Below are 55,654 nucleotides of genomic sequence, written 5' to 3'. Positions count from 1 at the left end.
CATCAAGCAGAGCGTGAACACGCTGAAGGTCGACGACCCAAAGCTGCCGCTGGGGGATTGAGCGCGTCTTCCTTTGTCTGCGGCGGGCAAAGTGCCCGGCCATAAGCTGCTCAATCTCGAACCGTAGCGCTGCCCCTCATCCGCCTGCCGGCACCTTCTCCCCGTAGAACGGGGAGAAGAAAGCTGGCCGCAACCTCGGCGCTATTTTTTGCAACGTTGATGGTTGGCGAAAGCATCCGCGACAGCGTCTTTCTCCCCGTCACTATACGGGGAGAAATGCCCGGCAGGGCAATGAGGGGCAGCGCCAACTGGCGATATTTGTAATGCGGTCTCAGGTGCCGATCAGTGCCCCGACGCTTTTCACCAACGCAGCCGTATCGCCCAGTATGCGCACCGTCTTCAGCCGCGAAGTGCCCCCGGCCACCACCGAAACCGTCGACCCCGGCACGCCGACCGCCTTGGCCACCATCCGCTCCAGCGCCGCGTTGGCCGCCCCGTTCTCCGGTACGGCGCGCACCCGGGCCTTGAGATGGCTGCGTCCGTCGGCAGCCGTCTCGACACCTTCGATCCGGTCCAGCGCCGCCTTCGGCGTCAGCCGCACGTAAAGGTCGATGCCATCCCCGTGCAGGCGAAACGGCGCGCTCATCGACCGGACCAGCCCTCAGACGACCAGCGACAGCACGGTCGTGAGCAGGAACTGCCGGACGAAGAAGATGATCAAAAGCAGGATGATCGGCGAAATGTCGATGCCGCCGAGATCGGGCATGAAACGGCGGATCGGCCGCAGCGCCGGCTCGGTCAGCCGATACAGCATGTTGCCGATGGTGCCGACGAACTGGTTGCGCGAGTTGACGACGTTGAAGGCATAAAGCCAGGAAAAGATCGCCGAGGCGATGATGACCCACCAATAGAGGTCGAGCGCCATGACGATGGTTTGAATGAGGGCGATCATGCCGGTCTCCAAATTGTCGCCGACATGTAGCCATTGCTGGCGGAACCGGCAAGGCCCGCCGGCCCCGGCGCATCGACGCCATCGAGCCGTTTCGCCTTGACATCGAACGGCCGCGACCGATACAAGCCCATCCGCTGGAACGGGGCTGTAGCTCAGCTGGGAGAGCGCATCGTTCGCAATGATGAGGTCAGGGGTTCGATCCCCCTCAGCTCCACCAGCGGATTTAAAATCAAGGCTTTGGCAATGGGTTCTCGTTGGTGGGACAACGAAGTGAGACATTGCTATGCGCATTCCGGCCTATTTGTCCGTCTCCCGTCACCGTCTTTTCTATTTTTTCGATACCCCCTGGCGCGAAGGCTTGCCACTTGACTGAGTGATCAAGCGAGCACTGTTGGGAGCCTACCCCATTCGCCGATGGTGGTCCGTCATACTACTGGGCGTCGTTCTTGGTCTTATGTACGAAGTGCTCAACCGGCTCGTCGCTATTGTCCCGTTGTCAGATAGCCCGTGGCTGACCATTGTCCCGGCCTGCATTGCCGTTACTGCGCATTCCTACCTAGCCTACCTGCTGTACGGTTTCATTAGAATGGAATGGGTGCCGACCACTGAACCGAAGAGAAGCATTGCAATTGGCTGCATGTGCCTAGCCGGACCGGTGATAGTGATAGCTCCGGGCGCATTGCTGGCGATGTTCCGATCCAGAATCATCCTAGCGGCCATTTCCGTTTTCTAGGCCCGGCAAGAGGTGACAGCCCTGCCCTTCCTCACGGCCTTCCTAGACGGCCTGAACGCACAGCCGGGGAGTGGGTCAGTTTGAAATCTGAAGTACCGCTGGGGGACGGTGGTAGTCCTTTAGGATGCATTGCATTTGAATATTAGTTATGTCTAATTTTATCGTTTGGCGTGGCGCTGGAAGGCCGTGCCACGCTCCAAAGATGCGGCGTCCGTAGCAGTGTCAGGAGGAACGAAATGAAAACGATCCTTATCGTCACGACAGCGCTTGCATTCGCAGTCTCCGCTCCCGCGTTTGCGGACCCTAAAGGCAGTACGACGACAACCACCAGTGAGCAGGGACATAGCGGAAACCCACCCAACAACGATAATGGTACGACAACGACTACGACATCGACCGGACCGAGCGGGCAAATCAATAACGGCAAGACCGACTGCAATAATTGCTCAACGACGACCACGACGACCGGACCGGGGAATAGTAACTGATTACGACTATGTTGTGCGGGAAAACCGCGGGCATGCCGTGAAGACCGTCTGGCGAAGGGAGAGGGGTGCGGATGATTGTTGGGGAACCCGCCCCCTTTTATCGCTAGCCGTTGCGGCGGCGCCACCGGCATTTGCCGCAAAGAATGGCTTCGACAGCGACACGACAACCACCTCCGGGCAGGGGAATGGCGGAAAGACAAACGACAGCGCCAACCCTGACAACAATGGCCAGACGACAACCACGACCGACGAACCGTGCAAGAACAGGTAAGTGCCTCAGGGGGCGGAAATGCCCCCTGTTCATTGCCCACTGTCGAGGCAGTCGCTTCGAGAACGCCGACCCAAAGCACCATGGGGCCGCTGCCGTTCGTTCTGCATTACCCGCTGAATGCAGCTCCAGCCACGGCGCAGAGCCAATGGCCGTTCACCTGGACACCGCCGTAGTGTGCCTGCGTTGGCGCGCATAGGCCACGCAGGCGTCCACCGTGCTGACGCAGAGCGCATCGCGGGGTGCTGCAGCTCTGAAACATCCGAACGGAGCGGTCATGAATTTTCGCTGAATGGAGCCTTCAGGCTCCGTTCCGGGCCAACCTCCTACAAAAGGGCCGTTCAACCGCGGTCCCCTGCCGCATGAAGGAGAAGCCCCATGACCCGCACATCAATTGTCGCCGCAGCCTTGGCAGCCGTCGTCGGCTTTACCACCATCGCTCCCGCGATGGCCAATGACGTCAACATCGAGCAATATGGCTGGCGCAATTCCGCCGGCGGCGGCCAGCACGGCTATCGTAACCGCATACACGTCTATCAGGATGGCCGCTTCAACACCGCGATCGGCCAGCAATATGGTCATCGCAACCGGTCGGTGATCGGGCAGCAGGGCGTCAACAACTACGGCGCGACCTATCAATACGGCAGCCGAAACGCCGCAGGCATTGCCCAGTTCGGCTCGAACCACACCGCGATCCTGACGCAGGACGGCAATGGCAACATCGCCGCCGGCGTCCAGGTCGGCCACGGCTGCAACGCCGACGTCAGCCAGGGCGGCAGCGGCAATGTCGCCGCGTTCGTCCAGGACTGCCCCTGAACCATGGACGGCCGGCAACGGTGTTGCCGGCCACCATCCTGACATCGCGAGGAGATCATCCATGACCAGATTGGACAAGCGAACGGCAGCGGCGTCGGCCGCGCTGCTGGCCGTGATCGCCGCCGGCGCGACCGGGGCGACGGCCGGCAAGGATGGCTCGAATTCCGGGCCGCTGCGATGCGAGATACGAGATGCGATTGAAGGAGACGCCATTCTGCTGGAGCCCCTGGTTTATGCCGACAAGACCATCAGCGGCACCTACACGGTCAGCGTCTCCGGCGACGGCCCGTCCGGCTCCGCTAACATCCGGCAGGGCGGCACCTTCGAAGCCAGCCCCGGCAATCCCGCCTCGCTCGGCCGGATGAGCGTGGGGGCGAATGGCGCTGCCTACGACGTCAAGCTGAAAGTGATCGCAGGCAGCACGAGCGTCAGCTGCGCCAAGCAAGTGTCCGGCCCTACCTGAACGCCGGCTCCCGCGGTCCGCAGATCAAGCAAGGGCTCCGTGCAACCGGAGCCCTTCGGCGTTTCCAACAGGCCCTGGAGCATGTCTTGAACGGCTGCTGAACGATCCCTTCCGTCAAGGTTCAGCTTGGCTATGCGACTGTTCCTCATCAACGGTCGAACCCGCCAGGAGACGTAACATGAACCGCCAGATCACGAAGCTCGTCCAAGCCACCGCGCTCGCCGCGGCCATCGGCCTGCCTCTTGTTGTCGCTCCGGCAAAAGCGGGCGGTTCGATCGGGCTTTACTACTCGCCTCGGACGGCCCGCGATGCGCGGGCGCTGGATTTCGGCCTGCGAGCTTATTCGCTCTACAACGGGCTGCGCGGCGGCGCTCATATCAGGCAGCTCGGGCGGAACAACCGTGCCGGCATAGGTCAGGACGGTGCCGGCAATCGCGGCATAATTCGACAGGAAGGCAGCGGCCACTCCGCTACCTTGCGGCAGGACGGCAACGACAATTCCTATGGCATTTTCCAGTTCGGCAGAAACACCGACGCCAGCATCGCGCAGGCCGGCGACGGCCAAAGCGGAGCAGCCCTGCTGTTCGGCTGGTAGGCGAGAAGTCGCCTGGTTGCGGATACGTGGCCGGCTCTCCAGCCACGCATCCGTTGCCGATGATCGATTGCAGCCCGCGAGGACTCGCGAGCAGGCCCCCCGGCAAACGGAGGGCAGCCGTTAAAGCATGTCTCCCGAAAGTGGGACCGGTTTCGGGACAAAGACATGCGTAAAATCAAGACCTAAAGCGCATGGAGCGAATCTGAAAGATCGCGACGCGCTTTAGGCCTCGGCTGGCCTCAATCGTCCCAATCATCCCAATTGTCTTCATCCTGCGGATAGCTGGGAACGACTCTGATAACCGTCCGCGGACGCTGATAGCGCCAATAATACTCGTCCGGTACCTGCGGCTCGTAGGTGCGGTAGATTTGCCGGTAGTGGTGCTTGGGCTTCCAGTACTTGTGCTTCTTGTGCGACCGCACGCAGTAGCCGTCCTCGGTCAGGTACGCGCATGTCACGTGCGCTTCTTGAACCAAGCTGTTCCTATCCGGCGCAGCGATCATGGGCGCAGCCTGGACCGCAGCCATCGGTGCCAGCATGGTGCCGGCAAGGGCAAGAACAGACAATTTCATCGACCTCTCCTTCGTCTCGAGTCGGAGCCGGAAAAACCTCCGGATTGGGGACGATTTGGGGCGGCCGGTGATCACTTTGATTTTCCGCCGCACATATGAGCGTTAGATCATGTTTTCTATCGGCATGCTCAACGCTCGCCTTTAAAGCATGTCTCCCGAAAGTGGGACCGGTTTCGGGACAAAGACATGCGTAAATCAAAAACCTAAAGCGCACGGAGCGAATCTGAAAGATCGCGACGCGCTTTAGGACTGAAGTTTTCCGCGCCATCCCTGCGAAACTGACCGGCGTATGAGACCGCAGAACCATTCTTCGCGGGCTTCCAACGCTGACAAATATGGGCGCTCTCGCATGGCCCCGCCTGACCCCACTCACCTGGAAACCGCCGTCACCTTGTGATTGCGTTGGCGCGCATAGGCGACGCAGGCGTCGACCGTGCTGACGCAGAGCGCATCGATGCTGTTCGGCAAATTGTTGTCGCCGGCATAGGTGACTTCCGCGACATGGCCGCCGACCATGCGGATCTGCGTATTGCAGTAGCCTCCGGGCGAGACGTTGAGCGACCCTCCGACCGCCGGGATCGCGCCCACAGCCATGGTCGGGACCGCGATGTTGAGATTGCCGCGCTGCACGTTGCGCTGATAGGTCCAGATCTGGCCGGATGATCCCGCATCGGCCGTCGCGGTCGGAAAGCCGGCGCACATGCGGATGTCGGCCTCGCTGAGACCGACCATCTCTTTGCGGGCGGCAGCAGCGGTGACGTCCTCTTTCGCGACCCGCGAGGTATCGTCGGGAACGACACAGGAAGACAGGATGGAGATGCCTGTCGCGACAAGGACAAGTTTTCGAATGCGCAAAGATGTCATGCCGTCGGTCGGAGTTGCATGTCGTCCCACCTGCCCAGTTGGCTACCTAGGCAACCAGACGGCGCGGTCAACCCGCCTCACGAAACGCAGCCGCTTTCACGTCACCCGAAAGTAACTCGTCATCCCGGTCTTCTGGTGCTCGATGATGTGGCAGTGCAGCAGCCAGTCGCCGGGGTTGTCGGCGACGAAGCCCAGCTGAACCTTCTCGTCGGGCTGGATGAGATAGGTGTCGGAGACGAGCGGCTGGACTTGCCGCGTCGAGGACGACAGCACTTTGAAACTCATGCCGTGTAGGTGGATCGGGTGAGAGTGCGGCGTGAGATTTTCCATGTCGATGATGTAGCTCTTGCCGAGCTTGAGTTCGGCGAGCGGCGCGGTCGGGTTCGGCGTGTCTCCCGGCCACGGCACCTTGTTGATCGCCCAGAAACTGTAGCCGAGTGAGCCGCAGATGCTGTCGGCCGAACCGTTCTCCGCTGTGGCGCTGAGCGCCAGCGGAATGCGTTTGGCGCTTGCAAGATCCACCTCCGCCACCGGGTTGGCCTCCAAAGAGCCGAGATCGCGCAGATCCCGCTTGAGCGATTTCCCGACCGCACGCAGCGTCGCCAGAATCTTCGGCTTGGTGCCCCTGACGTCGCGCAGGCTAACGATCGCGCCTTCGTCGTCGGGCATGCGGACGGCAAGCTCCAGCCGCTGGCCGGGCCCGAGCTGCAAGGCGTCGGGCGCGAAGCGTTGCGGCACCGGATTGCCATCGAGCGCGATGACTGATGCTTCGGCGCCGTCGACGCGGAAGGCATAGATGCGGGTGACGTCGGTGATGGCGGCCCTGAGCCGCACCAGGCCGCCTGCCGGCGCGTCATATTGCGGCTGGTCGAGCCAGTTGGCCGTGCGCACCGTGCCGTAAGTGCCGGCTCTCGCAGCATCACGCGGCCGGAACGACTCGATGAACTGGCCGTCGTCGCCGAGGCGCCAATCGCGCAGATTGATCACCAGTTCGGAATCGAACACCGGATCGTTCGGGTTCTCCACCACAATCACGCCGGTCAGCCCGTGGCCCATTTGCTCGAGCGTGTTGCAGTGCGGGTGGTACCAGAAGGTGCCGGCGTCGGGCGGCGAAAACGCGTAGTCGAAATGATCGCCTTGATAGACATAGGGTTGCACCAGGAACGGCACGCCGTCCATCTTGTTCGGAACCCGGATGCCATGCCAGTGGATCGTGGTCGGGTCGTCGATGCCGTTGACGAGCCGCGCGGCAAAGGGCTCGCCCTTGCGCATCCTGACGACCGGCGGCATGCCGGCCGCACCATAGGTGAGCACGTTTTTGGTCGGGCCGGCCTCCGCCAGCTTCGCCTCGATGCTGACGGCCTTCAGGACAAGCGGCTCAGGCTTCGCCGCCGCGAGACCGGTCAATCTGCCGGCAGTCGAGGCACCGATGCCAGCGAGGCTGGCGGCCGCGGCGGCTTTGAGAAGATTGCGGCGCGTGAATATCGTCATATGGCTTTCCGGCGGGCAAGGTCCCGCTGCGTCCCAGGCTGAACCGTTCAGCCGCCTATCACCATCCGCGTCGCCGGCCTAGTCCCGCAGGCTGAAGACGAAGGGTGCCGTGCGGGTGACGCGCGCGCCGAGCTCCACCGGCGGGGTAGGCACGGTTGCGCCCTGCAGCGCGCCGAGCGCCGCGCGATCGAGGTCCGAGTCGCCGGAGGATCGCGCCAGCCGGGCGGAGACCACCCTGCCTGAGGCATCCACCGTGAAGGTGACGCTGGGGCTGCCTTCGGCTTTTCTCGAGCGCGCCGCGCTTGGATAGCGCGTGTGCCGCCTGATCCAGGCCGCCAGGCTGGTATTCCACCGCGACGGGCTGACGCTCGACCGCGGCGACGCGTCGGAGGATTGCGGCGCTGCGGCCTTCGTTCCCGCCTTGGCATCGATGCTGGCCGTCGTCACCGTCTTGGGGGGTGCCGGCTTTTCCTTCTTTGGCCGCTCCCTCGGCTTTTCGGCAGGCTTCTTTTCCGCTTTCTTCTTCGCCTCGACCGGCTTGTCCGCCTTGACGTCCGTGTCGACCGGTTTCGGCTGCGGCAGTGGAATGACGACGTCGGGAGCCACGGCCTCGACAGGGTCAGGCACGACCTCGTCCAGCGGCTGCTTTTCGCCCAGCGCTGCCACGGTCGGCTCTGCCGGCTCGGCCTCTTCCACTTTATCGGCCTCGACCGGCTGCTCGGTCACCGGCTCGGCCTTTTCCACGACCGGCGCCGGGTCGGCGACCGGCCTCACTTCGCTGACCGTCGGCGTCTCCTCTGCCGCATCGGGCGGATCCGGCGTGACGGCGTCGAGTGTCGCGACGTCTTCCGGCACCGCGGGTGCAATCACCATCGGCGCCATTTCGATCGCCAGAGCCGGCGGCGGGCCGCCGTCCGGCACTTCGGCGAAGCTGAGGTTCTGCACCGCATAGGCGACCGCGACATGCGCGGCGAGAATGATCGCGGCAGCACTCGTCCACAGGCCGGCTTCGCGGAGGCCGAAGCGCGGATGGGAGGACAAGGTGGCGATCATTCGCGTCATGGCGCCGGGCTGCCGCTTGTCGCCGGCGCGGGACTTCCGCCCGTGGCTGGAGCCGTGCCGCCAGCACCGGATGCCGTCTCCAATCCGACCAGCGCCACCTCGAGATAGCCTGCGGCGCGCAAAAGGTTCATCACCTCCATCAGTTCGCCATAGCCGATATTTCTGTCGGCGCGCAGGAAGATGCGCGTCTGCTTGTCGCCCTTGGTGCGGCTGTCGAGCACCGCGGCGAAGGCGGGACGCGGCGCGCTGTCATTGCCGATCGCCAGCGTGAGATCGCTTTTCAGCGTCAGAAACAGCGGCGTCTCGGGCCGTGGCGCCGGCGTCGCGGTCGATCCAGGCAGGTCGACATTGACGTCGACGGTCGCCAGCGGTGCCGCGACCATGAAGATGATCAAAAGCACCAGGATGACGTCGATGAACGGCGTGACGTTGATCTCGTGGCTTTCCTCGAGATCCTCGCCTGCCGTCTCACGGATCCGCGCCGCCATCGCCGTCTACTCCGCCGCCATTGCCGTTGCCGGCGGCACCGTGCGGAAATCGAGATCGCGGCTGACCAGCCGCTCGACGCCGGCGGAAGCGTCGGCGAGGATCTGTCGGTAGCCGGCTATCGAGCGTGCGAAGATGTTGTAGATGACGACCGCCGGAATGGCCGCGACCAGGCCCATGGCGGTGGCGAGCAGCGCTTCGGCAATGCCCGGCGCTACCACCGCCAGATTGGTGGTCTGCGCCTGCGAGATGCCGATGAATGCGTTCATGATGCCCCAGACGGTGCCGAACAGGCCGACGAACGGCGCCGTCGATCCGATGGTGGCGAGCAGGCCGGTGCCGCGCGACATGCGCCGTGCCGCCGCCGCCTCGATGCGCGAAAGCCTGGAGGTGACGCGCTCCTTCAGGCCGTCGCCCGAGGCATGGTCCAGCGCGCCGGCCGAAAGTGCTCGCTCTTCCTCCGCCGCCCGCACCAGCAGCGCGCCGGGTCCGTTGCCATGGCCGAGCGCGCGGCCGGCCTGCATCAGCGTCGCGGCATTGCCGATGGCAACGGCCGCACGGCGCGCCCTGAGCTTGCCGCCGAGGATCTCCAGCGACTTGGCGAGCCAGATCGTCCAGGTGACCAGCGAGGCGAAGGCAAGCCCGACCATGACGGCTTTGACGACGATGTCGGCCGCCATGAACATGCCCCGGGGCGAAAGGTCATGCGGCAGCGTGAGCGAAATGGCGGAAGGCTCTTCACCCCCGGCGTTGCTCGGAGCCGGCTGGGTATTCGGCCCGACCGGTGCCTGCACGGCTGCCGGCGGTGTCATGGGCTGTTGGGTGGGCGCCTGTGCGGCCGGCGCCGGCGTTGCCGGTTGCTCCTGCGCCAGCGCTATACTGGCTGAAAGAATAGGGCCAGCCGAAAGAATGGCGGACGCGGCCAGCGCCGCAAAAAAACTGTTCCGGGACAAGGTTCGTCCTCGCTTCTTCATTGCACGTAACCGATTGGCTGGCCGCTGACGGGATGCTTGAGCACGCCCATCTCGACGCCGAAAATGTCCTTGAGCACGTCGCCCCGCATGATCTCGTCCGGCGTGCCGCGCCTCAGCAGCCGTCCTTCCTTCAGCGCGATCAGCTCGTCGCAATAGCGCGCCGCCATGTTGGGGTCGTGCAGCACCACGACGACGCAAAGGCCGCGCTTGCGGCTGAGCTCGCGGACCAAACCGAGCACCTCGACCTGATGCGCGATGTCGAGCGCCGAGATCGGCTCGTCGAGCAGCATCACGCCGGCATTCTGCGCCACCAGCATGGCGAGCCAGGCGCGCTGCCGCTCGCCGCCGGAAAGCTCATCCACCAGCCGGTCGGCGAAAGCGCTCATGTCGGTTAGCGCCAGCGCCTCCTCGACATGGCTTTTGTCTTCCGGCCCGAACCGGCCGAGCGCGCCATGCCAGGGATAGCGCCCGAGCGCCGCCAGCTCGCGCACCGTGAGGCCGGTCGCCGCCGGCGTCGTCTGCGGAAGATAGGCGAGAGCCCGCGCCAGCTCGCGCGCGCCCCAGCCGGCGAGCGGGCGCTCGGCGAAGCGGATGTCGCCGGAGCTTGCCGGCTGCTGGCGCGCCAGAAGCTTGATTAGCGTCGACTTGCCGGAACCGTTATGGCCGATCAGCCCGTAGACACGCGTGCATTGCAGCTCGAGCGAGACAGGCCCGAGCAGCGTGCGCTCGCCGACGGCAAAGCGCACCGCCTCGACATGAAAGGCTGTCTGGATATCTGCTCCGGTCAACATCCGTCTCCCAACCGGCCGCTGCCTAGGGCTGTCGCCAGGGTGGCCAACGCCGGTTGACTAGAAAACATGAGGTAAATAGTCAACTATAAAGGTGACTTTACTGATCAACAAATCGCCGCGACCCCGATCGGGAGCCGCAGTGAGGTCTGGACGGTGATGCCGCCGCTGAGTCACGATGGGGCTGCAACCGAGGCAGCAGGCGATGATCAAGGCGACACCTTTCGACTTCCCCTATGACGGCCGGCTGGTGCCGCAAAACACCGCGCTGCTGGTGATCGACCTGCAGGAGGATTTTCTGTCGCCGACAGGCTACTTCGCCAGGAAAGGCTATGACCCCGCGCCGCTGAGGGCGATTCTGCCGGCCGTGAACCGGCTGATAAAGGGCGCTCGCGCCGCCGGCTTGACCGTCATTCACACCAGGCAAGGCTATCGCGCCGACATGGCCGACATGACGCCTTACGAGAAATGGCGCCGCAAGCGGGCGGGACTGGACGGCACCGACATATTGCTGCGCTCCAGCCCCGGTTTCCAGATCGTCGCCGACATCGAGGTGGCTGCGCAAGACATCGTCGTCGACAAGACCTGCAACGGCGCCTTCACCTATACCGACCTGGAGCTGGTACTGCGCGCGCGGGGTATAACGCATCTGCTTTTCACCGGCTGCACCACCGATGTCTGTGTGCACACCACCTTGCGCGAGGCCTGCGACCGCAATTTCCAATGCCTAACGATCGCGGACGCCTGCGCCAGCGGCGACCAAAAGGCGCACGACGCCGCCCTGCACATGGTGACCGTCGAGGACGGCGTCTTCGGCGCGCTGACGGTGACGGAGGCCGTCATCACCGCGCTGTCACGACTCGCGGGCGCGGCGAACTGACGATTGCGGGATCGCCCAAATCGGCGACCTCCGGCCAGCCGATATCCTTGCGGATATCCATCGGCAGCAAATAGAGTGTCCGCGCCGCCCGGTAGCGGGCATGGACGGCCGCGTATTCGGTCACCAGGCGGCTGATGGATGACAAGATCGACATTTTTCTCTCCCTTGGTTGATGCCGGCGCCAGAAGCATCGGCACCCACCAAGACGAATGACGGGGACCTTTCGGAACGGTGGGGAGGAATTTTTCCTGAAAATGACCGATGCATTGCCGATTGACAGGCGCTTGTTGGCCGCCAATCAATTTTTTTGCATGCACCGTTCCGTTCCCGACATCGCGTTCGTCTTGACGGTTGTGACGATTGCGGAAGCCACAACGGCCTCCGCCAGGACAAACGGAGCCAAGCCATGTCGACCGCAGTGACCTTGATCAACGTCTTCACCGCCAAGCCCGGCAAGCAGCAGGACCTCGCCGAGGTGCTTGCCGAAGGGACGCGGAACTTCTTCAGCAAGCAGCCGGGCTCGCTGGCCTCATCCGTGGTCGTCGGCGGCGACGGCAGCAAGGTGGTCAACATCTCGCAATGGCGCTCGGCCGAAGACATCGCCGCCTTCCGCGGCGACCCTCGCTTCGCCGAGTACATGAAGACGATCATGGAGCATGGAACCGGCGAGAGCGTGATGGGGCATACGAGCTATTCCCATACGGGCGGCGTGGAAGACTAGGAGGCCGCGTGACCGGTTCGCATGATCATCCCGTTGCAACGACCGAAGCCAGGCTTCGCGCCTTCGAGCGCGAAGCCGCAGGCCTGAGGGCCAAGCTGCACCGCTATTGCTCGCGCATGGTGGGATCGGTCATCGATGGCGAAGACATCGTCCAGGAAGCCCTGGCCAAAGGTTTCGTGGCGATCAGGAATGGCGACATGCCCGATAAGACCGAGCCTTGGCTGTTTCGCATCGCGCACAATTCAGCGCTTGATTTCCTGCGCAAGCGAAGCCGCTTCAAGGCGCATGAGAGTGACGTCGAGCTCGATACGATCGCAGACGAGGACTCGGCCTTCGATGCGCGTATCGCTGCCGAGGCGAGCCTTGCCGAGCTGATGCAGCTGCCGCCGGCGCAGCGATGCACCGTCGTGCTGAAGGATGTTCTCGGCCACAGCCTGGAAGAGATCGGCGAGATCCTCGAAACCACCGAGACCGCGATCAAGGGCGCGCTGCAGCGGGGCCGCGAAAACCTGCGCAAGCTGGCGGCAGCACCTCGGGCAGCAGCGCCGCGCCCGATGCTCAACCGGCAGGACATGCGGCGCCTCGGCGACTATGTCGCCGCCTTCAACGCCCGGGATTTCGATGCCTTGCGCGGCCTGCTTGCGGACGACGTGAAGCTGGAGCTGGTCAATCGGCTTCGCGCCGAAGGCAAGGAGTATGTCGGCAATTATTTTGGCCGCTATGCAGACGAGACGCATTGGCATTTCACGACCGGCACCATCGAAGGCCGGCCGGCCATCCTGGTCACCAGCCCGGACCGTCCGGACGGGCCGCCGCGCTACTTCATCCTCCTCGATTGGGAGAATGGCCGGATCGCCGGCATCCGCGATTTCCTCTTCGCCGACTATGTCATGGACGGCGTCGACTATGCCTCACAACCGCCGCCGGCCATCGATCCTCGATGAGACCGGCGGCCGCAGGTCTCGCCTCGATCCGCAGTCTCAGCGGACGTGCGCCCCGGTGAAAGAGCGCGACGCGAACGTTCCTGGCGACGGCGTGTCCGCCTCGCGCCGCGCCAGCGAATTCGCGATCAGCGTGACCGTCTCGCGCCCGATCCGGGCGATCTCGCCGGGACGGTCGATGCCGCCGATCATGAATTCCTCGATGCCGAGCGCGGCGTAGGGCAACAGCGAGAGCGCAAGCCGTGCCGGCGGTCCCGCGACCTCGACCGCCTTGTGGTCGAAGGTGCCCGACCAGCCCTCGGGACGAATACGGACGGGCAAAGCGAAGCGCAGCCTGCCGGCGCGGCCATGCTCGGCGGCGGCGCTGCGCACGCGCTGCATCAACTGCGCGACTTCGTCCGGCGTGCCGGCGGCCAATTCGAAGACATCGGCGTGCCGGCCAGCCACTTTCAACGCGGTGCCGGATTGCCCGCCAAGACGGATGGTGAGATCGGCGCCATGCGGACCCTTGCGCGGCACGAAACCGCCCTTGACGCTATAAAATGCGCCTTCGTGATCGAAAGGCTTGTCGTTGGACCAAAGGCGCTTCAACAGCACCAGATATTCGTCGATGCGCTGCCACACCACGCCGTGGCCGACGGGCCGCACCTCGGCATCGCTGTCCTCGAGCGGCTCGCTCAGCATCCTGAGCGACAAGCGGCCGCCGCCTCTGCGGTCGAGCGCCGCCAGCTGCCGCGCCGCCACCGTCGGCTCGATCACGCCGGCCCAGTGCGTCAGCACCACTTCCAATGACGCCGTGCGCTCGAGCGTCTGGTCGGCGATATCCATATTGGTGAGCAGGCCGGCTGGATCGTCGACCACCAGCTTGCGGAAACCGGCATCCTCGATCAGCGACAGCTTGGTCGCGGTCTCGGCAAAATCGTAGAAGAAGCTGCCATTGGCAGGCTTACCGGGAACATGCGTGAACTCGATCGGCATCGCCATCTCCTCCATCACGTTGGATTGCCCCGCTCTTGAAAACCCGCGAACAAGGCGCGCGACAGCGCCCTGGCGCGCGGCCAGTCATCTGCTCCGACTACTCAACTCAGATTTTCAGATACCGAGACTCAGGCCCGATGCGATTAGGGCCCATGCGATTAGGGCCCATGCGATTAGGGAATGAGACCCAGCACCACCGCGCCGGTGAACACGAATGCCAGCGCGAAGACGAGATAGGCAAAAGTGCCCCCATAGGCGGGCCTCCAGCTCTCACCGGCGGTCAGCCTTTGGCCCTTGCGGGCGGTCTGGGCGTTCTGGATATAGGACATATCGGCCTCCGTCTCGGCCATTAATCTATAAAGTTAGTAGACTTTGTCGATTGCTATTTTTTAGACGTTTTTGAAACAACATTCTCAGATTCCAGAAATTGGTGGTTTTTCTTACCCTCCCTCAGGGAGGATCCCGCCCGCCAGAGTGTGCGGCACTGGCCTTGGATTGAGCTGGAATCGGCCAATCGGAGCGGCCTCCTGAAGCCAAAAAGCCCTTGCCCGATAGAGCTTGGCCATCCCAGGCGGCCGGTCTAGCATCCCGGCTGGGCAGAAGAGACCCTCCAGAACAGAACGGAGAAAAGACATGGGTGGAAGGCTGGCGGGCAAGGTCGCCATCATTTCGGGCGGTGCGACGGGCATGGGCGGAGCGGCGTCCGAGCTGTTTGCCGCGGAAGGCGCCAAGGTGGCGATCATCGATCGCAACGACGAGGCGGCCGGCAAGACTGCAGCGGCGATCCGGGCGCGCGGCCATGTCGCCGAGCATTTCGTGGCCGACGTTTCGGACGAAACGCAGGTCGAAGCGGCGGCAAAGGCGGCCGCAGAGAAATTCGGGCCGGTCACCGTGCTGTTCAACCACGCCGGCACCATCGTCATCAAACCGTTCCTGGAGACGACCTTGCAGGAATGGGACTGGCTGCACGCCGTCAACGTGCGCTCGATGTTCCTGATGACGCGCGCCGTGCTCCCCGGCATGATCGCCGCCGGCGGCGGCTCGATCGTCTGCACCTCGTCGATCTCGGCGGTGGCGGCGACGCCGAACGAAGTGCTCTATGACACGACCAAGGGCGCCTGCCATATGTTCGCGCGCGCCATCGCGGTGGAGTTCCGCGACCGCAACATCCGCTGCAATGCCGTCTGCCCCGGCTTCATCCGCACGCCGCACGGCCTGCGCGAGGTCGCCGACCTCGGCAAGCTCGGCGTCGACGTTTCGGATGCCGCCATGGCCGCGCAGCAGGGCCGCATCGGCGAGCCGGAGGAAGTGGCGAAGGCGGCGCTGTTCCTCGCCAGCGACGAATCGAGCTTCGTCAACGGCGCGCATCTCTTCGTCGACAACGCCTTTACGGCGATCTGAGGCTTCCAAGGTCCAGGTTCGCCCAAGGACAGCTTGGCGCCCTTCCTCTACCCCGTCGATCGGGGGGAAGTGTCGAGCGCAGCTCGACGGAGTGGGGGTCGACCCTTGGCGCGGCATAGGAAGATTTTTACGCATCCGTCGGCGACGGTTGCAAGGTGGTTTCCCCACTCCGTCGCTGCTTCGCAGCGCCACCTCTCCCCCTCCGGAGGGAGAGGAAAGGGCACTACCGCTCCTCTCTCCGGAACGGCTTCAGCAACGCTGACGGCGCCACCGCATTGCGCGACATGAACGCCATGGCGACGATGGTGAAGATGAAGGGCAGCATCAGGAAGGCTTCGTAAGGAATGTGCCCGAGCCCGCTCGCCTGCATCCTGAGTTGCAGCGCGTCGACGAAGGCAAAGAGCAACGCAGCTCCCGCCGAGCGCCATGGATCCCAGCGGCCGAACACGACCAGCGCGATCGCCACCCAACCGCGCCCCGACACCACGCCGAAGGTGAAGGCGTTGAACTGCGCCATGGTGAGGAACGCGCCGGCGAGCCCCATCAGCGCGCCGCCGAGGATCACCGCCTGGAAGCGCGTGGCGATCACGCTGACGCCGGCGGAATCCGCCGCGCGCGGATTCTCGCCGACCATGCGCACTGAAAGCCCCCAGGGGGTGCGGTAGAGCACGAAGGCCGCGAGCGGGATGGCGATAACAGCCAGATAGACCAGCGTGAACTGGTTGAACACCGCTGGGCCGAGGATAGGAATGTCGGAAAGCAGCGGGATCGGCACCGGCTTGAAACCATCGATGCTCGGCGGCACGGACTGCTGGCCGAAGATCAGCCGGTAGAGGAAATAGGCAAGGCCGGATGAGAACAGCGTCACGCCGATGCCGCAGACATGCTGGCTGAGACCCAGCGCCACCGTGAACAGCGCATGCAGCGCACCCATCAGCGCGCCGGTAAGCACGGCCACCAGCACGCCCAGCCATAGGCTGCCGCTCAAGCTGGCAGCGGTGAAGCCGGCCATGGCCGAGAGCAGCATGATGCCTTCGATGCCGAGATTGAGCACGCCGGCGCGCTCGGAGAACATTTCGCCGAGCGTCGCGAAGGCTAGTGGCGTGGCGATGCGTATGATGGCGGCAAGGAAGCCGACCTGGAAAATCTGCTCGAACACCGCGCTCATGCGGAAGCCCCCACGCGGCGGATGCGGTAGGCGGTGAAGAGCAGCGCCACCAGCATGGCAAGCAGCGCCGTGCCCTGGATGACGTCGCTGAGGAAGGCCGGCACCCCCGTCGCCCGCGACATCGCCTCGGCGCCGGTCATGACGGCGGCAAGGAAGATCGCCGCCGGCACCACGCCGAGCGGGTTGAGCCGGGCGAGCATGGCGACGACGATGCCGGAATAGCCATAGCCCGGCGAGATGTCGCTCATCACCTGGAAATGCACGCCGCCGACTTCGCCGACGCCGGCGAGCCCGGCAAGCGCGCCGGAGAGCAGTGCCGTGGAAAGCAGCACGCGCTGCACGTTGATGCCGCCATAGCGCGCGGCTTCCTGGTTCTCGCCGGTGACGCGGATCCGGAAACCGAGCGTGGTGCGCGCGATCAGGAACCAGCAGAGCGGCGCCGCGATCAGCGCCACGACGACGCCGAGATGCAATCTTGTGCCCTCGAGCAGGACCGGGAAATTGGCCGAGTCCTCGATCGGCGGCGAGATCGGATAGCCGCTGAAGCTGTCCTTCCACGGCCCCTCGATCAGCGCCATCAGCGCATAATAGATGACCGAGTTGAGCAGCAGCGAGCTCACCACGTCATCGACCTTGAATTTGACCCGCAGCGTCGCCGGCACCAGCGCGACGAGAGCGCCCGCAGCCGCGCCCACAAGCGCCATCAACAGCATGGCGAGGGTGCCCGGCATCGGGATCGCGCCGACGAAGCAGCTCGCCACCGCGCCGGCGAGCAGCTGGCCCTCGGCGCCGATGTTCCAGAATTTTGCCCGGAAGGCGATCGCCACCGCGAGGCCGGTGAAGATCATCGGCGCGGCTCGCACCAGCGTCTCGGTGATGGCGTAGCTGTCGCCGAGCGAGGCCGACAGCATCACGCCGTAGGCCTCAATCACGCCGGCGCCGGCCGCCACGATGAGGCCGCTGCACAGCACCAGTGCAATGGCGATGGCCAATAGCGGCAAAGCAAGATTGAACCAGGCTGGCGTCGAGGTACGGACTTCGAGACGAAACATCAGGCGTGCCCCTCCGCGCCGTGATAGCTGGCCGGCAACCGCCGCGGGCTGGACGAGTACTTCCGCGAGCGTCCGCGCCGCCCCTCATCCGCCTGCCGGCACCTTCTCCCCGTATAGTGACGGGGAGAAGGGGGCTGGCCGCAACCTCGGCGACCTTTCTTGGAACGCTGGCTGTTGGCGAAACCGTCGATGAGAGCGTCCCTCTCCCCGTCCCTATACGGGGAGAGGATGCCGGCAGGCAGGTGAGGGGCGGCACCGACGTCGGAAAGGGGAAATCCCATGGTTTACGCCCTTCCCTCCGCGCCGGTCATCATCAGGCCGAGCCTCGCGACGGTGGCGTCCGCGCCCGAAAGCGTGCCGGCGATGCGGCCCTCATACATCACCGCGATGCGGTCGGAGAGCATCAGCAACTCCTCGAGGTCCTCGCCGATGACGATGATGCCGCAGCCCTTGGCACGCATGGCGAGGAATTTTTCGTGGATGAAGCGCGCGGCCCCGATGTCGAGGCCGCGCGTCGGTTGCGAGACGATCAGCACTTTTGGATCGAAAGCCAGCTCGCGCGCCAGAAGCGCCTTCTGCAGGTTGCCGCCGGACAGCGCGCCGGCACGCACCATCGGCCCCGGGCAGCGTATGTCGTAAGCCTTGATCTGGGCTTCGGCGAAGGCGCGGATCGCGGCCGGATCGAGCAGCCCCTTGCGGCTGAAGGCCTCGGTGCCGATGCGCGGCAGCACCATGGAGTCGGCCAAAGGCAGGTTGGTGACCAGCCCGGTGGTCATCCGGTCCTCGGGGATGCGGCCGAGGCCAAGCGCCTGCAGCGCCCGCGGCGAGAATTGCGCAACCGCTTTGCCGGCTATGGTCATCGTGCCGGCCTTGGGCGGCAGCATGCCGGAAATGACGTCGGCCAGCGCCCGCTGGCCGTTGCCGGAAACGCCGGCGATGCCCAGGATCTCGCCCGCCCGGACGAAAAGCGAGACGTCGAGCAGCGGTGTGCCGGCATGGCCGGAGGTGGAAATGCCGTCCAGCGTCAGCACGGCGACGCCGGGCGTCGAAGCCTTTCTTGTCGGCGGCACGATCTCGTGGCCGCACATCAGCTTCGCCATCTCGGCCGAGGTGGTGCTTGCCGGGTGGTCGACGCGGCCGGCGACCTTGCCGTGCCTGAGCACCAGGCAGCGATGGGTGAGCGCCCGGACCTCGTTGAGCTTGTGCGAGATGAAGATGATGCCGAGCCCTTGCGCCGCCATCGAGCGCAAGGCGGCGAAGAGGCCATCCACTTCGCTCGGCGCCAGCACCGCCGTCGGCTCGTCGAGGATCAGAAGCTTCGCGCCGCGAAACAGCGCCTTGATGATCTCCAGCCGCTGCTGCTCGCCGACCGACAGCGCCGACACCGGCAAGTTCGGATCGAGGCTCAAGCCATGCTGGCGGCCGATCTCCTTCAGCCGCGCCAACCCGCCGGCGCGGTCGATGCGGCCGACCTTGCCGGGAATGCCGATCAAAAGGTTCTCCAGCACCGTCAGCCGCGGCGCGAGATGAAAATGCTGGTGCACCATGCCGATGCCGGCGGCCAGCGCGTCGGCCGAGTTGTGGATGGCGACCGGCCTGCCCTCGACCAGGATTTCGCCGGCATCGGGCGCATAGGCGCCGAACAGCACGTTCATCAGCGTCGTCTTGCCGGCGCCGTTCTCGCCGAGCAGGCCGAGGATTTCGCCTGGCGCGACGCTGAGATCGACGGCCTCGTTCGCCTTGACGGCGCCGAAGGCCTTGGTGATGCCGCGCATTTCGATGAGGGGGCGGACAAGGGGGAACTCCTGGTTCCCCTCCCCCTTGAGGGGAGGGTGCCGAGCGAAGCGAGGCGGGAGGGGTCGCCTCAACCGCCTCGACCTATGACTGAACAAGAATGGAGCGCGTCGCGGGCGACCCCTCCCGGCCCTGCGGGCCACCCTCCCCTCGAGGGGGAGGGATAGACGGCGCTTAATCCGAAACCGGCGTGTTCTCGTCGACGTCGACGCGGAAATTGCCTTCCAGAATCTCCGCCTTCTTCTTCTCGACCAGCTCCTTGACCTCCGCCGGCAGCGTCTTGTCGAATTTGTGGTAGGGCGCCAGATACGAGCCGCCCTTGGCCATCCGCGAGAAGTCGCCATAGTCCTGCGCGGTGAAGACGCCGGCCTTGACCAGTTTGATCGCCTGCTCGACCGTCGGATACATGTCCCACACCGGGCCGGTGATGACCGTGTCGGGGCCGAGGCTCGACTGGTCGGACATGTTGGAGATGGCAAGAATCTTCTTCTCGACCGCCGCCTCGATGACGCCGAAGCGCTCGGCGTAGATGACGTCGACGCCGGCATCGATCTGCGCCACCGCCGCTTCCTTGGCTTTCGGCGGATCGAAGAAGGAGCCGATGAAGGCAACCTTCTTCTTGACGTTCGGGTTGACCTCCTTGGCGCCGGCAAAGAAGGCGTTGACCAGCCGGTTCACTTCCGGAATGCCCATCGCCGCGACCGCGCCGACCGTGCCCGACTTCGAGATCTTGCCGGCGATCATGCCGGAGAGATAGGCGGGCTCGTGGATCCAGTTGTCGAAGACGCCGAAATTGGGTTCGGCAGGACCGGCGCCGGAGCCGAACAGCCAGGCGGTCTTCGGGAACTGTTTTGCCGTGCGACGCGACTCGCGCTCGGCGGCGAAAGCGTCGCCCAGCACCAGCTGGTAGCCGCCCTGCGCATATTCGCGCATCACGCGGCTGAAATCGGCGGTCTGCACCTTTTCCGACCATTTGTATTCGATGCCGAGCTCTTTCTCGGCCTTCTGCAGGGCGACATGGATCTGGTTGTCCCACGGCTCCTCGATCGGCGTAGCGAAGATCGCCGCCACCTTCAGCTTCTTGTCCTTGGCGAAGGCCACGCCCGGCAGCGCCACCGCCGCGAGGCCCAGCGCGCCGAGTTCCAACACGTTGCGGCGCGACAGGCCGGCGCGCTGCGTTTTGCTATGATCTTTTTTCATTGAAGTTCCCCTCTGCTCGACGGCCGTGTCGAGCCGGCCGTTCAAAAAAATGTCAGACGCCAAGACTATGGAACGACGCCCCACTTTTGTCCACATGGTCAAATTTGGCATGTGGTTGCCGTATGGAAGCTGGGAACGTCGGCGGGACAGCACCCCCCTCTGGCCTGCCGGCCATCTCCCCCGCAAGGGGGGAAATCAGCCATCACGACGGCCTTCGCCAATCTCGGACGCCGCAAGAGGAGCGAGGCGCCAAAACTGCTGATCTCCCCCCTTGCGGGGGAGATGCCCGGCAGGGCAGAGGGGGGTGTGAAGGAACTCCGGCGCTCGTTCCAGATAGCTTTACTATCCCTCCCAGCGCCCCGTCTCGGCCAACCTCCTCAACACCGGCGCCGGCTCGAAGATGGCGCGGCCAGTGCTATGGTGCCAATGCTCCAGCCGCTCGACGATCCTGGCCGCGCCTTCGAGGCCACCCCAGAACATCGGTCCGCCCTTGCCGATCGGAAAACCGTAGCCGTTGACCCAGACGACGTCGATGTCGGACGCCCGCGCCGCGATGCCTTCCTCGAGGATCTTCGCGCCCTCGTTGACCAAGGGATAGAGCGTGCGCTCGATGATCTCACCAGCGCCGATCGCGCGTGGCGCGATACCCAACTCGGCCGCCTTGGCGCGGATCAGCGCGTCGACTTCGGGATCGGCCACCGGCTCGCGCGAGCCGCTCTCATAGCGATACCAGCCGCGGCCGGTCTTCTGGCCGAAGCGGCCCTGCTCGCACAGCGTATCGGCAATCACCGCCGTCTGGCCGCGCGCCTTGCGGTTGCGCCAGCCGATGTCGAGGCCGGCGAGGTCGCCCATCTGGAACGGTCCCATCGGCCAGCCGAAATCGCTGAACGCTTTGTCGACTTGGGCAGGTGTCGCGCCTTCCAGCAGCAGCGCTTCGTTTTCCGCACCTCGCGCGGACAGCATACGGTTGCCCACGAAACCATGGCAGACGCCGACGACGACTGCCACCTTGCCGATGCGCCGGGCGAGATCGGTCACCGTCGCCAGCGCGTCGGGCGCGGTCTTCCCGGCGCGCACGATCTCCAGCAGCTTCATGACATTGGCCGGCGAGAAGAAATGCATGCCGAGAACGTCCTGCGGCCGCGAGATCGAAGCGGCGATCGCGTCGACGTCGAGATAGGAGGTGTTGGTGGCAAGGATGGCGCCGGGTTTGGCGACGGCATCCAGCTTGCCGAACACTTCCTTCTTCACCGCCATGTCCTCGAACACGGCCTCGATGATCAGGTCGCAATCGGCGAGATCGCCATAGTCGGCGCTGCCCTTGAACAGACCCAGCCGCTGCTGTTTCGCCGCCTCGGTCAATGAGCCGCGGCTCACCGAGACCGCATAGTTCTTCTCGATCATCGCCAGGCCGCGCTGCAGCGCTTCCTCGCTCGTCTCCAGCAAGGTCACCGGAAAGCCGCCATTGGCGAAGGCCATGGCGATGCCGCCGCCCATCGTGCCGGCGCCGACGATGCCGACGCGTTCTATCCTGCGCTTCTGCAGGTCCTTGCCCGGCACCTTCGCCGCCTCGCGCTCGGCGAAGAACAGATGCCGCTGCGCCCGCGACTGGTCGCCCGAAACGAGTTTTGCGAAAAGCTGGCGCTCGGCGGCCAGTGCCTCGTCGAAGGGTAGCGTGATGGCATTGCGCACGGCATCGGCGCAGGCAAGCGGCGCTTCCAGTCCGCGCGTTTTTTTGGCGAGGTCGACCGCCTGGGCGTCGAAGGCGGCAAGAACGGTTTCGGCAAGTCGCTCGTTGCGATCCCGTACCGGAACGAACGGCCCGCCTCGATCGGCCATTTCGCTGGCGAAACGAACCGCGTTCGCCAACAGATCGCCGTCGAAGGTCTCGTCGACAAGACCCGCAGCCTTTGCTTCGCCGCCCGAAATCGGCGTTCCCGAAACGATCATGCCGAGCGCTTTTGCAGCACCCACCAGGCGCGGCAGGCGCACCGTGCCGCCGCCGCCCGGCAGCAGGCCGAGCTTCACCTCGGGCAGGCCGAGCTTGGCGCCCCGATCGGCGACGCGGAAATGGCAACCGAGCGCCAGCTCCAGTCCGCCGCCAAGCGCCGTTCCGTGGATGGCGGCGACCGTCGGCTTGGCGATGGTTTCCAGCAGGGCGATGATGGCGCGAAGCTCCGGCTGTTCGACCGGCTTGCCGAATTCGGTGATATCGGCGCCGGCGACGAAAGTCCGGCCGGCGCAGGCGATGACGATGGCCTTGGCGGCGGGATCGTCGCGCAGCGCGATAAGCGCCTCGTAAAGCGGCTTGCGGACATGAAAACTCAGCGCATTGACCGGCGGGTTGTCGATGGTGACCGCCGCCACGCCGTTCGCGTTTGCAACGCTGACGAAACTGGACAAGCGAAACCTCCCGAGACCGGCTGCGATCGCGGACGGGTTTACTAGGCCAGGCGGCGAATGGGAACCGGATGTTGCGCTGGCACAATGGTTGTCGGGGAGGCGCGACATCCTTTCGGTCGTCATCCTAGGGCGAAGCAAGGAGCGCAGCGACGCAGCGCAGACCCTAGGATCCATGCCGTTACGTCAGAGCGCCGCAGCGGTGCAGGTTTTGCTCGACACTTCGACGCAGGTGACTGGCGCCTCTTTTCAAGCGCTGCGTTCTTCGGCCGATGTCACGGCATGGATCCTCGGGTCAAGCCCGAGGATGACGAAGGCGCGGCACCTCACCGTACAGCCCTTTCCCCACCCGCCGCCGTTATCACCCCGACGATGATCAGCCCGGTCAGCACCAACCTCACCCCCGCGCTGACGCCGAAGGTGTTGAGCATGGTGAGCAGGAGCACCAGGAACAAGCCGGCGCCCCAGACGCCCGGCACATTGGCCTTGCCGCCGGCGACCGACGTGCCGCCGATGACGACGACCGCGATCGAGGCGAGCAGGTATTCGTTGCCGATATCGACATTGGCGCCGCGGAAATAGCCGGCAAGCAATGCGCCATCGATGCCGCCGAGCGCGCCGCACAGCGTGTAGGTGAGGAAACGGATGCGGCCGACATTGACGCCGGCGAGCCAGGCGGCGCGGATGTTTTGGCCGATCGCCAGCACCGAGCGGCCATAGATCATGCGCTGCAGCGCAAGCGCCGCTCCGATGGTGAAGACCACCGTCAGCATCGCCAGCACCGGAATGCCGAGGATTTGCCAATTGGTGAAATCGGCGAAGCCCGGCGGCGGCTTGATCTGCAGGCCGCGGCCATAGCTGATGTCGACCGACTGGATGATGAAGCTCGCCGAGAGCGTGGCGATGATCGGCGGGATGCGCAGCGCCCAGATCAGCAGGTAGTTGATGGCGCCGATCGCAGCACCGCAGGCGAGCGCGGCAAGCAGCCCGACGACAATCATGGAATCGCTGCCACCCATAACCTTCATCGCCACCGCGCTGGCGAGCCCGATATTGGCCGGCAGCGACAGGTCGACATTGCCGGGCCCGAGCGTGATGACGAACATCTGGCCGACGCCGACGATGACGGTGAAGACGGCCAGCGAAAGCGCCGCCGTGACCATGCCGCCGGCGCCGTAGCCGCCGGTAAAGGCAACCGTCGCCACCCACACCAAAAGGGCGCCGACGAACGACCAGAGCCAGGGTTTTTCGAGCAGCGTCCGCACAGAGACCATTTCTCACCTCTCCCTGCGGCTGATCAGCACCCGCGCCGCCAGCACGATGATCAGGATCGCGCCATTGGCGGCGACCTGCCAGTCGGGCGGGATGTGCATGAAGGTGAGCAACGGCGAGGCTGCCAACGCCAGCGTCAGCGCGCCGAGGACCGCGCCAATGGGCGACACGCGGCCGCCGACGAACTCACCGCCGCCGAGAATGACGCCGGCGATCGACAGCAGTGTGTAGCCGTTGCCGATATTGGCGTCGGCCGAGGTGGTGATGCCGATCAGCGCCATGCCGGAGAGCACGCCGAACAGGCCGGTCAGCGCGAACAGCGCGATCTTGGTGCGGAGCAGCGACCAGCCGGCGCGCCTGAGCGCCGCGGCATTGCCGCCTGAGCCGCGCAGGATGACGCCATAGGAGGTGCGCATCAGGCCGAAATGCACGACGGCCGCGATGAGCAGCGCGGCGAGGATCGGGAACGGGATGTAGGGCGGCTTGAAGGACATGACGGCCAGCAGCCAGTCCGGCGCCTTGCCGCCCGGCTTCGGCAGGATGAGGATCGCAAGTCCCTGCCAGACGAAGCTCATGCCGAGCGTCACCACGATCGACGGCAAGTTGCGCAGATGGATGAGCGCGCCGAGCAGCGCATAGACGCCGATCGAGCCGAGCAGCACCGCGATGCCGACGAGCGGCGCGTCCCGAAGCCATGTCGCGCTGACACAGCCGACGAAGCCGACGAAGGTGCCGATCGAAAGATCGAGCTCGTTGCCGGCGATGACGAACATCTGCGCGATCGTCGCCAGAGCGATCGGGATCGCCAGGTTGAGCATCAGGTTGAAGCCGAAATAGCTGATGGCGCGCGGGTTGAGCCAGGCAATGGCCATCAGCACCAGCGCCAGCGACAGCGCCGGCAACAGGCCGCGCAGCAGGCGCGCCCTGGCCGCATTGCCGCGCGGCGAGGATTTCGGGAGCGTGCCGGGAGCGATCACCGTCATCTCAGGCCGCATCGCCGAACGAGGACTGGATGATCTTTTCTTCCGTCAGCTCGTCGCGGCCGAGGTTGGCGACGATCCGGCCGTTCTTGAAGACATAGACATGGTCGCAATTGTCGAGCTCTTCGGTTTCGGTGGTGTACCAGAGGAAGGTGCGCCCCTTGGCGGCCTCCTCGCGCACGAGGCCGTAGACTTCGAGCTTGGTGCCGATGTCGACGCCGCGCATCGGGTCGTCCATCAGCACGATCTCGGCGTCCGAGCCGAGCGCGCGGGCAAACAGCGTCTTCTGCTGGTTGCCGCCCGACAGCGAATAGATGTTGTTGTTCATGTCCGGCGTGCGGATGCCGATCTTCTTCTTCCAGAACTCGGCCAACTCCGCCTCGCGCTGCGGCGAGATCAGCAGGCCGTTGCGCAGGCGTTGAAGCGAGCGGACGCCGATGTTCTGCGCGATCGACCATTGCGCGAAGATGCCGTCCGCCTGGCGGTCGCCGGCGACCAGCGCCACCGGCGCCGTCACCTCGACACCGGCTTTGGCACGGGACGCCGCGGCGAAGATCGCGAGCAGCAGGTCGGTCTGGCCATGCCCGGCGAGACCGGCGAGGCCGATGATCTCGCCCGCGCGGGCGACAAGCTCCTTGCCGTCCTGCTGCCGCGCCGGGCGCGCCCGCACCCTGAGCGCGCCGGCTTCGGCCTTCCGTGCCTCGGCGGCGGCCTTCTGGTGGCCCTCGGCGCCGCCCATCGCGGCGACCAGCTTGTCGCGGTCGAACGCGCTTGCGGCGTCGGCCGCGACCACCTTGCCGTCGCGCATCACCACGATGCGGTCGGCGTTCTGCAGCACTTCGCCCAGCACATGCGAGATCAGGATGCAGCTGCCGCCCGCTTCGACGAAGCGGCGCACGAAGGCGAGCAACTGGCCCGCCGTATGCGCGTCGAGCGACGAGGTCGGCTCGTCGAGGATGACCAGGTGCAGTGGTTCGCGCGTCAGGGTGAAGGCGCGCGCCACCTCCACCATCTGCCGCCTGCCGATCGAGAGGTCGCCGGCAATGTCGTCGGCCGAGATGCCGTGGTCTGGAAAGATCTCGTCGAGCTTGGCCTGAATAAGGTCAGCGGCCTTGCGTCGCCAGCCGAGACCGCTGAGCGAGGGATGGTTGATGCGCGTGTTTTCGGCGACGCTTAGGTTGGGGCAGAGCGACAACTCCTGGAACACGCAGCGTATGCCGAGCTCGAGCGCGCGCGCCACGGAATAGCTGGCTTCGGCATTGCCGCGCACCGCGATCTGCCCGCCGTCGGGGCGCAGCGTGCCCGCCACCATATGCATGAGCGTCGACTTGCCGGCGCCGTTGTGCCCGACCAGCCCGACGCATTCGCCGGCACCGACATGGAAGTCGACGCCGTTGAGCGCGCGGACGGCGCCGAAATGCTTTTCGGCGCCGTCCAGCTTGACGATATCTGCAATAGCCTGAAGCATCCTCAACTTTTATCCGGTTGGCGATGCGGCTGGCAAATTTCGAGCCGCTATTGCTTGATGTTCGCCTTGATGGCCGCGACGGCTTCTTCCTGCGTGTATTCGTGGGTGGCGACGCCGCCCTCCTTGATCTTCGGCAACGCGGCCTCGAAATCATCTTGCGTGAAGGCGAGATAGGGCACCAGGAGATCGTGCGGGATGTCCTTGCGGCCGTCGAGCACCTGCTGCGCCACCCAGAAGGCGAGCGTCGACACGCCGGGCGCGATCGAGGCCGACCAGGTCGTGTAACCGTCCTTCTCCTTCTGCTCCTTCCACCACTTCAGCTCGTCCTGGCGGTTGCCCATGATGATGGTCGGGCGCGGCTTGCCGGCGGCGGCGAAGGCTTGCGCGGCGCCATAGCCGTCGCCGCCCTGGTCGACGATGCCGACGACGTCGGGGAGCGACGGCAGGATGGTCGCCACCGCCTTCTGCGCCGTCGTCTGGTCCCAGTCGCCGGTTACCGAGCCGACGATCTTGAACTCGGGATGGGCGGCGACGCCTTCGAGGATGCCGGCATGGATGGCATCGTCGATCGAGGTGCCGGCAAGCCCGCGGATCTCCAGCAGATTGCCGCCCTTCGGCTGGAACTTGGCCATCTGCTCGACTTCCTGCTTGCCCATGTCCTTGAAGTCGACGACGACGCGGTAGGCGCAAGGCTCGGTGACGATGCCGTCGAAGGAGACGACGACGATGTTGGCGTCGCAGGCCTGCTTGATGGCGCCGTTCAACGCATCCGGCGAGGCGGCGTTGATGACGATGGCATCATAGCCCTGCAGGATCAGGTTCTGCACCTGCGCGGCCTGGGTCGGCACTTCCTTGTCCGCCGTGGTGAAGACATCGGCGGCTCCGACCACTTTGTCGTCGACCGCCTTCTTGGTGACGATGCCGTAGCTGTCGAGCATCGCCTGGCGCCACGAATTGCCGGCGTAATTGTTGGAGAAGGCGATCTTCTTGCCGCTCGTGTCGGCAAGCGCCGTGCCCGAGGCGAGCATGGCTGCAAGGGCGCTCAAGACCAGTAGTTTTTTCATGTCATATCCTCCCAGATGTGTTGACTGCTGCACTTCCATCGGCCTTCCGGGCCGGTTCACTCCAATCCGATCCGAGCGTCGCCGCTCAAAACAGCCTCAGTCCCGGCACCCGCACCCTCAGCCGGTACAGCGACGTCGACGCGGCGATGTAGAGGCTCCTCAGGTCCTCGTCGCCGAAGGTGAAATTGGCACAATCTTCCGGCGTCGCGATGACGCCGAGAAGATCGCCCGAGGCATCGAAGACGTGTATGCCGCCCGGGCCGGTGCAATAGAGGTTTCCCCGGCTGTCGATCTTCATCCCGTCGGGCGCCCCGAGCCCGTCGCCTTCCGTCACCGCCCAAACCGCACCGCCATTGAGATCGCCGTTCGCTTCCACGCCGAATACCCTGATGTGGCCGCGCTCGGTATCGTTGACGAAGAGCCTCGATTCATCGAGCGAGAAACAAAGCCCGTTGGGCTGCACGAAATCGTCGGCGAGCAAGGTCAGCCGCGCGCCGTTGCCGTCTATTCGGTAGACGCCCTGGAACGGCAACTCCTGCGGTCGCGGCACGCCGTAGAACTCCGCCCGGCCGTAAGTCGGATCGGTGAAGTAGATCGAGCCCCCGGTGGCCACCACGATGTCGTTCGGACTGTTGAGCTGCTTGCCCTCGTGATGCGTGGCCAGAACCGTTGTCGTGCCGTTCGGCTCGGCGCGCGTGACGCGGCTGGTGGCGTGCTCGCAGGTCACCAGCCGCCCCTGCCGGTCGAGCGTGTTGCCGTTGGCCTTATGGCTGGGCGCGCGGAACAGCTCGATCTCGCCCGAAGCGCCGAGCCGGTACATGCGGCTTTGTGGAATGTCGGAAAAGACCAGCCATTTCTCATAAGGATGCCACACCGGCCCTTCGATGAAGCCGTAGCCAGTGGCAAGCCGCTCCATCGCCGCATTGCCGACGACGTCGCCAAAGCCGGAATGACGGGCGCGCGCCGGGATCGACATTACGAGCCCTTCGGCTCGCGAACCGGCTTGCCGGCGACGAACCAGTCGCTGCCCGGCACGTCCTCAATCACCACCCAGATCGCTTCCATGGGCAGCTCGGCCACTTCGCTGATCGCTTCGGTGACGCGGCGCGAGATCTCGTTCTTGCGCTTTTGCGAATGGCCTTCGAGTATCCGTATGCTGACGAACGGCATGGCGCTTCCCGATATTCTTGTTCTTGTCGGACAAAACGTAGTCGGGATGCGAGCCGTGCGATACGGGTCTAAGCGCAGCGCCGACTGTGGTTTCGCACAGTCGGCGGAAGCCGAAGGCTACTGGTCCTGCGGCGGCGTCGCCTGCGCGAGCCAGGCGTCGAGCTGTTCCTGCTCGCGCCGCAGCGCGTCGACGTTGATCAGGCCGCGCGCCATGGCGAGGTAGATCGCGCGGGTGCGCGAATTGAAGACCGACGCCTCGCCGGCGCCCTCTTCCGGCGGCACGATTCCCAGCTTGTCGTAGACATGCTTGATGCGGCTCTGCGCGCCGCGGATCGACAGGCCGCGGCGCGCCGCGATCGCCCTGTCGGTCAGCCCGAGCGCGATGTCGATCAGGCTTTCATACTCGCCATCGGTGATGCCCTCGAACCGGTCCTGGACGCGGTGCTGGATGCCGCGGATCTCGCGGTCGATGATGCAATGCCCCTCGCGGAACACGCCGCGCAGCGCCGAACGCATGCCTTCTTCCGTCGCCGACTTCAGCACATAGCCGTAGACCGAGCCCGGCGGCACGATGCGCGCCACGCCTCGCACATAGGCCTCGTCGGCGAAGTTCGACCAGAACAGGATATGCGTGCCGGCGCGCCGGCTCCAGATGGCGCGGGCCACCTCGATGCCTGTCGCCTTTGGCAGCTGCAGGTCGAGCACGACATGCGGCGGCTGCCGCTCGGCCGCCAGGTTGATGGCGTCCTCGCCGTCGCCGGCTTCGATCACCTCGACGTCGCCGGGCCACAATTGTTCGACGGTGCGCCGCGCGAAGCTGCGGTGCAGGCCGTCGTTTTCCGCGATCATCACCAACATCAGAACGCCTCCGCCACCGGCTGGCTTTCCGCCGCCGCAGTGCTGCGTGCCGAACCCTTGCCCTCTTCGGGCTCGCGGTCGATCTCGATGACGACCCGCGTACCGCCCTTGCGGCTGGCCGGCTCGAAACGCAGCCGCGCCCCGACAAGGGCGGCCCGCGTGTGCATGTGGCCGATGCCGCCTTGGGCGGCAGGGTCGACCGCGCCGCAGCCATGCCCGTCATCGGTGACGGTCACGCTGAACGTGGTTGCCGTCGAAGCCAATTGCACCTCGATGCGGCTCGGTCCGGCATGGCGCACAGCGTTGTTGATGGCTTCCTGCACGATCCGGTAGAGGGCCGTCCGCAGCGTTTCCGACAGGCCGTCGGCGCTGCCGTCGCTGGTGTCGGCGATGCGCACCGCGATCGGCGGTTTGGCCCTGGCGACGCTGCGGTTGAGATGCGCCTCGACGGCATCGCGCAGGCCGAACAGTTCCAAGACGCTCGGCCGCATGTCGTCGACGATGTGGCGAAGCTCCGCCAGGCAGCCCGCCACCTCCTGCTCGAGATCGGCAAGCTGCGCCGTACGCGCCACGCCGCGGCTGCGGAAGGCCGAGACCTGGCGCGCGATGCGGGCGAGGTCGGCGAGCGTCTGGTCGTGCAGGTCCATCGCCATCCGGCGGCGTTCGCGCTCCATGCCGGCGGTCAGCTGCGAGGCGCCGACCCTGAGCAGCTCCGCCCGGTTGCGCGCCTCGCTTTCAGCGAGCATGGCGCGGCGCGCTTCCTCGGTCTGGATCAGCGCGAAGATATAGGGCGCGATGAGATCGGCGCATTGCTGGGCGACGTCGACGTCAGCCTGCGTGTAGCAGCCGGCCTCGTGCCGGCTGATGTTGAGCGCGCCGACGACGGTGCCGCGTGCCCGCAGCGGCACGATGATGCGGCTGCGCAGCTTGGCGACGAAGATCGGCCCGTCGAAGGCGCCTTCGAAATGGAAGCGATCGTCGACGAGCGCATTGTCGGTCAGGAGATAAGGCGTCTCACCCCGCAGCACGCGGCGGATCGGGCTGCCCTCGACCGGGTGCTGCGCAAGCTCGCTCCAGCTGGTGTGGAAACCGGCCTCGTAGCAGGCATGCATCCGCCCATCGAGCGACAGCACCGCCAGGTCGATATGGTCGTGCGGGATGAGCGTGCCGATTTCGATCGCCGTCGCCCGGAACGCCGAGCCCGGATCGATATGCCCGGCCAAAGCCCGCGAAATCGCGAGCAGCCGGTCGATCAGCTGGGGAGATACCTCCGACATGTCTCCTCCCTTGCCGCCCTCATGAATGCCGCGGAAAGACGCGCCGTGCCCATATGGCGCGGCTGCAAGCCTTGTTTCCCGCATTCCTCCCTGCTTGCAAAATAGTGAGCGCTTGACGGTGCCGCTGTCAACGACGGCTCACGCGACGGCGGGGGGCGATCAACTTCAGGTGCGACGATTGAAAAGCCGCCGGCTCCTGGTCTAGGAACGGCGGCAGGAGGCCAATTGATGGCAGTGACGCCGACCGTTGCTAAAGGCGCCCCGGGAATTCCCGCGCGCTGGACGTCAAGCGCCAAGAGCGGCGTCGGCACCGCGCTTTCGGCGAAAAGCCCGCTCTGGTTCACCATCAGTCACGGCATACTGAATGAGATCTATTATCCGCGCCTCGACAGCGCCTGCACGCGCGACATGGGGCTGATCGTCATCGGTCCCGGCGGTTCCTTCTCGGAAGAAAAGCGCGATGCCGCCCACGTGATCGAGCCGTTCGAGGACGGCGTGCCCGCCTACCGCCTGGCCAACACGGCGGCCGACGGTTCCTACCGGATGGAAAAGCGCATCATTACGGACCCGAAACACCCCGTCCTGCTGCAGGAAATCACGTTCGCCGGCCTCAAAGGCTCAATCGCGGACTACCGCGTCTACGCGCTGCTCGCGCCGCATCTGGTCAATGCCGGCACGGGCAACACGGCCTGGGTCGGCGAGCACAAGGGACATCGCGTGCTGTTTGCATCAGGTCGCGGCGTCTCGGTCGCGCTGGCCTGCTCTCTGCCCTGGGGCGCCTGCTCGGCCGGCTATGTCGGCGTCTCCGACGGCTGGCAGCAGCTCCGGAATGGCGGTGCGCTCGATCCCGTTAGCCAGCGTGCGGAGGATGGCAATGTGGCGCTGACCGGCGAGATCGGCTTCTCGGCGGGCAAGGGCACGGCCCTGCTGGCGCTCGGCTTCGGCGCCTGGCCGGAAGAGGCGGCGGAGATCGCGCTGGCCAGTCTCCACCAGGGTTTTGAGGCGGCCGCTGAAACCTATGTCGCGAACTGGCGGAAATTCCAGGCCGGCCTGGAAAAGCTCGACCGTCATGCCGCCTCTGGGCTGAACACCTACCGCATCAGCACGGCGGTTCTTGCCTCGCATCTATCGACCGCCAGGCCTGGAGCCGCCGTCGCCAGTCTCTCGATCCCCTGGGGCTTCAACAAGGGCGACGACGATCTCGGTGGCTACCATTTGGTCTGGCCGCGCGACCTGGTGGAGACGGCGGGCGGCTTCCTCGCCGCCGGCGACGCCAGGCAGGCGCTTGAGATCCTCACCTATCTGCGTTCGATCCAGCAGCCGGACGGTCATTGGCCGCAAAATTGCTGGTCGAGCGGAACGCCCTATTGGCAAGGCATCCAGATGGATGAATGCGCCTTTCCGCTGCTGCTCGCCGATGCGCTCCGCCGCGCCGGTCATCTGCCGCGCGCCAAGCTCGACGATTTCTTAGCCATGATCGAGAGCGCGGCCTCCTATGTCGTGCGCAACGGCCCCGTCACCGGCGAGGACCGCTGGGAAGAGGACGCCGGCTACAGCCCGTTTACGTTGGCGGTCGAGATCGCGGCGCTGCTTGCGGCGGCCGACATGCTGGATGCCTGCGGCAAAAATGAGCCGGCAAAATATTTGCGCGAGACCGCCGATTGCTGGAATGCAGAGATAGAGCGCTGGACCTATGTCACTGGCACCGAGCTCTGCGCCAGGGAAAGCATCGAAGGCTATTATGTCCGCATTGCGCCGCCCGACGGTGCCGGCGCCGCTTCGCCGAAGGACGGCTTCGTGCCGATCAAGAACCGCCCGCCGGCCGACACCGATAAGCCAGCCGAAGCGATCGTCAGCCCCGATGCGCTGGCGCTGGTCCGCTTTGGTCTGAGGCCGGCGGACGATCCGCGCATCCTGAACACGATCAAAGCCATCGATGCTGAGCTTCGATGTGAGTTGCCGCAAGGGCCGGTCTGGTATCGCTATAGTGGCGACGGCTATGGCGAACATGAAGACGGTTCGCCTTTCGACGGCACCGGCAAAGGTCGCGCGTGGCCGCTGCTTACTGGCGAACGCGCCCATTACGAACTGGCGGCGGGACGGCCCGACAAAGCGGCCGAACTGCTGGAAACCTTCGAGCGCTCCGCCGGTGTGGGCGGCCTTCTGCCGGAGCAGCTCTGGGACAGACCCGACATACCGGAGCGCGAATTGCGGCTCGGCGCGCCGTCGGGCAGCGCTATGCCGCTGGTCTGGGCGCATGCCGAGCATATCAAGCTCCTGCGCTCGCTGCGCGATCGCAAGGTCTTCGACATGCCGCCGCAGGGCGTCGAACGCTACATCAAGCGAAAGACCGTCTCGCCCTTCCGGCTATGGCGCTTCAACAACAAGATCCGCTCCATTCCCGCCGGCAAGGTCCTGCGCGTGGAACTATCCGCGCGCGGTGTGGTTCACTGGAGCAGCGACAAATGGCTGACGGTGCAGGATGACAAGACGGCCGAGAACGCGTTCGGCGTCCATCTGGTCGACCTGGCCGTTACCAGCCTGCCGCCGGGATCGACGATCGTCTTCACTTTTTTCTGGCCCGAAGCCAGCCGTTGGGAGAATGTCGACTTCACCATCGGCATCGACCCTTCGGATAGCCAGTAAGATTTCTTCTTCCTCAAGCAATCGGGATGACACCATGCAGATCGGAATGATGGGACTGGGCAGGATGGGCGCCAACATGGTGCGGCGCCTGATGCGCGACGGCCATGAATGCGTCGTCTACGACATCAATTCGGCAAGCGTCGCCGGCATGGTCAAGGACGGCGCCATTGGCGCCGCCTCGCTGGAAGAATTCGTCGCCAAGCTCGCCAAGCCGCGCTGCGCCTGGCTGATGCTGCCGGCGGCGATCACCGGCAGGATCGTCGACCAGGTGGCAGCGTTGATGGAGCCTGGCGACATCATCATCGACGGCGGCAATTCCTACTACCACGATGCCGTCGACCAGGCCGCGAAGCTGGCAACCAAGGGCATCAACTTTGTCGATGTCGGCACCAGCGGTGGCGTCTGGGGTCTCGAGCGCGGCTACTGCCTGATGATCGGCGGCCCCGATGAAGCCGTGCAGCATCTCGATTCGGTCTTCGCCACGCTGGCGCCCGGCGCCGACCCAGGCTCCAACCCGCCGAAGGACGCCGGAACCGCGGCCTTTGGCTATCTGCATTGCGGGCCGAGCGGCGCCGGCCATTTCGTCAAGATGGTGCATAACGGCATCGAATACGGCGTCATGGCCGCTTATGCCGAGGGCATCAACATCCTGAAATCGGCCAATGTCGGCAAGCGCGGCCGCACGGCGGATGCCGAGACCAGTCCGCTCGAAAATCCGCAATATTACCAATTCGATATCGACCTCGCCCAAGTGGCCGAGGTCTGGCGGCACGGCAGCGTCATCGGCTCCTGGCTGCTCGACCTCACCGCCGGCGCGCTGAAGAACGACCCCGCGCTCACGCAATTCGGCGGCCGGGTGTCGGACTCGGGCGAAGGCCGCTGGACGCTGAAGGCGGCGATCGATACCGGCGTTCCGGCGCCGGTGCTGTCCTCGGCGCTGTTCGACCGCTTCTCCTCGCAAGGCGAATCCGCCTTCGCCGACAAGCTTCTGTCCGCCATGCGCTATGCCTTCGGCGGCCATGTCGAGAAGCCGAAGACCGGCGCCTGAGGGGAGAGACGGCATGAGCCAGGAGAGGTCCGACACGCTGGTGCTTTTCGGAGCGACCGGCGATCTTGCGCATAAGAAGATATTTCCGGCGCTGTATCATATGGTCGCCAAGGGGACGTTGGCCGAGCCGGTGATCGGCGTCGCCTTCGAGCCTTGGGATCCTGGCAAGCTGGTGGACCGGGCTCGCGACGGCATCGTCAATGCGCTGGGCAAAGTCGACGACAAGGTGTTCGCCAAGCTCGCCTCGCTGCTGCGCTATGTCAGCGGCGACTACCGCGACAGCGCCACCTTCGAGAAGCTGAAGACGGCGCTCGGCGCCGCGCAGCGGCCATTGCACTATATGGCAGTCCCCCCGACCATGTTCGAAACCGTCGTGCAAGGGTTGGAGCAGTCCGGCACCGCGCGCGGCGCGCGGCTCATGGTGGAAAAGCCTTTCGGCCACGACCTCCAGTCCGCGCGCTGGCTGAACCGGGTGCTGCATCTGGTGTTCGACGAACAGTCGATCTTCCGCATCGACCATTATCTCGGCAAGGAAGCGATCCAGAACCTGCTCTATTTCCGCTTCGCCAACGCTTTCCTCGAACCGATCTGGAACCGCAACTTCGTCGAGAGCGTGCAGATCACCATGGCCGAGGATTTCGGCATCGAGGGCCGCGGCCGCTTCTATGACGACGTCGGCTGCATCCGCGACGTCATCGAGAACCATCTGCTCAACATTCTATTGCTTTTAGCCATGGAGCCGCCGGTCGGGCGCTCGGCCGACGACCTGATCGACGAGAAGGTGCAGGTGCTCCGCGCCATCCGCACGCTTGCCAAGGACGATGTCGTGCGCGGCCAGTTCGACGGCTATCTGGCGGAGCCGGGCGTCAAGCCCAACTCGCCGGTCGAGACCTTCGCCGCAGTGCGGTTCTTCGTCGACACCTGGCGCTGGCGGGACGTGCCCTTCTTCATCCGCGCCGGCAAGAACATGCCGGTGCACGCCACCGAAGTGATCGTGCGGCTGAAGCGGCCGCCGCTCGACGTCTTCGACCCGATCAAGCCGGGCGACGCCAACTATGTCCGCTTCCGCATCGATCCGCAGGTGGCGATCTCGATCGGCGCGCAGCGCAAGGTCGCCGGCGACGACATGATCGGCGAGCAGGTGGAACTCACCGCGCTCGACGACACCAAAGGCGACATGCCGCCCTATGAGAGGCTGATCGGCGATGCGATGAACGGCAACGGCCAGCTCTTCACCCGCCAGGATGCGGCCGAGCTGGCCTGGCGCATCGTCGGGCCGGTGCTTGGCGACACCACGCCGCCGCAGATCTATGCGCCGAAGACCTGGGGGCCGGCCGATGCCATGAACGGCTTCGGCCCGCCCAATGGCTGGATCAACCCGACGAAATAGTTTCGGAGGCAACGAAATGGCGAAGGCGGCAAAACCGGCTGCGGCGAAAGGCGATCAGGTCGTGCTCACGATCGATGTCGGCGGCTCGCATGTGAAGATCCTCACCAGCGCCGGCGGCGAGATGCGCCGCGCCGAATCCGGACCGGGCCTGACGCCGCAGCGGGTGGTTGCTTCGGTGAACAAACTCGCCGAGGGCCTGAGCTACGACGTCATCTCGATGGGTTATCCCGGTCCGGTGCGGGACAACAAGCCTTCACTCGATCCCTTCAATCTCGGCAAGGGTTGGAAGGGCTATGATTTCAGCGCCGCTTTCGGCAAGCCGGTGAAACTCGTCAACGACGCGCTCATGCAGGCGATCGGCAGCTACGAGGGCGGCCGCATGCTTTTTCTCGGCCTGGGCACCGGCCTGGGCGCCGCGATGATCCTCGACAATGTCGGGCAACCGATGGAGCTTGCCCACCTTCCCTACCGGAAAGGCTTGAGCTTCGAGGACTATGTCGGCGAGCGTGGCCTGGAAAAGCACGGGAAGAAAAAATGGCGCAAATACGTTTTCGACGTCGTCAACAGGCTTCGCGCCGCCTTGCAGCCCGATTATGTGGTCATCGGCGGCGGCAATGTCGACAAGCTCGATGAATTGCCCGAGAAATCCAGGCGTGGCGACAACACTCGCGCCTTCGAAGGTGGATTTCGACTGTGGCGCGACAAGGCGCTGGTCGTCTGATATTGTTACATTTCAGTATAGTTGTTCAAAATAACGTGTACCCGCGCGACTGATCGTTGCGCCCTGCACATTTGCCGACTAGGAATTCGCCGGCCTGCCGCGCCATGCGTCTTCCCCGGCGCACGAAGGACGCGGCAGCTGCTCTCACATCCCCATTTTCGCGGCCATGCGGCATAGAGGAGGAATTACGTGGACGAGGACACCAACACAGCCAAGGAAGAAGTCGACCTGCTCGAGCTCACCGCTCACATCGTGTCGGCCTATGTCGCCAAGAACCGGCTGCCCGCTTCGGACCTGGGCGGGCTCATCGCCAGCGTCGCCTCTTCGATCGGCGGGCTCAGCCAGCCGCTGGTGCCGCCTGCACCCCCGCCCGTCCCCGCCGTCAACCCCCGCCGCTCGGTGACGCCGGACTACATCATCTGCCTTGAGGACGGGAAGAAGTTCAAATCGCTGAAGCGCCATATCGGCGTGCATTTCGGGCTGTCGCCTGAGGCCTACCGCACCAAATGGGGCCTCCCCGTGGACTACCCGATGGTCGCGCCCAACTATGCGGCTTCGCGTTCGCAATTGGCCAAGTCGATCGGCCTCGGCCGCAAGGCGGAAGCCGAACCGGTCAAGAGGGGCAGGAAGGCCAAGGCCTCCGCCTGAAGCGTCACCTGCCTGCACCAACGGTTCAAGAAGCCTGCCGGCGATTCCGCCTTGGCAGGCTTCCTGCTTTTGTGGCTTGGATACCCAAACTTTGTCGGGGAGCACGGCCATGAACTACGCAAGGATGGTGATCGAGAAGGAAGCGCCGGAGGAATACGGCTACGACCGCATCCGCTACAATCTTTCCGAAAGCTCGATCGCCGACCAAAAACTCTCCGACATCGGTCTCTCGCTGCCCGACCTCACCTTGTTCTACGGCGAGCATCGCGGCGAGAAGGAACTGCGCGCGCTGATCGCCGCGCAGGACAATGGGCTCTCGCCTGACGACGTTCTGGTGACCGCGGGCGCCGCCGGCGCGCTGTTCATCATCGCCACCTCGCTGCTCTCGGCCAGCGATCATCTGGTGGTCGTGCGGCCGAACTACGCCACCAACATCGAGACGCCCAAGGCGATCGGCTGCGCCATCTCCTATGTCGATCTCGATTTCGACGAGGGCTTCGCGATCGACGTCGAACGCGTCGCAGCTGCCGTTCTGCCGAACACCAGGCTGATCAGCGTCACCTGCCCGCACAACCCGACCGGCACCATGATGAGCCGCGCCGATCTCGACGCGCTGATCGCGCTCGCTGAGAGCCGGCATTGCCGGCTGCTGGTCGACGAGACCTACCGCGATCTCTCCTATGGCGAGCGGCTGCCTGCGGCGGCATCTCTCAGCCCAAGCGCCATCAGCGTCTCTTCATTGTCCAAGGCCTTCGGCATCCCGGGCATCCGCATCGGCTGGCTGGTCACCCGGGACCCCGAGTTGCGCGAGACGTTCCTCGCCGCCAAGGAGCAGATCGGCATCTGCGGCAGCGTCATCGACGAGGCGATCGCCCGTGCCATGCTCGAGCGCCGTGACGCCTTCCTGGCTTCATTGCTGCCGGAGATGGCGAAGCGGCGCGACATTGTGCAATCCTGGATCGACGGCGAACCGCTGGTCGACTGGGTGCGGCCGCAAGGCGGCGTCGTCGGCTTTCCGCGGCTGAACGTCGATGCCGGCTTCGACCTCGACCGCTTCTACGCCAGGCTTCTGGACGAGCACGGCACCTATGTCGGGCCAGGCCACTGGTTCGAAATGCCGAAGCGCTTCTTTCGCGTCGGCTTCGGCTGGCCGAAGGAGACTGAATTGCGCGGCGGGTTGGAAGCCATCTCGGCTGCTCTGAGAGGCTGAGCCTCTTTCCTTCGCGAACGATAATTCCAGATTTCTTCCATCCGGCGCGTTTTTTTTCGCGCAAGGTAGGACGAACTCAGCTAAAGGGTTCTGGCCGGACCAGCGCCCGCCGTGGAAGTGCCCCGCCGGCCGATGCCGCAACGGGGCCCTTGAACCATGACCATCGAAGCAACTTCACCTGAACAGCGCTACGCCGCCTTCCGTCACCGACCGTATCTCAGCTACTGGACGGCGCGCTTCCTCACCACTTTCGCCACCCAGATCGTCTCCGTCGCCGTCGGCTGGCAGATCTACGACCTGACGCGCAATCCCTTCGACCTCGGCATCGTCGGCATCGTCCAGTTCCTGCCGTCGCTGCTCCTGGTGCTGGTCACCGGCGTCGTCGCCGACCGCTTCGGCCGCCGCCTGATCATGACATTGTCGTCGCTCGTCGAAGCCGGCTGCGCGCTCGCTCTCCTGTTGTTGACGCTGCGCGGCCTTGGCGGCCCGCTGCCGATCTTCGTCGTGCTCGCCATGTTCGGTATCGCCCGAGCCTTCTACGGGCCGGCATCGTCCTCGCTGGTCGCCAATCTTGTGCCGCCTGAACATTTCGCCAACGCCATTGCCTGGAACTCCTCGGCCTGGCAGACGGCGACCATCGTCGGCCCGGTCGCCGGCGGCCTGCTCTACGGCCTTTCGGCGGAGATCGCCTACGCCACCGCGGCGATCCTGATGCTCGTCGCCGCGCTGCTCGTCTTCACCATTCCCAAGCCCGCCCAGCAGACGGCCACCGACAAGCCGACGATGCGGACGCTGTTTGCCGGCTTCGGCTATATCTGGAGTGAGAAGATCGTGCTCGGCGCGATCTCGCTCGACCTTTTTGCCGTGCTTCTGTCGGGCGCCTCGGCGCTATTGCCGGTCTATGCGCGCGACATACTGGAGCTTGGCCCCTGGGGCCTCGGCCTGCTGCGCTCGGCGCCCGGCATCGGCGCCATTGCCGTGGCGGTCTGGCTCGCCGGCCACCCGATCCACGACCATGCCGGAAAGATCATGCTCGGCTTCGTCGCGCTGTTCGGCGCTTTCACCGTTCTGTTCGGCATCTCCACCATCACCTGGCTGTCGATCGCAGCCCTCGCCATGCTCGGCGCCACGGACATGTTCAGCGTCTATATCAGAGAGACGCTGATCCAGCTCTGGACGCCGGACGAAGTACGCGGCCGCGTCAACGCGGTGAACCAGGTCTTCGTCGGCGCCTCCAACGAGGTCGGCGAGTTCCGCGCCGGCACCATGGCGGCGCTGATCGGCACCGTGCCGGCGGTTGTGATCGGCGGCATCGGCGCCATCGCGGTCGCCGGCCTCTGGGCCTATCTGTTCCCAGCGCTGCGGCAGGTGCGGCATCTCAACAGCCGGAACTGATTGAGTTCTGGATCAGGCCGCTGAATCCGACGCGTGGGCCAGGCAGGCTGCGCCGGCAACGAATGAGATCCTGTCTGGAGATATTCTACTCCGAAAAGCTCACGCTGACGCCGCGCTGCCGAAAATAGGCCTGCATCAACTTACGGCCGGCGCGGTTGTTCTGCACCAACCTGGCCGGATCGAACACCGCCTGCTTCTTCCCCTCTCGCGACAGCGCTGCCTTGAGTGTCGCGATATGTGCATCGATATCGGCATTGTCCGCTCGGAGTGAGGCATAGATATTTTCGGTCGCCTCGGCCACGGTCAGTTCGTTCACAGCTGTCGTCCTTTGATTGGTTGGGCGGCGGCTTAGCACAGATTGCGGCTCCGTCGATACCAAGGAGGCTGCCGGTACACAGCGCCGGCGACGAAGGACGATGCATTCGCCATCCCAGTGGCGATCATGCTTGCGCAGCGGCAACAACGCCGGCTTTCTCCACACGTCTTTGGCTCTGCCACTGGGAAATTGGCTTTTGCTCGATCCCACAGCCGGTTTGCCGAAGATCAGCTGCAAAAATTCGCTCAGCCAGACCCGGCCAGGTTTTCTGCGAACAATAGTCCGGCGGATTGGGCTCGGCTCGCGTTGTGACGCAGGACATGCGAGAATAATGCCTCGGCACTGTTGGCATGAATTTGCGGCAATTGGGATCGGGCACTGGCCTGAGGGCAATTGAATGAACGAAGAGTCCCGCACGATGCGCCGGCTCGCGGCAATCCTTGCCGCTGACGTGGTGGGATACTCGCGTCTAATGGGCATCGACGAGGAAGGCACGCTCGCAGCACTGAAGGCCCACCGCAAGGAAGTGATCGATCCGCTGATCGCTCAACATCAAGGTCGCGTCTTCAAGACGACGGGCGATGGCCTTCTCATAGAGTTCGCGTCGATCGTCGACGCGGTGCGCTGCGCCATCGTAATCCAGCAGGGAATTGAGAGCCGCAATGCGAACGTCGATGAAAGTCGCCGCATCCGCTTTCGCGTCGGCATCAATGTGGGTGACGTGATCGTAGAGGGCGACGACATTTTTGGCGATGGCGTCAACGTTGCTGCGCGACTCCAAACACTTGCCGAGCCCGGCCGGATCTGCGTCAGCGCCACCGTTCGCGAGCATGTCGTCGAGAAGCTTCCGATCGGTTTTGCCGATCTGGGCGAACACAGCGTGAAGAACATCGCCCGACCCGTCCATGTCTATCGCATCGAGACGCGAACCGAGCCCAGGAATGTCGATGTGATTGACCAACAACAAACAGTGCTGGCGCTTCCCGACCGACCCTCAATCGCCGTACTTCCTTTCACCAATCTGAGCGGCGATCCCGAGCAGGATTACTTCGCCGATGGGTTGGTGGAAGACGTTATCACCGGCTTATCCAAGTTCCCGGGCTTCTTCGTCATCGCAAGAAATTCGACCTTCCCGTACAAGGGGAAGGCCGTTGATGTCCGTCAGGTGGCGAAGGATCTCGGTGTACGTTACGTCCTCGAAGGCAGTGTGCGGAAGTCGGCGAACCGGTTGCGCATCACCGGGCAGCTGATTGAGGGTGCGGCCGGGACGCATGTCTGGGCCGACAAGTTCGAGGGTCCTCTGGAAGATGTTTTCGATCTGCAGGATCAGCTGACAGGGAGTATTGTTGGTGCCATCGAGCCTTCCCTCCGGCGCGCAGAGATCCAGCGTGCGCGTCTCAAGCGGACGGAAAGCCTGGGTGCCTATGACCTCTATCTTCGCGCCCTGCCGCATGCGTTTGCCAACACGTCCGCGGACAACGACCAGGCGCTGGCGCTGCTCGGTCAGGCGCTGAAGCTCGATCCGGAATATGCCGCGGCACATGCCTACGCTGCCTGGGTTTTCGAACAGCGTTTCCTGCGCGGAGGGTTCCGCCCGGATGATCGCGGGGCGGCCCAAAGGCACGCGCACCTCGCCCTCACGCTCGGCGTGGACGATGCGCAGGCACTCGCCATCGGTGCCTTCGTTCTGGGCAACATTACGCATGACTATGACGCGGCCGTCATGACGCTCGACCGAGCACTCAAAGTAAATCCCAATTCCGCGCTTGCCTTGGGCTTTAGTTCGCTTGTGCACATGTTCTCCGAGCGCTACGAGCGGGCGAGCGACGACGCTGCACGGGCTCTAAGACTGAGCCCGTTCGATCCACTCAACTACCATCCCTACCTCGCGCTCGCCTGGACCTGTTTTTTCACAGGGCGTCTGACTGAGGCCGCGACCTACGCGGCATTGGCGCTTGAGGCAAACCCGGGCTTCAGCGTCCTTCATGCAGCGGTCGCAGCTGTACAGGCGGAACTAGGTCGAGCTGATGCTGCGCGGGCGGCGGCCACGCGACTGCTGGAAGTGGCGCCGGAGTGGACGATCAGCGGCTTCGTGCGCATGGAGTTAATGCGGCCTGAACTGATGGACAAACTCGCCAGCGCGCTGAGGAAGACAGGGCTGCCAGAGTGAACATACTCTACCAGCGACGGCATTGGCGGCGCTCGATCGTGGGTGACGTTCAGCGGCCATGCGCACAAAATCCGGTGATTCCGTGACTCACATTCGAATGACCTTTCATGGCGCAACCACGACTTCCAGCGAAGTCGTCTTTGGCTCAAGCTTTGCCACTCAGAGAAATTGGCTTTTACTCTATCCCACAGCCGGCTTGCCGAAGATCAGCCCCAAGAACTCACCCAGCCAGCGCTTGAGGTGCATGTCCCAGATCAGCCTGCCGCCGAGATGATCGCGGCCGGGTTGCGCGCCGGGCAATTCGAAGCGGTGCGCGCCGCGCACAACCCAGCGCTGCATCATCACCCTGGTCAGCTCGGCACGATGGCGGCACCAATCGGCACGGTTCCGGCCATGATGATCGGCGGCATCGGCGCTGTCGCCGTGTGGGCCTATCTGTTCCCGGCGCTGCGGCAAGCGCGGCACCTCTACAGCGGCAATTGGGCGCTGGATATAAGCCGCTGGAGGCGACGCGCTGGCCGATCAGCTCGCGCCGGCGACGGCTTAGATGGGGCCGACAGCGGACTGGCAGGTTCAGGCTGCGGTTGTTCAAAAGCGGACGTTCGGTTGAACGGGGACATAGTCGTGACCTGACCCAAAGTAGCCCGTCGGCAGCACCCGCGATCGGACCATAAACGACGCCGTGTGAGGAATGGCCCAAGGGACGTGGTGAGTTGATCGCTGTCGGCGCCGGCACTGCACGCTCGCATTCGAGGTAGGACTAGAATACGCTCGCCGCCCGGAGCTTCGACCTACGGAAGAGGCAGGACACAAGTATGGAGCGACGCCTCACCGCAATCCTTGCTGCCGACGTCGTCGGCTACAGCCGCCTCATGGGAGCCGACGAGGTTGGCACGCTCACGCAGTTGAAGCACCTTCGCGCCGAGGTGATCGAGCCTAGGATCGCGGAGGCCCATGGACGCATCGTTGGTTCCGCCGGCGACAGTCTGCTTGTCGAATTTGCCAGCGCGGTCGACGCGGTACAGTGCGCGGTCGAAGCCCAGGAGGGATTGGCCGCTCACAATGCAAGTTTGCCCGAAGACAAGCGCATGACTTTCCGCATGGGCGTGAATTTGGGCGACGTGATTGCAGAGGACGACACGATCTACGGTGATGGTGTGAACATCGCCGCGCGGCTCGAGAAGCTTGCAGAACCTGGCGGCGTCTGCGTCGCGAGCAACGTCTACGAGCAGGTCAAGGGCAAACTAGACTATGCTTACACCGACCTCGGTAGCCATCAGGTCCACAACATCGTGGAGGCGGTACGCGCCTATCAGGTCAGTCGAGCAAAACCAACTTCGGTATTCTCGACAAGGGAGAGGCTGACGCTTCCCGAAAAACCGTCCATCGCGGTCTTGCCATTCGACAACATAAGTGGCGACCCCGAGCAGGGCTACTTCGCTGACGGCATGGTGGAGGAGATCATCACCGCGCTGTCCCGGACGCGCTGGCTGTTCGTCATCGCGCGCAACTCTAGCTTTACATACAAGGGCCGGGCAGTGGACATTAAGCAGGTCGGGCGCGAGCTTGGTGTGCGCTATGTGCTTGAAGGGAGCGTGCGCAAGGCGGCGAGCAGGGTGCGCATCACCGGGCAGCTCATCGACGCGGCAACGGGCGCACATCTATGGGCCGACCGTTTCGACGGCGGGCTGGAGGACGTTTTTGACCTGCAGGAGGAAGTGACCCGGAGCGTCGTCGGCGCGATCGGTCCGAAGCTGGAACAGGCAGAGATCGAGCGGGCCAAGCGCAAGCCGACCGAGCACCTTGACGCTTACGACTACTATCTGCGCGGGATAGCAAGTCTTCATCAGTTGACCAGGGAATCCAACGCAAACGCCCTTCAGTTGTTTTACAAGGCCATCGAACTCGACCCTGAATTCGCCTCGGCATACGGCATGGCCGCGTTGTGTGCCGTCATGCGCAAGGCGAACGGCTGGATGGCCGATCGTGAGCAGGAAACCGTCGAGACAGAACGCCTGGCTCTGAAGGCAGTGGATTTGGGCAGGGATGACGCGGTTGCGCTCTCACTCGGCGGGGAAGCGCTCGCGTTTGTCGTGGGCAACTACAATAGCGGGGCAGCGTTCATTGATCGCGCGCTTGCGCTCAATCCGAACCTGGCTACTGCGTGGCTATTCAGCGGCTGGGTCAGAGCCGACCTCGGCGATACGGAAACCGCCCTCCAGCACCTGGCCACTGCGATACGCATGAGCCCAGTCGACCCGTTCATGTTCGATATGCTGAATGCGGTTGTAGTGGCTCATCTCTTAGCTGGTCGATTTGAGGAGGCATCATCTTGGGCGGAAAGGTCGTTGCGGGAAAAGCCGGACTTTTTGCCGTCGTTGCGCTTTGCGGCTGCAAGCTATGCTCACGCTGGCCGAACCGAGGATGCGCAAAAGGTGGTGAGCCGAATTCTTGCCCTCGATCCTAGCCAACGAATTTCCAATCTCGCCGACGTCGTTTCAATCAGGCGTGCGGCCGATATGGCTCTGCTTTCAGAAGGTTTGCGAAAGGCTGGGCTGCCGGAATAGCTCTGCCAGGTTGGCGCATACTGATCGCGAGTTGGGAACGCACCGAGATCGCAAAGACCGCAATGTGGGTGGCGTCGGCCCGGCACAAATCGCCGTAGGGCGCCGTACAAGCGATCCCGCGTCATATCAGGGGTGGGGTCACTGATCCCAACTCGTCGCGTGGGCCAGCACTGGGGGCGCCTGTGGCAAAGCACCTGCTCGATCTCAAGCCCTGTCGGCGATCCGTAGGACATAGGCAATGGCTGATCGTCCGTTTTTGGCGCGACCACGACCTCCAGCCTAATCGCCGGCAAGGTCCGCTTTCAGGAAGCTGCGAAGCCGACCTCTACGGCCGAGATGCGGCGCAAAGCAGTCGTCCACGCCTTGGCAGACGTAAGCCATCTTCGGAATCAAGCTCAGCCGTTCCCGCCAACCGGATTGCCCTACCCCACCGCCGGCTTACCAAATATCATCCCCAAAAACTCGCCAAGCCAGCGTTTCAGGTGCATGTCCCAGATCAGCCTGCCGCCGAGATGATCGCGGCCGGGCTGCGCGCCGGGCAATTCGAAGCGGTGCGCGCCGCGCACCACCCAGCGCTGCATCATCACCCTGGTCAGCTCGCCGTGGAACTGGATGCCCCAGGCATTGTCGCCATAACGGAAAGCCTGGTTGGGATAGGTTTCGGCGGTCGCGAGCAGCGTCGCGTCCTTCGGCAGCGAAAAGCCCTCGCGGTGGAACTGGTAGACCATCTCCGGCCAGTGCAGCAGTTTCTTGCCGGCTTCCGTCGCCTTCAGCGGATACCAGCCGATCTCGACCAGCCCTTCGCCATGGCCTTCGACCTTGCCGCCGAGATGGTTGGCAAGCATCTGCGCGCCGAGGCAGATGCCGAGAAACGGCCGGTTTTCCCTGAGCGGGATCTCCAGCCAGTCGGTCTCGCGGCGGACGAACTCGTCCCCATCATTGGCGCTCATCGGCCCGCCGAAGATGACCGCGCCGGCGTGGCCGTCCAGCGTTGAGGGCAGCTCCTCGCCAAGCGGCGGCCGGCGGATGTCGAGGTCGAAACCTTCCTCCAGAAGCATATGGCCGACGCGGCCGGGGCTCGACGTCTCCTGATGCAGCACGATCAGGATTTTTGGTCTCGGCCTCGGTCTGGGTGGCATGGGCAGGCGAGGTCCTATTCGTCGCTCGATGTTCCGCGCGCGTCCGGCGCTTCGGCCGCCGCCTTGCGGCGCGCTTCGATCCGGTCCTGGCGCTCGACGCCGATCAGTTCGGCGACGCGCCAGACCGTGTTGTCCTCGAGCTCGTGCAATTCGCCGTCGGCGTAGACGATCTCCCACATCAGGCCGATGAAGGCCTTGCGCGCCTCGGCATCGAGATTGCGCTTGAGCACGCTGGTGAAGGCGTAGAGGTCGATCGCCTCATTGTCGGCGCGCTCACCGGCGGCCGCCAGCGCGTCGAGCTCGTCGCCGCTGATCGAATAGGTCTCGGCCAGGATCTCCTTGAAGCGCTCCCACTCGACATCCTGGCGCACGCCGTCGGCATTCATCACATGATAGAGCAGCGCCGAGGCTGCGACGCGCGGATCGTCCGCGCTCGGCTTGGCCCCACCCGCCGGCAAATCCCTCAGGAAGGACAACACGCGTTCGAACATCGATACCTTTTCCCTGTCCGCCAAAGCCGGACCTCAAAACAAACGAAACCGGCGCGGCGATTTTTCCGCCTGGTCTTCCGGCGCGACGCCGGGATCATCCGGCAAGGGCGGCGGCTCCGAAGCCTGCTCGGCGGCCGCGCCATCGCCCAAGGCGGCCGCGATTTCCTCCTCTATGCCGTTCGACGTTTCAGCGGCCGGCTTCGTGGCCGGTGCATCGGGGACAATGTCGATTGCTTTCTCGGCCGGCACGGCCGGCGGCGCGGCAGAAATTGCCGGCAGCGCGACGTCCGTCTCGCTCTCGATCAACTGGCCAAGCCGCTCCATCGGCGCGCGCCAGGTGAAGGCGTCCAACTTGCCGGTGACCGGCGACACCGGCGCCCAGCGATCGGAGACGACGCCGTCGGCGACCCAGGCCGGATCGCGCGGTGCCCGAACCGCCTTCGACAGCAGCTGCCGCACCTTGCCCTGATCGCCGGTTTCGGCCTCCTCGATGTCGGCCAGAAGCAGATAGGCGCCCTCGCGGCGGTCCATGCGGATCGCGGCTTCCGCCTCGCGCCTGGCGGTGGCGAAATCCTGCGCGTCGAGCGCGGCGCGCGCCACGGCCATCGACGATTCGGCGTGGTTCTTCTTCATTTCCTGCAGCTTCTTTGCCCGGTTGAGGCGGTCGAGCACGGCATCGCCCGGCCTTGCATGGGTGTAGAGCTCGGCGATGTCCGGATGCGGCTCCGCCCGCCAGGCCGTCTCCAGGACCCTGGAACCCTTGCGCACGTCGTTTTGCTTGAACAGCATATTGGCCGCGACGACTGCCGCCGGCGCGAAATCCGGCGCCAGCTTGTTGGCTTCGAGCGCCGCGGTGCGGGCGGCATTCGGATCGCTGTCGACCAGCGCCTGCGCCTTGGCCGTGAGCAGCACGGCGCGGCGCCGGTTGGCGGCGTCGCGCTCGATCTGCCGGGTGGACTTCTGCGCCTCGACCAGCTTCAGCGCGCCGTCCCAGTCGCCACGTTCGGTCAGTTCTTCCAGCGTCGATTCCGCCGCCCAGGCAAGCTGCGGCGCCACCGCCGCGGCGCGGCCGGCATAGTGGCGCGCGGCGTTGCGGTCGCCCAGACGCTCGGCTTCGAGATAGAGCCCGCGCAGGCCAAGCAAGCGCATTTCCGGGTCGTCGATCATACGCTCGAACTTTTCCCGCGCGCCCTCATGGTCGCCTTCGAGCAGCGAGGCCTGCGCGTCGAGCAGGTTGATCAGCGGCTCCTGGTCGGAGCGGATCAGCTTGGCCGCTTCCTTGGTCTTCTTGCGCGCCAGCGCGCCGTCGCCGGCGCCCGCCGCTATCATGCCGGTCGACAGCGCCTGGTAGCCGCGATCGCGGCGACGCACCCTGAAATAGCGCGAGATCGTATAGGGGCTGTTCCACAGCGACTTGATCAGCCACCAGACGATCATCACCGCGGCGACCACGGCGACGATAGCCACCGCCGCCACCATCAGCGTGACCTGGTACTGGTAGCCGTTGAAGGTGACGATCATCTCGCCCGGACGGTCGGCCAGCCAAGCGAAGCCGAGCCCCAGCGCGAAGACGACGGCGAGGAAGGCGAGGATGCGGATCATCGAATGGTCCTCACGCCTTCGTCGCGCCGGCAATCAGCGCTTCTATCTGCTTTTCGACCTCGAGCCGCGCCTTCAGTTTGCCGGCAAAATCGGCGGCGGCCGCCTTCGCCGCATCGGGCAGCGTGTCGTATTCGCCGAGCGCCTTGGCGTAGTCGCCCTGGTTGACCGCCACCTCGATGCGCGCGACGGTTTCCGGCGCGCCCTTGCCTTCGACGGCGCCCACCGGCCGTACCCTGACCAGCGATTCGGCGCTCGACACCAGGCTCTGGAAGAAGCCGGCATTCCGGTCGACCGGCGTCGCCGCCTCGACCATGGCGTTGGCGGCGGCGTCGGCCTCCGAGGCGATCGTGGCGCGCGTCGGCACGCCCTTCTCCGCATAGGACCGCAGCACCGCGATCTCCGGCGCGTCCGGCGCGATCGCCGCGAAAGTGTCGAGCTCGGTCGCGAAGGGCGCGCCGCGGTCGAGCGCAGCCTTCAGCGCCGAGGCGGCAATGGCGAGCGCGATCTTCGGCTGCGAGGCCTGCGCCTCGACCTTGCCGGAGAGCTGCGACACCGACTGTTCCAGCGCCGCGACCCGGCCGTCCTGCGCCTTTGCCGCGTCGCCGACCGATTTCACCAGCGCGTCGAGCCCGGCGAGCTTCTCGTTGAGCGGGCCGAGATCGACCGGCGCGGCGCTGCCGGCCTTCTGCAGGTCGGCGACCGCCGTCTCGATCTGGCCGACCTTGTCGTTGAGCGCCTTGAGCGCGGCGCCATCGCCGCTTTGCCCGGCCGACGACTTCAGCGCCGCGATATCCGACTTCACCTGGTCGAGCGCCGAGGACAGGCCATCGACCTTGGCGGAGGCGCCGGCAGCGTCCGTCTCCTTCAGCGCCGCGATCTCGCTCTTCAGCGAGGCGATCTCGCCAGTGACGCCGTCGAGATGCGCTCCGCTGGAGGCCGGAGAGCCGAGCAGGCCAACCACCTGCAGAAGGCCGGCGCCGGCCAGCGCGATCACGCCGCCGATGACACCGGCTGCGATGGTGCGCACGCCGGCGCGTCCGGATGGCGACGTCGCACGATCGTCGCCCCGGCTCTCGCTCGGCTTCGGCGCCGAGGCGGCGGAACTGGAACCGGTCGCCGACGCGTCCTCGAAATCGTAGCCGAAGCCCTTTGGCTCGCTCTTCGAAGCCTGCGAACCTCCGGGATAGGGCGCCTCCGCCTCTTCGTTGCTCCTGGCCTCGGATCCATCAGCCCCAGCCTGGGCCGCGTCGGCGTGTTCCCACGGCTCGATGTCGGCCTGCTCGGCATGGATCGGCTCTTCCGGAACTTCCGGTTGCGAAGCGGCGGCGGCTTCCTCCGCCTTCGCCTCGTCGGTTGGTTCCGTATCGGTCTCGGTCTTGGCGGCATCCTCTTCGGCGATTCGCGAGACGGCGCCGGGGTCGAGCTCGATCGTCACCGGCTCGCGGCGGACGTTCGAATGTCGCGTCTTCGGCGTCTTGACCATGCTTGGGCTCCGCGAACTGGCTTGTGGATGGTTCGAAGGGTCTGGGGGATGCTCTAGCACATCACCAAGCGGTGAAAAGGGGCGGTGTGATGACGCGGGCTCAGCGCGGCAGCGACAAAAGCGCCAGCAGCGCGTCCTCGTCGGGTTGCGAGGCAATGCGGACCTTTTGCCCGCCGACCTCGGCCAATGCCTTGGCGACACGCGCGGACAGCGCCAGGAACTCCGCTTTTTCGAACAGGCCGCGCAAGGCGGGCCGGCGGATCAGCGCACTCAGCGCCTCGGCGGCCTTGGCCGAGTAGACCAGCACCGCGTCGACGGGCTTGGTCGAAAGGCGCGCGACGATCTCTTCATCCGAACAGGCAAGCCGAACCGTGTCATAGGTCTCGACCGCATGGAACCGTATGCCGGCCGCCGCGAGCCGCTGCTCGAACACTGGAAGGCGCACACGGCCGCAAAGATAGACCATCTCCTTGCCCGCGAATTCGTCGGCTATCGCGCCGGCCAGCGCTTCGGCATCGCCCGGACCTTCGCAGACGGATATAAATCCGGCCGCACGGCAGGCTTCGGCCGTTCTTTTCCCGACCGCATGGCAAGGCAAGGCGGCAAGCGCCGCGATCAACGCTTTCGGCGCATGACGAACCGCGTTGGCGCTGGTGACGGCGACCGCGGCGGCAGCAGGAAAGACGCTTGCCTCGACCGGCAGCGCCACCGTTTCGGTCAGCGGCAGCACAATGGGTTGAAATCCCTGGGCTACGAGCCGCCGGGCCGTGCGCGAGGCGCCCGGTTCCGGCCTCGTCACCAGGACGCGGATCATGTCAGGCCCAGCCCTCGAAGAATTTTGCGCCGGCCTTGGCGCGCACCATTCGCGCGGCTTCCGCGCCTATTTCCGCCGCATCCGCCGCTCGGCCATCCAGTTTGACCTCATGCGATTCGGTGCCGTCGGGCGAGATGATCAGCCCGGCAAAAGACAGTTTTTGGCCCGATATCGTCGCATGGCCGGCGATCGGCGTGCGGCAGGAGCCGTCGAGCGCGGCGAGGAACGCGCGCTCGCAGGCCAATGCCTGGCCGGTCGGCGCATCGCGGATGGCCGCCAGCATCTTTTCCACCGCCCGGTCACCGATCCGGCTTTCGATGCCGATCGCGCCCTGGCCCGGCGCCGGCGGAAAGACATCCAGCGGCATCAGGTCCGTGACGACGCTCTCGAGCCCGAGCCGCTTCAGCCCGGCATAGGCGAGGATGGTGCCCTCGGCGACGCCCTCATCCAGCTTGCGCAGCCTCGTCTGCACATTGCCGCGGAACATCACCACGTCGAGATCCGGCCGCATCCGGCGGATCAGCGCCTGGCGCCTCAGCGACGACGAGCCGACCTTGGCGCCGCGTGGCAGCTCGGCGATCCGTTTCACCGTCTTGCCGATGAAGGCGTCGCGCGCGTCCTCGCGCGGCAGGAAGGTGGAGAGCTCCAGCCCATCGGGCAGCACCGTCGGCATGTCCTTGGAGGAATGCACGGCGATGTCGATGCGGCCGTCGAGCAGCGCCTCCTCGATCTCCTTGGTGAACAGGCCCTTGCCGCCGGCTTCCGACAGCGGCCGGTCCTGGATGCGGTCGCCGCTGGTCGAGATGGGCACCACTTCGAACGCCTCTTCGGGAAGGCCGTGCGCCTTCATCAGCCGCGCCCGCGTCTCATGCGCCTGGGCGAGCGCCAGCGGGCTGCCGCGTGTTCCGATTTTCAAAGTTTGCATGGCGCGCGGTCCGTGATAACCCCCGGGGCGATTTTCGAGGTCTGCCGAGATTCAGGTCAGGCCGAGCCGAAAATGGTGGATTTCGAGAACCGGCGCGGAGCGTACTTTTGGGTACGTGAGCACCGGAAGCGCAGAAACCGCCATTTGCAGGCCGGCATCACCTGAATATCGACAGACCTCCTATATAGGAAAGGCCGGAGATACAATCTTCGAGGACAGCGACGAATTGATCCGCGTTCTGGGCATAGAGACGAGTTGCGACGAGACGGCGGCCAGCGTGGTGGCGCTGGACGGCTGCTCCGCGCCCGAGATCCTGTCCAATATCGTGCTCAGCCAGATCGAGGAGCATGCGGCCTTCGGCGGCGTCGTGCCCGAGATCGCGGCGCGCGCCCATGTCGAGGCGCTGGACGGCATCGTCGAGGCGGCGCTGGCCGATTCGGCCGTATCGCTCGACGAGGTCGATGCCGTCGCGGCCACGGCAGGACCGGGCCTGGTCGGCGGGCTGATCGTTGGACTGATGACCGCCAAGGCGATCGCGGCCGCCGCCAACAAGCCGCTGATTGCCATCAACCACCTCGAAGGCCATGCGCTGACCGCAAGGCTGACCGACGGGCTCGAATTCCCCTATCTGCTTTTGCTCGTCTCCGGCGGCCACACCCAAATCGTCGCGGTGCGCGGCGTCGGCGATTACCAGCGCTGGGCGACGACCATCGACGATGCGCTGGGCGAGGCCTTCGACAAGACGGCCAAGATGCTCGGCCTGCCCTATCCCGGCGGCCCGAATGTCGAGAAGGCGGCGGCGCGCGGCGATGCCGGCCGCTTTGCCTTCCCGCGCCCGATGAAGGGCTCGGCGCAGCCGGATTTCTCCTTCTCGGGGCTAAAGACGGCGGTGCGCCAGGCAGCGACGGCGATCGCGCCGCTCAGCGACCAGGACGTCGCCGACATCTGCGCCTCCTTCCAGGCGGCGGTGGCCGATGCGCTGGGCGACCGTGTCGCCCGGGCGCTGGCGCGCTTTCGTCAAGAGTTCCCGGATAAGGACAAGCCGGCGCTGGTCGTCGCCGGCGGCGTCGCCGCCAACCGGACGATCAAGGGCACGCTTGAAGCGCTCTGTTCCGAAGCCGGCTTCGCATTCGTCGCGCCACCGCAAAAGCTTTGCACCGACAATGCCGCGATGATCGCCTGGGCCGGCATCGAGCGGCTGCGCGCCGGGATAGTGGGCGAGAATGCGGCCGACTTCGTGCCGCGTTCGCGCTGGCCGTTGGACAGCGTTTCCGCTCCCCTGGTCGGCTCTGGCCGGCGCGGTGCCAAGGCATGACCAAGAAAGCCATGACCGGGAAAAGCACGACCAGCAGGAGGCCAGCGAGCGGCTGGCGCGTCGCGGTGCTGGGCGGCGGCGCCTGGGGCACGGCGCTGGCGCTCGCCATGCTGCGCGCCGGCCATTTCGTGCGGCTTTACGCGCGCGATAGCGAGACTGTCGCCGCCATCGATCGCGGCGAGAATCCGCGCTACCTGCCGGGCATCGCGATCGAGCCGGGCATCGTCGCCACCAGCGATATCGCCGCCGCTCTCGACGGTGCGAATTGCGTGCTGGCGGTGACGCCGGCGCAATCGCTGCGCGCGATGCTGGCTACCGCCGCGGGCCATGTACCGAAGGGCGTGCCGCTGGTTCTCTGCGCCAAGGGCATCGAGCGCGACACCGGCGCGCTGCTGTCGGCGATCGTCGAGGAGAGCCTGCCGAACAACCCGGTGGCAGCCCTTTCCGGCCCGAGCTTTGCCAGCGATGTCGCGCGCGGCCTGCCGACGGCCGTCGTCGTCGCCGCCCGGAATGGAGAATTGGCGGCCGAGCTTGCCGCGCGCTTTTCGGCCGAGAACCTGCGCTGCTATTCCAGCGACGACCTGATCGGCGTCGAGATCGGCGGTGCGCTGAAGAACGTCTTCGCCATCGCTGCCGGCGCCGTCACCGGCGCCGGGCTCGGCGCCAGCGCCCAGGCCGCCATGGTGACGCGCGGCTTCGTCGAATTGCGCCGCATCGGCGCCGCCTTCGGCGCCAGGCCGGAGACGCTGATGGGGCTTTCCGGCCTCGGCGACCTTTTGCTCACCTGCTCCTCGGCGCAGTCGCGCAATTTCGCCTATGGCCTGGCGCTCGGCCAGGGCAAGCCGCTTGCCGGCCTGCCGCTCGCCGAAGGCGTGCCGACCGCGGGCATTGCCGCCCGCATCGCCGCCGAGCGCCAAATCGAGGCGCCGATCATTTCGGCTGCCGCCGCCATCCTCGACGGCAAGATCACCATCGGTCAGGCCGTGACGGCGCTGATGACACGCCCGCTCAAAACCGAAACCGACATCTGAACCCTCGGAGTTTTGAACATGCTGTTTGCGTTGATTTGCAAGGATAAGCCCGGCAGCCTGCGGCTGCGTATCGACACGCGGCCGGCGCACGCGGCCTTCCTGGAAGGCTTGATCAGCGAAGGCAGACTTGCCTTTGCCGGTCCCTTCCTCGATGCCGACGGCAAGCCCGACGGCAGCCTGGTGATGATCGAGGCGCCCGACATGGCCGGTGCGCAAGCCCTGGCGGCCACCGATCCCTATGCCAGAGCCGCCCTGTTCGAAAGCGTCGAAATCCGGGCGTGGAACTGGGTCTTCCAGAAGCCCGCGACCGAATGAGGTTAGTTTGCGCTGCCCCTCATCCGCCTGCCCGTCCTCCGGAGCAGCTGCGCTGCAGCTGCGGAGGGTGGACCGGCACCTTCTCCCCGTAAGAACGGGGAGAAGGGATAAGCTCCAACGCTGGCGACCCCCTCTCCCCGTCCTTACGGGGAGAGGGTAGGGTGAGGGGCAGCGCCAACGCTGAATAATGGCCAATTGACAACGGCAAGGGGACAACTGAGATGAACTACTGGCTGTTCAAGTCCGAACCCTCGGTCTTTTCCTTCGAGGCGCTGAAGGCCAAGGGCAAGGCCGGCACGCAGTGGGACGGCGTGCGCAACTACGCCGCCCGCAACAACATGAAGGCCATGAAGATCGGCGATCTCGGCTTCTTCTATCATTCCAATGAAGGCCTCGACATCGTCGGCATCGCCGAGGTCTGCGCGCTCGCGCATCCCGACACCACCACCGACGACCCGCGCTGGGAATGCGTCGACATCCGCGCTTTCAAGGACGTGCCGAAGCCGGTGACGCTGGAGCAGGTCAAGGCCAATCCGAAGCTTGCCGACATGGCGCTGGTCCGTCAGGGGCGGCTTTCCGTGCAGCCGGTGACGCTGGCCGAATGGAAAGAGGTCTGCCGCATGGCCGATCTCAACCCGGCACCGTGAAACGGCTCACGCCAAAAACCGCGAAAAGATTCATCCTCGACAACACGGCGCTGATGGCGCCGCCGCATGTGCCCGAAGTGCTGCTGCACCTGGCCGACGAGGCGCATGACCTGTGGCTGCGCACCGAGGAGGAACTGGCCGAGATCGGCCTGCCGCCGCCCTTCTGGGCATTCGCCTGGGCCGGCGGCCAAGGACTGTCTCGATACGTGCTCGACCATCCGGCGACGGTGCGGGGAAAACGCGTGCTCGATTTCGCCTCCGGCTCCGGCATGGTCGCCATCGCCGCCTTGAAGGCCGGCGCGGCTGAAGTGATTGCGGCCGACATCGACCCTTTTTGCGAGGCGGTGATCGCGCTCAACCTGGAAGCCAACGGCGTGAAAGCCGAATTCCTGGATGCGGACTGCATCGATACGGATGACGGCTGGGATGTCGTGCTCGCCGGCGACGTCTTCTACGACAAGCCGCTGGCGGACAGACTGATGCCATGGTTCGCGAGCTTGAAGGCGCGCGGCGCCGACATCCTCGTCGGCGATCCCGGCCGCGCCTATCTGCCGAAGAAAGGGCTGCAATCGCTCGCCGTCTACCAGGTGCCGGTGACGCGTGTG

General features: G+C 65.1%; 54 protein-coding genes, 1 tRNA gene and 1 pseudogene (2 of these 56 cut by a window edge). 23 read left to right on the top strand and 33 right to left on the bottom strand.

Annotation, left to right across the window (positions count from 1 at the left end):
* Nucleotides 1–61, top strand: partial view of a MurR/RpiR family transcriptional regulator gene (locus EJ071_RS05915; RefSeq protein ID WP_126097241.1) — the 3' end only. The gene continues 821 nt to the left of window position 1, outside the view; only the last 61 of its 882 coding nucleotides appear in the window; its start codon lies beyond the left edge, outside the window; its stop codon occupies nt 59–61.
* A gap of 270 nt (nt 62–331) precedes the next feature.
* Here EJ071_RS05915 and EJ071_RS05905 read toward each other — a convergent pair whose 3' ends face one another.
* Nucleotides 332–646 (bottom strand): DUF167 family protein, encoded by a 315-nt coding sequence (locus tag EJ071_RS05905; RefSeq protein ID WP_126097240.1) that lies wholly within the window; start codon nt 644–646, stop codon nt 332–334.
* 15 nt (nt 647–661) lie between these two features.
* Complete coding sequence (locus tag EJ071_RS05900; RefSeq protein WP_126097239.1) at nt 662–952, bottom strand: YggT family protein; 291 nt, start codon at nt 950–952, stop codon at nt 662–664.
* Between the two features lie 141 nt (nt 953–1,093).
* Here EJ071_RS05900 and EJ071_RS05895 point away from each other — a divergent pair.
* The 4 genes from EJ071_RS05895 to EJ071_RS05880 all read left to right on the top strand — a co-directional run bounded on the left by EJ071_RS05895 (nt 1,094) and on the right by EJ071_RS05880 (nt 4,315).
* A tRNA-Ala gene (locus tag EJ071_RS05895) sits at nt 1,094–1,169 on the top strand.
* A gap of 1,650 nt (nt 1,170–2,819) precedes the next feature.
* Nucleotides 2,820–3,257: a curlin gene (locus EJ071_RS05890; protein ID WP_126097238.1), complete on the top strand. Its 438-nt coding sequence runs from the start codon at nt 2,820–2,822 to the stop codon at nt 3,255–3,257.
* Between the two features lie 61 nt (nt 3,258–3,318).
* Entirely contained in the window at nt 3,319–3,720 is a 402-nt protein-coding gene (gene csgH / locus EJ071_RS05885) for a curli-like amyloid fiber formation chaperone CsgH (RefSeq protein ID WP_126097237.1), read from the top strand.
* 178 nt (nt 3,721–3,898) lie between these two features.
* Entirely contained in the window at nt 3,899–4,315 is a 417-nt protein-coding gene (locus EJ071_RS05880) for a curlin (protein WP_126097236.1), read from the top strand.
* 239 nt (nt 4,316–4,554) lie between these two features.
* On the opposite strand, the gene EJ071_RS05875 is transcribed toward EJ071_RS05880, so the two are convergent.
* The 7 genes from EJ071_RS05875 to EJ071_RS05845 form a co-directional block, all read right to left on the bottom strand.
* Complete coding sequence (locus EJ071_RS05875) at nt 4,555–4,887, bottom strand: hypothetical protein (RefSeq protein ID WP_126097235.1); 333 nt, start codon at nt 4,885–4,887, stop codon at nt 4,555–4,557.
* A 369-nt stretch (nt 4,888–5,256) separates the two neighbouring features.
* Nucleotides 5,257–5,751: a hypothetical protein gene (locus tag EJ071_RS05870; protein WP_126097234.1), complete on the bottom strand. Its 495-nt coding sequence runs from the start codon at nt 5,749–5,751 to the stop codon at nt 5,257–5,259.
* Between the two features lie 96 nt (nt 5,752–5,847).
* Nucleotides 5,848–7,242 (bottom strand): multicopper oxidase family protein, encoded by a 1,395-nt coding sequence (locus EJ071_RS05865; RefSeq protein WP_126097233.1) that lies wholly within the window; start codon nt 7,240–7,242, stop codon nt 5,848–5,850.
* Between the two features lie 78 nt (nt 7,243–7,320).
* Nucleotides 7,321–8,304 carry an energy transducer TonB gene (locus EJ071_RS05860; RefSeq protein WP_126097232.1) on the bottom strand — a complete coding sequence of 328 codons (984 nt, stop codon included), beginning with the start codon at nt 8,302–8,304 and terminating at the stop codon, nt 7,321–7,323.
* Nucleotides 8,301–8,792: a TonB system transport protein ExbD gene (gene exbD, locus EJ071_RS05855; protein ID WP_126097231.1), complete on the bottom strand. Its 492-nt coding sequence runs from the start codon at nt 8,790–8,792 to the stop codon at nt 8,301–8,303. The genes EJ071_RS05860 and exbD overlap by 4 nt, the downstream gene beginning before the upstream one ends.
* A 6-nt stretch (nt 8,793–8,798) precedes the next feature.
* Nucleotides 8,799–9,743 (bottom strand): tonB-system energizer ExbB, encoded by a 945-nt coding sequence (gene exbB, locus EJ071_RS05850; protein WP_189521421.1) that lies wholly within the window; start codon nt 9,741–9,743, stop codon nt 8,799–8,801.
* Nucleotides 9,744–9,760: 17 nt separating this feature from the next.
* Complete coding sequence (locus EJ071_RS05845; RefSeq protein WP_126097229.1) at nt 9,761–10,555, bottom strand: ATP-binding cassette domain-containing protein; 795 nt, start codon at nt 10,553–10,555, stop codon at nt 9,761–9,763.
* Nucleotides 10,556–10,757: 202 nt separating this feature from the next.
* On the opposite strand from EJ071_RS05845, the gene EJ071_RS05840 reads away from it, so the two are divergent.
* On the top strand, nt 10,758–11,432 hold the full coding sequence (locus EJ071_RS05840) for an isochorismatase family cysteine hydrolase (RefSeq protein WP_126102491.1): 675 nt from the start codon (nt 10,758–10,760) through the stop codon (nt 11,430–11,432).
* Here the strand turns inward: EJ071_RS05840 and EJ071_RS05835 are convergent.
* A complete protein-coding gene (locus tag EJ071_RS05835; protein WP_126097228.1) occupies nt 11,395–11,586 on the bottom strand; it encodes a hypothetical protein in 192 nt (63 codons plus the stop codon). The genes EJ071_RS05840 and EJ071_RS05835 overlap by 38 nt on opposite strands.
* A 252-nt stretch (nt 11,587–11,838) precedes the next feature.
* On the opposite strand from EJ071_RS05835, the gene EJ071_RS39170 reads away from it, so the two are divergent.
* Nucleotides 11,839–12,153, top strand: a complete 315-nt coding sequence (locus EJ071_RS39170) for an antibiotic biosynthesis monooxygenase (protein ID WP_126097227.1) — start codon at nt 11,839–11,841, stop codon at nt 12,151–12,153.
* Between the two features lie 8 nt (nt 12,154–12,161).
* On the top strand, nt 12,162–13,097 hold the full coding sequence (locus EJ071_RS05825) for a sigma-70 family RNA polymerase sigma factor (RefSeq protein WP_245460171.1): 936 nt from the start codon (nt 12,162–12,164) through the stop codon (nt 13,095–13,097).
* Between the two features lie 36 nt (nt 13,098–13,133).
* On the opposite strand, the gene EJ071_RS05820 is transcribed toward EJ071_RS05825, so the two are convergent.
* Both EJ071_RS05820 and EJ071_RS05815 read right to left on the bottom strand, forming a co-directional pair.
* On the bottom strand, nt 13,134–14,072 hold the full coding sequence (locus EJ071_RS05820; protein ID WP_126097225.1) for an LLM class flavin-dependent oxidoreductase: 939 nt from the start codon (nt 14,070–14,072) through the stop codon (nt 13,134–13,136).
* Between the two features lie 173 nt (nt 14,073–14,245).
* Nucleotides 14,246–14,401, bottom strand: coding sequence for a hypothetical protein (locus EJ071_RS05815; RefSeq protein WP_126097224.1), 156 nt, complete (start codon nt 14,399–14,401; stop codon nt 14,246–14,248).
* Between the two features lie 304 nt (nt 14,402–14,705).
* Here EJ071_RS05815 and EJ071_RS05810 point away from each other — a divergent pair, with 304 nt between their 5' ends.
* Nucleotides 14,706–15,473 (top strand): SDR family oxidoreductase, encoded by a 768-nt coding sequence (locus EJ071_RS05810; RefSeq protein WP_126097223.1) that lies wholly within the window; start codon nt 14,706–14,708, stop codon nt 15,471–15,473.
* A gap of 223 nt (nt 15,474–15,696) precedes the next feature.
* Here EJ071_RS05810 and EJ071_RS05805 read toward each other — a convergent pair whose 3' ends face one another.
* The 13 genes from EJ071_RS05805 to EJ071_RS05730 form a co-directional block, all read right to left on the bottom strand.
* Nucleotides 15,697–16,641 (bottom strand): ABC transporter permease, encoded by a 945-nt coding sequence (locus tag EJ071_RS05805; protein ID WP_126097222.1) that lies wholly within the window; start codon nt 16,639–16,641, stop codon nt 15,697–15,699.
* Nucleotides 16,638–17,693, bottom strand: coding sequence for an ABC transporter permease (locus EJ071_RS05800; protein WP_126097221.1), 1,056 nt, complete (start codon nt 17,691–17,693; stop codon nt 16,638–16,640). Before EJ071_RS05800 ends, EJ071_RS05805 begins: the two co-directional genes overlap by 4 nt.
* A 284-nt stretch (nt 17,694–17,977) precedes the next feature.
* Complete coding sequence (locus EJ071_RS05790; protein WP_126097220.1) at nt 17,978–19,468, bottom strand: ABC transporter ATP-binding protein; 1,491 nt, start codon at nt 19,466–19,468, stop codon at nt 17,978–17,980.
* A 193-nt stretch (nt 19,469–19,661) separates the two neighbouring features.
* Nucleotides 19,662–20,687 carry a BMP family protein gene (locus EJ071_RS05785; RefSeq protein ID WP_126097219.1) on the bottom strand — a complete coding sequence of 342 codons (1,026 nt, stop codon included), beginning with the start codon at nt 20,685–20,687 and terminating at the stop codon, nt 19,662–19,664.
* Between the two features lie 342 nt (nt 20,688–21,029).
* Nucleotides 21,030–23,090, bottom strand: coding sequence for a 3-hydroxyacyl-CoA dehydrogenase NAD-binding domain-containing protein (locus EJ071_RS05775; RefSeq protein WP_126097218.1), 2,061 nt, complete (start codon nt 23,088–23,090; stop codon nt 21,030–21,032).
* Nucleotides 23,091–23,413: 323 nt separating this feature from the next.
* Nucleotides 23,414–24,361 (bottom strand): ABC transporter permease, encoded by a 948-nt coding sequence (locus EJ071_RS05765; RefSeq protein WP_126097216.1) that lies wholly within the window; start codon nt 24,359–24,361, stop codon nt 23,414–23,416.
* A gap of 3 nt (nt 24,362–24,364) precedes the next feature.
* Nucleotides 24,365–25,342 carry an ABC transporter permease gene (locus EJ071_RS05760; protein ID WP_189521420.1) on the bottom strand — a complete coding sequence of 326 codons (978 nt, stop codon included), beginning with the start codon at nt 25,340–25,342 and terminating at the stop codon, nt 24,365–24,367.
* 1 nt (nt 25,343) lies between these two features.
* The gene (locus EJ071_RS05755) at nt 25,344–26,807 is read right to left on the bottom strand and encodes a sugar ABC transporter ATP-binding protein (protein ID WP_126097214.1); all 1,464 of its coding nucleotides are present in this window, start codon (nt 26,805–26,807) and stop codon (nt 25,344–25,346) included.
* A 47-nt stretch (nt 26,808–26,854) separates the two neighbouring features.
* Nucleotides 26,855–27,871: an ABC transporter substrate-binding protein gene (locus EJ071_RS05750; RefSeq protein WP_126097213.1), complete on the bottom strand. Its 1,017-nt coding sequence runs from the start codon at nt 27,869–27,871 to the stop codon at nt 26,855–26,857.
* A gap of 85 nt (nt 27,872–27,956) precedes the next feature.
* The gene (locus tag EJ071_RS05745) at nt 27,957–28,847 is read right to left on the bottom strand and encodes an SMP-30/gluconolactonase/LRE family protein (RefSeq protein ID WP_126097212.1); all 891 of its coding nucleotides are present in this window, start codon (nt 28,845–28,847) and stop codon (nt 27,957–27,959) included.
* A complete protein-coding gene (locus tag EJ071_RS05740) occupies nt 28,847–29,041 on the bottom strand; it encodes a 4-oxalocrotonate tautomerase family protein (protein ID WP_126097211.1) in 195 nt (64 codons plus the stop codon). Before EJ071_RS05740 ends, EJ071_RS05745 begins: the two co-directional genes overlap by 1 nt.
* Nucleotides 29,042–29,158: 117 nt before the next feature.
* Complete coding sequence (locus tag EJ071_RS05735) at nt 29,159–29,899, bottom strand: response regulator transcription factor (protein ID WP_126097210.1); 741 nt, start codon at nt 29,897–29,899, stop codon at nt 29,159–29,161.
* Entirely contained in the window at nt 29,899–31,176 is a 1,278-nt protein-coding gene (locus EJ071_RS05730; RefSeq protein ID WP_245460170.1) for a GAF domain-containing protein, read from the bottom strand. Before EJ071_RS05730 ends, EJ071_RS05735 begins: the two co-directional genes overlap by 1 nt.
* A 228-nt stretch (nt 31,177–31,404) precedes the next feature.
* Between EJ071_RS05730 and EJ071_RS05725 the strand changes: the two genes are divergently transcribed.
* The 7 genes from EJ071_RS05725 (at nt 31,405) to EJ071_RS05695 (ending at nt 40,234) form a co-directional block, all read left to right on the top strand.
* A complete protein-coding gene (locus EJ071_RS05725) occupies nt 31,405–33,822 on the top strand; it encodes a glucan 1,4-alpha-glucosidase (protein WP_126097209.1) in 2,418 nt (805 codons plus the stop codon).
* A gap of 34 nt (nt 33,823–33,856) precedes the next feature.
* The gene (gene gnd, locus EJ071_RS05720) at nt 33,857–34,870 is read left to right on the top strand and encodes a phosphogluconate dehydrogenase (NAD(+)-dependent, decarboxylating) (protein WP_126097208.1); all 1,014 of its coding nucleotides are present in this window, start codon (nt 33,857–33,859) and stop codon (nt 34,868–34,870) included.
* A 13-nt stretch (nt 34,871–34,883) separates the two neighbouring features.
* Nucleotides 34,884–36,260 (top strand): glucose-6-phosphate dehydrogenase, encoded by a 1,377-nt coding sequence (gene zwf / locus EJ071_RS05715; protein ID WP_126097207.1) that lies wholly within the window; start codon nt 34,884–34,886, stop codon nt 36,258–36,260.
* Between the two features lie 16 nt (nt 36,261–36,276).
* Nucleotides 36,277–36,981 carry an ROK family protein gene (locus EJ071_RS05710; RefSeq protein ID WP_126097206.1) on the top strand — a complete coding sequence of 235 codons (705 nt, stop codon included), beginning with the start codon at nt 36,277–36,279 and terminating at the stop codon, nt 36,979–36,981.
* A 189-nt stretch (nt 36,982–37,170) separates the two neighbouring features.
* A complete protein-coding gene (locus EJ071_RS05705) occupies nt 37,171–37,629 on the top strand; it encodes a MucR family transcriptional regulator (RefSeq protein ID WP_126097205.1) in 459 nt (152 codons plus the stop codon).
* Nucleotides 37,630–37,738: 109 nt separating this feature from the next.
* Nucleotides 37,739–38,839 (top strand): pyridoxal phosphate-dependent aminotransferase, encoded by a 1,101-nt coding sequence (locus EJ071_RS05700; protein ID WP_126097204.1) that lies wholly within the window; start codon nt 37,739–37,741, stop codon nt 38,837–38,839.
* 156 nt (nt 38,840–38,995) lie between these two features.
* The gene (locus EJ071_RS05695; RefSeq protein ID WP_126097203.1) at nt 38,996–40,234 is read left to right on the top strand and encodes an MFS transporter; all 1,239 of its coding nucleotides are present in this window, start codon (nt 38,996–38,998) and stop codon (nt 40,232–40,234) included.
* 85 nt (nt 40,235–40,319) lie between these two features.
* Here EJ071_RS05695 and EJ071_RS05690 read toward each other — a convergent pair whose 3' ends face one another.
* Nucleotides 40,320–40,550, bottom strand: coding sequence for a hypothetical protein (locus EJ071_RS05690; RefSeq protein WP_126102490.1), 231 nt, complete (start codon nt 40,548–40,550; stop codon nt 40,320–40,322).
* Nucleotides 40,551–40,947: 397 nt separating this feature from the next.
* Between EJ071_RS05690 and EJ071_RS05685 the strand changes: the two genes are divergently transcribed.
* The gene (locus tag EJ071_RS05685; RefSeq protein WP_126097202.1) at nt 40,948–42,720 is read left to right on the top strand and encodes an adenylate/guanylate cyclase domain-containing protein; all 1,773 of its coding nucleotides are present in this window, start codon (nt 40,948–40,950) and stop codon (nt 42,718–42,720) included.
* Between the two features lie 180 nt (nt 42,721–42,900).
* Here the strand turns inward: EJ071_RS05685 and EJ071_RS05680 are convergent.
* Nucleotides 42,901–43,077: pseudogene (locus EJ071_RS05680) on the bottom strand (GMP synthase); the annotation flags it as partial.
* A gap of 458 nt (nt 43,078–43,535) precedes the next feature.
* Here EJ071_RS05680 and EJ071_RS05675 point away from each other — a divergent pair.
* Nucleotides 43,536–45,287: a tetratricopeptide repeat protein gene (locus EJ071_RS05675; RefSeq protein WP_126097201.1), complete on the top strand. Its 1,752-nt coding sequence runs from the start codon at nt 43,536–43,538 to the stop codon at nt 45,285–45,287.
* Between the two features lie 422 nt (nt 45,288–45,709).
* Here EJ071_RS05675 and EJ071_RS05670 read toward each other — a convergent pair whose 3' ends face one another.
* The 6 genes from EJ071_RS05670 to hemC all read right to left on the bottom strand — a co-directional run bounded on the left by EJ071_RS05670 (nt 45,710) and on the right by hemC (nt 51,741).
* Entirely contained in the window at nt 45,710–46,426 is a 717-nt protein-coding gene (locus EJ071_RS05670; RefSeq protein ID WP_126097200.1) for a glutamine amidotransferase, read from the bottom strand.
* A 14-nt stretch (nt 46,427–46,440) separates the two neighbouring features.
* Complete coding sequence (locus tag EJ071_RS05665; protein WP_126097199.1) at nt 46,441–46,917, bottom strand: TerB family tellurite resistance protein; 477 nt, start codon at nt 46,915–46,917, stop codon at nt 46,441–46,443.
* 33 nt (nt 46,918–46,950) lie between these two features.
* Nucleotides 46,951–48,519, bottom strand: a complete 1,569-nt coding sequence (locus EJ071_RS05660) for a heme biosynthesis protein HemY (RefSeq protein ID WP_126097198.1) — start codon at nt 48,517–48,519, stop codon at nt 46,951–46,953.
* 10 nt (nt 48,520–48,529) lie between these two features.
* Entirely contained in the window at nt 48,530–50,002 is a 1,473-nt protein-coding gene (locus EJ071_RS05655) for a mitofilin family membrane protein (protein WP_126097197.1), read from the bottom strand.
* 100 nt (nt 50,003–50,102) lie between these two features.
* Nucleotides 50,103–50,816 (bottom strand): uroporphyrinogen-III synthase, encoded by a 714-nt coding sequence (locus EJ071_RS05650; protein WP_126097196.1) that lies wholly within the window; start codon nt 50,814–50,816, stop codon nt 50,103–50,105.
* A gap of 1 nt (nt 50,817) precedes the next feature.
* A complete protein-coding gene (gene hemC, locus EJ071_RS05645; protein ID WP_126097195.1) occupies nt 50,818–51,741 on the bottom strand; it encodes a hydroxymethylbilane synthase in 924 nt (307 codons plus the stop codon).
* Nucleotides 51,742–51,970: 229 nt separating this feature from the next.
* Here hemC and tsaD point away from each other — a divergent pair, with 229 nt between their 5' ends.
* From tsaD to EJ071_RS05620, 5 genes are all read left to right on the top strand, one after another.
* Complete coding sequence (gene tsaD / locus EJ071_RS05640; RefSeq protein ID WP_189521530.1) at nt 51,971–53,056, top strand: tRNA (adenosine(37)-N6)-threonylcarbamoyltransferase complex transferase subunit TsaD; 1,086 nt, start codon at nt 51,971–51,973, stop codon at nt 53,054–53,056.
* 11 nt (nt 53,057–53,067) lie between these two features.
* Entirely contained in the window at nt 53,068–54,087 is a 1,020-nt protein-coding gene (locus EJ071_RS05635; RefSeq protein WP_189521529.1) for an NAD(P)H-dependent glycerol-3-phosphate dehydrogenase, read from the top strand.
* Nucleotides 54,088–54,105: 18 nt separating this feature from the next.
* The gene (locus tag EJ071_RS05630) at nt 54,106–54,402 is read left to right on the top strand and encodes a YciI-like protein (protein ID WP_126097192.1); all 297 of its coding nucleotides are present in this window, start codon (nt 54,106–54,108) and stop codon (nt 54,400–54,402) included.
* Nucleotides 54,403–54,623: 221 nt separating this feature from the next.
* Nucleotides 54,624–55,049: an EVE domain-containing protein gene (locus EJ071_RS05625; RefSeq protein WP_126097191.1), complete on the top strand. Its 426-nt coding sequence runs from the start codon at nt 54,624–54,626 to the stop codon at nt 55,047–55,049.
* Nucleotides 55,004–55,654, top strand: the 5' portion of a protein-coding gene (locus EJ071_RS05620; RefSeq protein ID WP_189521419.1) for a methyltransferase. It continues 54 nt past the right edge of the window; the window shows 651 of its 705 coding nt (coding positions 1–651); the start codon lies at nt 55,004–55,006; its stop codon lies beyond the right edge, outside the window. Before EJ071_RS05625 ends, EJ071_RS05620 begins: the two co-directional genes overlap by 46 nt.

The organism is Mesorhizobium sp. M1B.F.Ca.ET.045.04.1.1 (genome assembly GCF_003952465.1).
Classification (GTDB): domain Bacteria; phylum Pseudomonadota; class Alphaproteobacteria; order Rhizobiales; family Rhizobiaceae; genus Mesorhizobium; species Mesorhizobium shonense.
Note: the sequence above shows the minus strand (reverse complement) of the source record. Positions and strands in the feature narration are given on the sequence as shown.

What these genes read in the sequence shown, in the direction of transcription:
- EJ071_RS05905 (WP_126097240.1), bottom strand. Translation starts at nt 646, where the DNA reads ATGAGCGCGCCGTTTCGCCTGCACGGGGATGGCATCGACCTTTACGTG.
- EJ071_RS05900 (WP_126097239.1), bottom strand. Translation starts at nt 952, where the DNA reads ATGATCGCCCTCATTCAAACCATCGTCATGGCGCTCGACCTCTATTGG.
- EJ071_RS05890 (WP_126097238.1), top strand. Translation starts at nt 2,820, where the DNA reads ATGACCCGCACATCAATTGTCGCCGCAGCCTTGGCAGCCGTCGTCGGC.
- csgH (WP_126097237.1), top strand. Translation starts at nt 3,319, where the DNA reads ATGACCAGATTGGACAAGCGAACGGCAGCGGCGTCGGCCGCGCTGCTG.
- EJ071_RS05880 (WP_126097236.1), top strand. Translation starts at nt 3,899, where the DNA reads ATGAACCGCCAGATCACGAAGCTCGTCCAAGCCACCGCGCTCGCCGCG.
- EJ071_RS05875 (WP_126097235.1), bottom strand. Translation starts at nt 4,887, where the DNA reads ATGAAATTGTCTGTTCTTGCCCTTGCCGGCACCATGCTGGCACCGATG.
- EJ071_RS05870 (WP_126097234.1), bottom strand. Translation starts at nt 5,751, where the DNA reads ATGACATCTTTGCGCATTCGAAAACTTGTCCTTGTCGCGACAGGCATC.
- EJ071_RS05865 (WP_126097233.1), bottom strand. Translation starts at nt 7,242, where the DNA reads ATGACGATATTCACGCGCCGCAATCTTCTCAAAGCCGCCGCGGCCGCC.
- EJ071_RS05860 (WP_126097232.1), bottom strand. Translation starts at nt 8,304, where the DNA reads ATGACGCGAATGATCGCCACCTTGTCCTCCCATCCGCGCTTCGGCCTC.
- exbD (WP_126097231.1), bottom strand. Translation starts at nt 8,792, where the DNA reads ATGGCGGCGCGGATCCGTGAGACGGCAGGCGAGGATCTCGAGGAAAGC.
- EJ071_RS05845 (WP_126097229.1), bottom strand. Translation starts at nt 10,555, where the DNA reads ATGTTGACCGGAGCAGATATCCAGACAGCCTTTCATGTCGAGGCGGTG.
- EJ071_RS05840 (WP_126102491.1), top strand. Translation starts at nt 10,758, where the DNA reads ATGATCAAGGCGACACCTTTCGACTTCCCCTATGACGGCCGGCTGGTG.
- EJ071_RS05835 (WP_126097228.1), bottom strand. Translation starts at nt 11,586, where the DNA reads ATGTCGATCTTGTCATCCATCAGCCGCCTGGTGACCGAATACGCGGCC.
- EJ071_RS39170 (WP_126097227.1), top strand. Translation starts at nt 11,839, where the DNA reads ATGTCGACCGCAGTGACCTTGATCAACGTCTTCACCGCCAAGCCCGGC.
- EJ071_RS05820 (WP_126097225.1), bottom strand. Translation starts at nt 14,072, where the DNA reads ATGCCGATCGAGTTCACGCATGTTCCCGGTAAGCCTGCCAATGGCAGC.
- EJ071_RS05815 (WP_126097224.1), bottom strand. Translation starts at nt 14,401, where the DNA reads ATGTCCTATATCCAGAACGCCCAGACCGCCCGCAAGGGCCAAAGGCTG.
- EJ071_RS05810 (WP_126097223.1), top strand. Translation starts at nt 14,706, where the DNA reads ATGGGTGGAAGGCTGGCGGGCAAGGTCGCCATCATTTCGGGCGGTGCG.
- EJ071_RS05805 (WP_126097222.1), bottom strand. Translation starts at nt 16,641, where the DNA reads ATGAGCGCGGTGTTCGAGCAGATTTTCCAGGTCGGCTTCCTTGCCGCC.
- EJ071_RS05800 (WP_126097221.1), bottom strand. Translation starts at nt 17,693, where the DNA reads ATGTTTCGTCTCGAAGTCCGTACCTCGACGCCAGCCTGGTTCAATCTT.
- EJ071_RS05790 (WP_126097220.1), bottom strand. Translation starts at nt 19,468, where the DNA reads ATGCGCGGCATCACCAAGGCCTTCGGCGCCGTCAAGGCGAACGAGGCC.
- EJ071_RS05785 (WP_126097219.1), bottom strand. Translation starts at nt 20,687, where the DNA reads ATGAAAAAAGATCATAGCAAAACGCAGCGCGCCGGCCTGTCGCGCCGC.
- EJ071_RS05765 (WP_126097216.1), bottom strand. Translation starts at nt 24,361, where the DNA reads ATGGTCTCTGTGCGGACGCTGCTCGAAAAACCCTGGCTCTGGTCGTTC.
- EJ071_RS05760 (WP_189521420.1), bottom strand. Translation starts at nt 25,342, where the DNA reads ATGACGGTGATCGCTCCCGGCACGCTCCCGAAATCCTCGCCGCGCGGC.
- EJ071_RS05755 (WP_126097214.1), bottom strand. Translation starts at nt 26,807, where the DNA reads ATGCTTCAGGCTATTGCAGATATCGTCAAGCTGGACGGCGCCGAAAAG.
- EJ071_RS05750 (WP_126097213.1), bottom strand. Translation starts at nt 27,871, where the DNA reads ATGAAAAAACTACTGGTCTTGAGCGCCCTTGCAGCCATGCTCGCCTCG.
- EJ071_RS05745 (WP_126097212.1), bottom strand. Translation starts at nt 28,847, where the DNA reads ATGTCGATCCCGGCGCGCGCCCGTCATTCCGGCTTTGGCGACGTCGTC.
- EJ071_RS05740 (WP_126097211.1), bottom strand. Translation starts at nt 29,041, where the DNA reads ATGCCGTTCGTCAGCATACGGATACTCGAAGGCCATTCGCAAAAGCGC.
- EJ071_RS05735 (WP_126097210.1), bottom strand. Translation starts at nt 29,899, where the DNA reads ATGTTGGTGATGATCGCGGAAAACGACGGCCTGCACCGCAGCTTCGCG.
- EJ071_RS05730 (WP_245460170.1), bottom strand. Translation starts at nt 31,176, where the DNA reads ATGTCGGAGGTATCTCCCCAGCTGATCGACCGGCTGCTCGCGATTTCG.
- EJ071_RS05725 (WP_126097209.1), top strand. Translation starts at nt 31,405, where the DNA reads ATGGCAGTGACGCCGACCGTTGCTAAAGGCGCCCCGGGAATTCCCGCG.
- gnd (WP_126097208.1), top strand. Translation starts at nt 33,857, where the DNA reads ATGCAGATCGGAATGATGGGACTGGGCAGGATGGGCGCCAACATGGTG.
- zwf (WP_126097207.1), top strand. Translation starts at nt 34,884, where the DNA reads ATGAGCCAGGAGAGGTCCGACACGCTGGTGCTTTTCGGAGCGACCGGC.
- EJ071_RS05710 (WP_126097206.1), top strand. Translation starts at nt 36,277, where the DNA reads ATGGCGAAGGCGGCAAAACCGGCTGCGGCGAAAGGCGATCAGGTCGTG.
- EJ071_RS05700 (WP_126097204.1), top strand. Translation starts at nt 37,739, where the DNA reads ATGAACTACGCAAGGATGGTGATCGAGAAGGAAGCGCCGGAGGAATAC.
- EJ071_RS05695 (WP_126097203.1), top strand. Translation starts at nt 38,996, where the DNA reads ATGACCATCGAAGCAACTTCACCTGAACAGCGCTACGCCGCCTTCCGT.
- EJ071_RS05685 (WP_126097202.1), top strand. Translation starts at nt 40,948, where the DNA reads ATGAACGAAGAGTCCCGCACGATGCGCCGGCTCGCGGCAATCCTTGCC.
- EJ071_RS05675 (WP_126097201.1), top strand. Translation starts at nt 43,536, where the DNA reads ATGGAGCGACGCCTCACCGCAATCCTTGCTGCCGACGTCGTCGGCTAC.
- EJ071_RS05670 (WP_126097200.1), bottom strand. Translation starts at nt 46,426, where the DNA reads ATGCCACCCAGACCGAGGCCGAGACCAAAAATCCTGATCGTGCTGCAT.
- EJ071_RS05665 (WP_126097199.1), bottom strand. Translation starts at nt 46,917, where the DNA reads ATGTTCGAACGCGTGTTGTCCTTCCTGAGGGATTTGCCGGCGGGTGGG.
- EJ071_RS05660 (WP_126097198.1), bottom strand. Translation starts at nt 48,519, where the DNA reads ATGATCCGCATCCTCGCCTTCCTCGCCGTCGTCTTCGCGCTGGGGCTC.
- EJ071_RS05655 (WP_126097197.1), bottom strand. Translation starts at nt 50,002, where the DNA reads ATGGTCAAGACGCCGAAGACGCGACATTCGAACGTCCGCCGCGAGCCG.
- EJ071_RS05650 (WP_126097196.1), bottom strand. Translation starts at nt 50,816, where the DNA reads ATGATCCGCGTCCTGGTGACGAGGCCGGAACCGGGCGCCTCGCGCACG.
- hemC (WP_126097195.1), bottom strand. Translation starts at nt 51,741, where the DNA reads ATGCAAACTTTGAAAATCGGAACACGCGGCAGCCCGCTGGCGCTCGCC.
- EJ071_RS05635 (WP_189521529.1), top strand. Translation starts at nt 53,068, where the DNA reads ATGACCGGGAAAAGCACGACCAGCAGGAGGCCAGCGAGCGGCTGGCGC.
- EJ071_RS05630 (WP_126097192.1), top strand. Translation starts at nt 54,106, where the DNA reads ATGCTGTTTGCGTTGATTTGCAAGGATAAGCCCGGCAGCCTGCGGCTG.
- EJ071_RS05625 (WP_126097191.1), top strand. Translation starts at nt 54,624, where the DNA reads ATGAACTACTGGCTGTTCAAGTCCGAACCCTCGGTCTTTTCCTTCGAG.